44 protein-coding genes, 1 tRNA gene and 1 pseudogene (1 of these 46 running past the window's edge) are annotated in these 57,671 nt (G+C 67.0%); 33 read left to right on the forward strand and 13 right to left on the reverse strand.

Going from position 1 to position 57,671, the window contains the following annotated elements; genetic code table 11:
• The 4 genes from HWX22_RS07115 to HWX22_RS07130 all read left to right on the forward strand — a co-directional run.
• Positions 1-711: AMP-binding protein (locus HWX22_RS07115; protein ID WP_175915298.1), on the forward strand; the 711-nt coding region annotated here is incomplete at its 5' end.
• Positions 712-787: 76 nt separating this feature from the next.
• Complete coding sequence (locus tag HWX22_RS07120; protein WP_059535728.1) at positions 788-1,132, forward strand: DUF4212 domain-containing protein; 345 nt, start codon at positions 788-790, stop codon at positions 1,130-1,132.
• Positions 1,133-1,135: 3 nt separating this feature from the next.
• Positions 1,136-3,151 carry a sodium:solute symporter family protein gene (locus HWX22_RS07125; RefSeq protein WP_175915299.1) on the forward strand — a complete coding sequence of 672 codons (2,016 nt, stop codon included), beginning with the start codon at positions 1,136-1,138 and terminating at the stop codon, positions 3,149-3,151.
• Between the two features lie 159 nt (positions 3,152-3,310).
• Positions 3,311-3,401, forward strand: a tRNA-Ser gene (locus tag HWX22_RS07130).
• Positions 3,402-3,467: 66 nt separating this feature from the next.
• On the opposite strand, the gene HWX22_RS07135 is transcribed toward HWX22_RS07130, so the two are convergent.
• On the reverse strand, positions 3,468-4,835 hold the full coding sequence (locus HWX22_RS07135; RefSeq protein WP_175915300.1) for a hypothetical protein: 1,368 nt from the start codon (positions 4,833-4,835) through the stop codon (positions 3,468-3,470).
• Positions 4,836-5,170: 335 nt separating this feature from the next.
• Between HWX22_RS07135 and HWX22_RS07140 the strand changes: the two genes are divergently transcribed.
• From HWX22_RS07140 to HWX22_RS07185, 10 genes and pseudogenes are all read left to right on the forward strand, one after another.
• A complete protein-coding gene (locus HWX22_RS07140; RefSeq protein ID WP_175908715.1) occupies positions 5,171-8,113 on the forward strand; it encodes a type VI secretion system Vgr family protein in 2,943 nt (980 codons plus the stop codon).
• Positions 8,103-9,353, forward strand: coding sequence for a hypothetical protein (locus HWX22_RS07145; protein ID WP_059689165.1), 1,251 nt, complete (start codon positions 8,103-8,105; stop codon positions 9,351-9,353). Before HWX22_RS07140 ends, HWX22_RS07145 begins: the two co-directional genes overlap by 11 nt.
• Positions 9,338-10,138: a hypothetical protein gene (locus HWX22_RS07150; protein ID WP_244135198.1), complete on the forward strand. Its 801-nt coding sequence runs from the start codon at positions 9,338-9,340 to the stop codon at positions 10,136-10,138. Before HWX22_RS07145 ends, HWX22_RS07150 begins: the two co-directional genes overlap by 16 nt.
• Positions 10,139-10,231: 93 nt before the next feature.
• A pseudogene (gene tssI / locus HWX22_RS07155) lies at positions 10,232-12,865 on the forward strand (type VI secretion system tip protein TssI/VgrG); the annotation flags it as partial.
• Positions 12,866-12,923: 58 nt separating this feature from the next.
• Complete coding sequence (locus HWX22_RS07160) at positions 12,924-14,144, forward strand: hypothetical protein (RefSeq protein ID WP_175915302.1); 1,221 nt, start codon at positions 12,924-12,926, stop codon at positions 14,142-14,144.
• Positions 14,145-14,489: 345 nt separating this feature from the next.
• Positions 14,490-15,284 (forward strand): hypothetical protein, encoded by a 795-nt coding sequence (locus tag HWX22_RS07165; RefSeq protein WP_175915303.1) that lies wholly within the window; start codon positions 14,490-14,492, stop codon positions 15,282-15,284.
• 105 nt (positions 15,285-15,389) lie between these two features.
• A complete protein-coding gene (gene vgrG / locus HWX22_RS07170) occupies positions 15,390-18,173 on the forward strand; it encodes a type VI secretion system Vgr family protein (RefSeq protein ID WP_175915304.1) in 2,784 nt (927 codons plus the stop codon).
• 128 nt (positions 18,174-18,301) lie between these two features.
• Complete coding sequence (locus HWX22_RS07175; RefSeq protein WP_244135199.1) at positions 18,302-19,171, forward strand: DUF4123 domain-containing protein; 870 nt, start codon at positions 18,302-18,304, stop codon at positions 19,169-19,171.
• A gap of 12 nt (positions 19,172-19,183) precedes the next feature.
• Positions 19,184-22,033, forward strand: a complete 2,850-nt coding sequence (locus tag HWX22_RS07180; RefSeq protein WP_175915305.1) for a T6SS effector BTH_I2691 family protein — start codon at positions 19,184-19,186, stop codon at positions 22,031-22,033.
• Positions 22,034-22,162: 129 nt separating this feature from the next.
• On the forward strand, positions 22,163-22,882 hold the full coding sequence (locus HWX22_RS07185; RefSeq protein ID WP_175908708.1) for a putative type VI secretion system effector: 720 nt from the start codon (positions 22,163-22,165) through the stop codon (positions 22,880-22,882).
• Here HWX22_RS07185 and HWX22_RS07190 read toward each other — a convergent pair.
• Positions 22,862-23,554, reverse strand: coding sequence for a hypothetical protein (locus HWX22_RS07190; protein ID WP_175915306.1), 693 nt, complete (start codon positions 23,552-23,554; stop codon positions 22,862-22,864). The genes HWX22_RS07185 and HWX22_RS07190 overlap by 21 nt on opposite strands.
• 97 nt (positions 23,555-23,651) lie before the next feature.
• Here HWX22_RS07190 and HWX22_RS07195 point away from each other — a divergent pair, with 97 nt between their 5' ends.
• Positions 23,652-24,272: an HAD family hydrolase gene (locus HWX22_RS07195; protein ID WP_175915307.1), complete on the forward strand. Its 621-nt coding sequence runs from the start codon at positions 23,652-23,654 to the stop codon at positions 24,270-24,272.
• Between the two features lie 44 nt (positions 24,273-24,316).
• Here the strand turns inward: HWX22_RS07195 and HWX22_RS07200 are convergent, their stop codons facing one another.
• On the reverse strand, positions 24,317-25,429 hold the full coding sequence (locus HWX22_RS07200; protein WP_175915308.1) for a fatty acid desaturase: 1,113 nt from the start codon (positions 25,427-25,429) through the stop codon (positions 24,317-24,319).
• A gap of 226 nt (positions 25,430-25,655) precedes the next feature.
• On the opposite strand from HWX22_RS07200, the gene HWX22_RS07205 reads away from it, so the two are divergent.
• Positions 25,656-26,693, forward strand: coding sequence for an AraC family transcriptional regulator (locus HWX22_RS07205; protein WP_175915309.1), 1,038 nt, complete (start codon positions 25,656-25,658; stop codon positions 26,691-26,693).
• Between the two features lie 69 nt (positions 26,694-26,762).
• On the opposite strand, the gene HWX22_RS07210 is transcribed toward HWX22_RS07205, so the two are convergent.
• From HWX22_RS07210 to cysD, 5 genes are all read right to left on the reverse strand, one after another.
• Complete coding sequence (locus HWX22_RS07210; RefSeq protein WP_175915310.1) at positions 26,763-27,812, reverse strand: beta-propeller fold lactonase family protein; 1,050 nt, start codon at positions 27,810-27,812, stop codon at positions 26,763-26,765.
• Positions 27,799-29,160, reverse strand: coding sequence for an MFS transporter (locus HWX22_RS07215; RefSeq protein WP_175915311.1), 1,362 nt, complete (start codon positions 29,158-29,160; stop codon positions 27,799-27,801). The genes HWX22_RS07210 and HWX22_RS07215 overlap by 14 nt, the downstream gene beginning before the upstream one ends.
• Positions 29,161-29,441: 281 nt before the next feature.
• Positions 29,442-30,629, reverse strand: a complete 1,188-nt coding sequence (locus tag HWX22_RS07220; RefSeq protein WP_175915312.1) for a helix-turn-helix transcriptional regulator — start codon at positions 30,627-30,629, stop codon at positions 29,442-29,444.
• A gap of 122 nt (positions 30,630-30,751) precedes the next feature.
• Entirely contained in the window at positions 30,752-32,665 is a 1,914-nt protein-coding gene (cysN, locus tag HWX22_RS07225) for a sulfate adenylyltransferase subunit CysN (protein WP_175915313.1), read from the reverse strand.
• On the reverse strand, positions 32,665-33,561 hold the full coding sequence (gene cysD, locus HWX22_RS07230) for a sulfate adenylyltransferase subunit CysD (RefSeq protein ID WP_175915314.1): 897 nt from the start codon (positions 33,559-33,561) through the stop codon (positions 32,665-32,667). Before cysD ends, cysN begins: the two co-directional genes overlap by 1 nt.
• Before the next feature lie 214 nt (positions 33,562-33,775).
• Here cysD and HWX22_RS07235 point away from each other — a divergent pair, with 214 nt between their 5' ends.
• The 4 genes from HWX22_RS07235 to HWX22_RS07250 are packed head-to-tail and all read left to right on the forward strand — an operon-like array spanning position 33,776 to position 37,911.
• Positions 33,776-34,885 (forward strand): DUF1214 domain-containing protein, encoded by a 1,110-nt coding sequence (locus HWX22_RS07235; protein WP_175915315.1) that lies wholly within the window; start codon positions 33,776-33,778, stop codon positions 34,883-34,885.
• Positions 34,882-36,075, forward strand: a complete 1,194-nt coding sequence (locus tag HWX22_RS07240) for a sulfotransferase (RefSeq protein WP_175915316.1) — start codon at positions 34,882-34,884, stop codon at positions 36,073-36,075. Before HWX22_RS07235 ends, HWX22_RS07240 begins: the two co-directional genes overlap by 4 nt.
• Before the next feature lie 40 nt (positions 36,076-36,115).
• Positions 36,116-36,907 (forward strand): SDR family oxidoreductase, encoded by a 792-nt coding sequence (locus HWX22_RS07245; RefSeq protein WP_059817906.1) that lies wholly within the window; start codon positions 36,116-36,118, stop codon positions 36,905-36,907.
• 17 nt (positions 36,908-36,924) lie between these two features.
• A complete protein-coding gene (locus HWX22_RS07250) occupies positions 36,925-37,911 on the forward strand; it encodes an acetyltransferase (protein ID WP_175915402.1) in 987 nt (328 codons plus the stop codon).
• A 69-nt stretch (positions 37,912-37,980) separates the two neighbouring features.
• Here HWX22_RS07250 and HWX22_RS07255 read toward each other — a convergent pair whose 3' ends face one another.
• Positions 37,981-38,460, reverse strand: a complete 480-nt coding sequence (locus HWX22_RS07255) for an SRPBCC domain-containing protein (RefSeq protein ID WP_059535703.1) — start codon at positions 38,458-38,460, stop codon at positions 37,981-37,983.
• A gap of 318 nt (positions 38,461-38,778) precedes the next feature.
• On the opposite strand from HWX22_RS07255, the gene HWX22_RS07260 reads away from it, so the two are divergent.
• Complete coding sequence (locus HWX22_RS07260; protein ID WP_175915317.1) at positions 38,779-40,257, forward strand: deoxyribodipyrimidine photo-lyase; 1,479 nt, start codon at positions 38,779-38,781, stop codon at positions 40,255-40,257.
• A gap of 51 nt (positions 40,258-40,308) precedes the next feature.
• Here the strand turns inward: HWX22_RS07260 and HWX22_RS32225 are convergent, their stop codons facing one another.
• The 3 genes from HWX22_RS32225 to HWX22_RS07270 all read right to left on the reverse strand — a co-directional run bounded on the left by HWX22_RS32225 (position 40,309) and on the right by HWX22_RS07270 (position 42,886).
• On the reverse strand, positions 40,309-40,431 hold the full coding sequence (locus HWX22_RS32225) for a hypothetical protein (RefSeq protein WP_059817902.1): 123 nt from the start codon (positions 40,429-40,431) through the stop codon (positions 40,309-40,311).
• On the reverse strand, positions 40,422-41,654 hold the full coding sequence (locus HWX22_RS07265) for an MFS transporter (protein WP_244135200.1): 1,233 nt from the start codon (positions 41,652-41,654) through the stop codon (positions 40,422-40,424). The genes HWX22_RS32225 and HWX22_RS07265 overlap by 10 nt, the downstream gene beginning before the upstream one ends.
• A 290-nt stretch (positions 41,655-41,944) precedes the next feature.
• A complete protein-coding gene (locus HWX22_RS07270) occupies positions 41,945-42,886 on the reverse strand; it encodes a LysR substrate-binding domain-containing protein (RefSeq protein WP_175908696.1) in 942 nt (313 codons plus the stop codon).
• A 119-nt stretch (positions 42,887-43,005) separates the two neighbouring features.
• Between HWX22_RS07270 and HWX22_RS07275 the strand changes: the two genes are divergently transcribed.
• On the forward strand, positions 43,006-44,049 hold the full coding sequence (locus tag HWX22_RS07275; RefSeq protein ID WP_175915318.1) for an alpha/beta fold hydrolase: 1,044 nt from the start codon (positions 43,006-43,008) through the stop codon (positions 44,047-44,049).
• Between the two features lie 148 nt (positions 44,050-44,197).
• On the forward strand, positions 44,198-44,950 hold the full coding sequence (locus HWX22_RS07280) for a 4'-phosphopantetheinyl transferase superfamily protein (protein WP_175915319.1): 753 nt from the start codon (positions 44,198-44,200) through the stop codon (positions 44,948-44,950).
• 21 nt (positions 44,951-44,971) lie between these two features.
• On the opposite strand, the gene HWX22_RS07285 is transcribed toward HWX22_RS07280, so the two are convergent.
• Positions 44,972-45,892 (reverse strand): glutamate/aspartate ABC transporter substrate-binding protein, encoded by a 921-nt coding sequence (locus HWX22_RS07285; RefSeq protein ID WP_059817892.1) that lies wholly within the window; start codon positions 45,890-45,892, stop codon positions 44,972-44,974.
• A gap of 226 nt (positions 45,893-46,118) precedes the next feature.
• Here HWX22_RS07285 and hutH point away from each other — a divergent pair, with 226 nt between their 5' ends.
• From hutH to HWX22_RS07335, 10 genes are all read left to right on the forward strand, one after another.
• The gene (gene hutH / locus HWX22_RS07290; protein ID WP_059701623.1) at positions 46,119-47,642 is read left to right on the forward strand and encodes a histidine ammonia-lyase; all 1,524 of its coding nucleotides are present in this window, start codon (positions 46,119-46,121) and stop codon (positions 47,640-47,642) included.
• A gap of 4 nt (positions 47,643-47,646) precedes the next feature.
• On the forward strand, positions 47,647-48,342 hold the full coding sequence (hutC, locus tag HWX22_RS07295; protein ID WP_059599060.1) for a histidine utilization repressor: 696 nt from the start codon (positions 47,647-47,649) through the stop codon (positions 48,340-48,342).
• Positions 48,343-48,382: 40 nt separating this feature from the next.
• Positions 48,383-50,071 carry a urocanate hydratase gene (gene hutU, locus HWX22_RS07300; RefSeq protein ID WP_175908693.1) on the forward strand — a complete coding sequence of 563 codons (1,689 nt, stop codon included), beginning with the start codon at positions 48,383-48,385 and terminating at the stop codon, positions 50,069-50,071.
• A 2-nt stretch (positions 50,072-50,073) separates the two neighbouring features.
• Positions 50,074-50,691, forward strand: coding sequence for a HutD family protein (locus HWX22_RS07305; RefSeq protein ID WP_059817888.1), 618 nt, complete (start codon positions 50,074-50,076; stop codon positions 50,689-50,691).
• Positions 50,692-50,695: 4 nt separating this feature from the next.
• Positions 50,696-51,919: an imidazolonepropionase gene (hutI, locus tag HWX22_RS07310; RefSeq protein ID WP_175915320.1), complete on the forward strand. Its 1,224-nt coding sequence runs from the start codon at positions 50,696-50,698 to the stop codon at positions 51,917-51,919.
• A 23-nt stretch (positions 51,920-51,942) separates the two neighbouring features.
• The gene (locus HWX22_RS07315) at positions 51,943-53,319 is read left to right on the forward strand and encodes a formimidoylglutamate deiminase (protein ID WP_175915321.1); all 1,377 of its coding nucleotides are present in this window, start codon (positions 51,943-51,945) and stop codon (positions 53,317-53,319) included.
• A 58-nt stretch (positions 53,320-53,377) separates the two neighbouring features.
• Positions 53,378-54,175 (forward strand): N-formylglutamate deformylase, encoded by a 798-nt coding sequence (hutG, locus tag HWX22_RS07320; protein WP_175908690.1) that lies wholly within the window; start codon positions 53,378-53,380, stop codon positions 54,173-54,175.
• Positions 54,176-54,901: 726 nt separating this feature from the next.
• A complete protein-coding gene (locus tag HWX22_RS07325) occupies positions 54,902-55,708 on the forward strand; it encodes a gamma-glutamyl-gamma-aminobutyrate hydrolase family protein (RefSeq protein ID WP_175908688.1) in 807 nt (268 codons plus the stop codon).
• Positions 55,709-55,720: 12 nt separating this feature from the next.
• Entirely contained in the window at positions 55,721-57,058 is a 1,338-nt protein-coding gene (locus tag HWX22_RS07330) for a glutamine synthetase family protein (RefSeq protein ID WP_059689197.1), read from the forward strand.
• 28 nt (positions 57,059-57,086) lie between these two features.
• On the forward strand, positions 57,087-57,671 hold the 5' portion of the coding sequence (locus HWX22_RS07335; RefSeq protein WP_175908687.1) for an aspartate aminotransferase family protein. Its footprint extends 810 nt past the window's final position; only the first 585 of its 1,395 coding nucleotides appear in the window; its start codon is at positions 57,087-57,089; the stop codon falls past the right edge of the window.

Consider the following 57,671-nt stretch of genomic DNA (forward strand, 5'->3'; position numbering starts at 1 on the left):
CAGACCGAAACCGGCGGCCACATGATCACGCCGCTGCCGGGCGCGACGCCGACGGTGCCGGGTTCGTGCACGCTGCCGCTGCCGGGCATCATGGCCGCGGTGGTCGACGAGACCGGCCAGGACGTACCGAACGGGCAAGGCGGCATTCTCGTCGTCAAGCGTCCGTGGCCGGCGATGATCCGCACGATCTGGGGCGACCCGGAGCGTTTCAAGAAGAGTTACTACCCGGAAGAACTTGGCGGCACGCTCTACCTCGCCGGCGACGGCACGGTGCGCGACAAGGACACCGGCTACTTCACGATCATGGGCCGCATCGACGACGTGCTGAACGTGTCGGGCCATCGGCTCGGCACGATGGAGATCGAGTCGGCGCTGGTGTCGCACGAGCTGGTTGCGGAAGCGGCGGTGGTCGGCCGCCCGGACGACACGACGGGCGAGGCGGTGGTCGCGTTCGTGGTGCTGAAGCGTTCGCGTCCGGAAGGCGAGGAGGCGGCGGCGCTCGCGAAGACGCTGCGCGACTGGGTCGGCAAGCAGATCGGGCCGATCGCGAAGCCGAAGGACATCCGCTTCGGCGACAACCTGCCGAAGACGCGCTCGGGCAAGATCATGCGGCGCCTGTTGCGCTCGCTCGCCAAGGGCGAGGCGATCACGCAGGACACGTCCACGCTCGAGAATCCGGCGATCCTCGAGCAGCTCGCCGAAGTGCGCTGACCGCGCCTGTTGCGCGCACGAGCCCCTGCGCGGCAATCCCGATTGCCCGCGCAGGGGCTTTTTGCTAAATAACGGCATGACCGTTCCGTCCCGTCCGGCGCCCGCCGCGCCGCCGCCCGTTCCCGAGCCGCTCGCGCGTGCCCATGCGCGCTATTGGCGTTTCAACGTCGTGCTGATCGTGGTGCTGATGGCGATCGGCTTCACGGTGTCGTTCGTCGTGCCGTTCTTCGCGCCCGCGCTCGCGGGCATCCGCTTCGCCGGTTTCAGCCTGCCGTTCTATGTCGGCGCGCAGGGCGCGATTCTCGTGTATCTCGTGCTGATCGTCGTCTACATCGGCCTGATGCAGCGCGCGGACCGCGTGCTGCGGCGCGCGTACGACGAACATGCGGCGCAGGCGGGCAATGCGCACCATGCCCGCTGATCCATGCTGACGCATCGACTGATTCGCGCGTACGCGCTTTACACGCTCGGCTTTCTCGGGTTCGTGCTGCTGCTGTGGCGGATCGAGCGCGCGACCGGTTCCGGCGTGTGGATCGGCTACGTGTTCCTGTTCGTGCCGATTGCCGTGTATGCGGTGATCGGGCTGCTGTCGCGCACGTCGGATCTCGTCGAATACTACGTGGCCGGGCGGCGCGTGCCGTCCGCGTTCAACGGGATGGCGACGGCGGCCGACTGGCTGTCGGCGGCGTCGTTCATCGGTCTCGCCGGCTCGCTCTACGCAACCGGCTACGATGCGCTCGCGTACGTGATGGGATGGACCGGCGGGTTCTGCCTCGTCGCGTTCCTGCTCGCGCCGTATGTTCGCAAGCTCGCGCGCTACACGATTCCCGATTTTCTCGGCACGCGCTTTTCGAGCACCGCCGTGCGCGCGCTCGCGGCCGGCGCCGCGATCCTGTGCTCGTTCGTCTACCTGGTCGCGCAGATTCAGGGGATCGGGCTGATCGCGACGCGCTTCATCGGCGTCGACTTCGCGATCGGGATCTTCTGCGGGCTCGCGGGCATTCTCGTGTGCTCGTTTCTCGGCGGGATGCGCGCGGTCACGTGGACGCAAGTCGCGCAGTACATCATCCTGATCAGCGCGATCCTGATTCCCGTGTCACTGATCGCGATGAAGAACGGCCTCGGACCGGTGCCGCAATTCAATTACGGCAAGCTGATGGAGCGCGTGGCGGCGCGCGAGGCGCAACTGCGCGACGCGGCCGAGGAGCAGCAGGTGCGCGATGCGTATCGCCGGCAGGCCGCGGTCGTGCAGGCGCAGCTCGATCGCTTGCCCGCATCGTATGCGGACGCGCGCCGGCAACTCGTCGATCAGCTTGCGGACCTGCGGCGCCACAACGGGCCGCTGCGCGAGATCAATCAGCGCGAGCGCGAGCTGGCCGACTTCCCGCGCGACCCGACGGCGGCGCGCGTGACCTGGACCCAGGCGCGCGACGATCTGCTGGCACGTGCCGAGCCACCCGTGCCGATGCACGAGCCGTTTCCCGCGGCGAACGACGACGACCGCAAGCCGCGCGAGCGGAATTTCCTCGCGCTGCTGCTGTGCCTGTCGCTTGGTACCGCGAGCCTGCCGCACATCCTCACGCGCTACAACACGACGACGTCGGTCGCATCGGCCCGGCGTTCGGTCGGCTGGACGCTGTTCTTCATCGCGCTGTTCTACCTGAGCGTGCCGGTGCTCGCGGTGATGATCAAGTACGAGATTCTCACCAGCCTCGTCGGGCGGCCGATCGCCGAGCTGCCCGCGTGGGTCACGCAGTGGCACCACTTCGAACCGGACCTGATCAGCGTCGTCGAGGTGATTCGCGACGGCATCGTGCATTGGTCGGAGATCCAGATGCAGCCGGACATGGTCGTGCTGGCCGCGCCGGAGATCGCGGGGCTACCGTATGTTGTGTCGGGGCTGATCGCGGCCGGAGCGCTGGCCGCGGCGCTGTCGACCGCGGACGGGTTGCTGCTGACGATCGCGAATGCGTTGTCGCACGACGTTTATTACTGCATGGTCGCGCCGAATGCGTCGAGCCAGCGGCGCGTGACGATCTCGAAGGTCTTGCTGCTTGGCGTCGCGCTGTTCGCGTCGTATGTCGCGTCGCTCAATACGGGGAAGATTCTGTTTCTGGTCGGGGCGGCGTTTTCGCTTGCGGCGTCCAGTTTCTTTCCGGTGCTCGTGCTTGGGGTGTTCTGGAAGCGCACGACGACGCGCGGGGCGATCGCCGGGATGGTGACGGGGTTGGCGGTGTGCGTGTACTACATCGTGTCGACGTATCCGTACTTCACGCAGCTGACGGGGTTCGTCGGGCGGACGTGGTTCGGGATCGAGCCGATCAGTTCAGGCGTGTTCGGCGTGCCGGCGGGGTTCGCGGTGGCGATCGCGGTGAGTTTGCTTGATCGACAGCCGGATGAGTATACGAGGGCGTTGGTGGATTACATTCGGCATCCGTGAGTGGCGGTGAGTGCGGTGGTGGCACCCTACGTCGGTGCGACATTCCCCGCGAGTGGGGCGTCCGGTACGTCGTCTATTTTGGGTCGTAACCCACCGCGGCGGCGTTTATCAAGGGAGTGGCGGGACGCCGCGGAAGTTTGCTATACTCTCGCTCTTCCCGGAGAGATGGATGAGTGGTTTAAGTCGCACGCCTGGAAAGCGTGTATAGGTTAATCGCCTATCGGGGGTTCGAATCCCCCTCTCTCCGCCAGAATTCAAGTGCCCGCGCAAGCGGGCATTTTTGTTTCCGTGGCGGGTTTGTTACCGCACGGAATGCTTAGGCGGTCAGCGCCGAATCGATGATGGCATCTGCCGGCGGCGTGACGAGCAAGGCGGCTTGCGACAGCGGGTCGGCCAGCGTTACGACGAAGGCCGGTTGTGACGCCTTCAGGCAGTGCTGGGCGGCCACGGCGACCGCCGCTAGCGTGAGAACTGCCCCGCTGTGCCCGTTGGCCAGCCCGAGATGCAGATCATGTCCGCTCCTGTCTGCGGCGGGCCATGTCGCGCTAATTGCGCTGGCGATTTCATTGCGCTGGCGAGCGCTTTGGCTGACGTCGCTGACCAGCGCACAGTTTTTCATTTTTACATTCGCATCGTCAGCGAGTCTCCGCGCGTCGTCGAGGAGCCGCTCGATAGGCCGGTCGTTGTGCTTCGTGGCGAATGCGATGCGATGTATGCCCGGTGCGGGAGCCGATTCCCCATTTCCCGGCGGAGCGACCAGCAATGCACACGCGCCTTCGCCAGGGACGATTCCATCGACGTGGTCGCGGCCATACAGATTGCCCAGACGATCGAGGACATTCACGGCGCTTTCACTCAACCATGAATCGCAAGCCAGTACGATGTGCCGGTTCGGAAGCAGGTTGTGGTTGAGCGACCGGTTCAACTCATCGAGCACGGCCAGCGCCTCTGCCGGGTGCGTGACGATGTGCGTCCGTGCGGCGGCCACCGTTGAATGCCAGCTTGCGCGGGCGGCATGGCCGTCGAGCCACGAGACGAGTATCGGCGCGACCTCTCGCCAGCGCGCGGGCAACAGCACGTGCAGTTCGACGGGCGGCACGGTATCCGCGGCGCTTCGCATTGCGCCACCGGCCGTGGCGTGGCGAGACAACAAATCGTCGAGCGCGTTGCCGGCCAACATCAGCGCGCGCCAGTGTTCGTCGTCCAGTTTTCCGGCAGATCCTGGGGGAAGCAGACTTTCGTCAAATTCGTCGAGCGAAATCGTGCTGTCCTCCCGCGCAAAGATGCGGCTTCCATCGGCTCGCTTCAATCGATCATGGAGATCGACCAGTGTGCCTCGGCGTGCGGCTGTCGCGACATCGTCGATCGTGTGTCCGGCCGGGACGCGCAGGCTGCTGTCGAGCACGAAAAGGGTGGTGGCCGATTCGCCATCGTCGGCGAGGGGCGAGTTTGCCGCCGAAGCTGGCGGCTCGGACGCGCTCGACACAGGTGCACGCATGGTGCCGGTACGCAGGCCGACAAATGCGGTGATCACGAGCAACGGCAGGGCGATGCCGACCAGTACAAGATCGCGCGTACTGGGCGTCCTTCCGGCAAGCCGCCAGTAAAGCAGTGCGATGGCCCATACCGACAGGAATAGAACAACGACGCCGAATGCATAACGCACGGTAGGGCGCTGACTCATGCTTGAACCCCGTGTTTTGAACCCTTCCCTCCGCCGCGGGTTCGCGATCCATTCGCACGCTGGCCGCGGGGCCTGCTAAGCAACTGAACGATCGCGCCGGGCGACGTTGCCCGGAGCATATGACCCGGGTTGTCCGCAACCCACCATCCTGGGATCCAATCGTTCTGCGAATGGCAGACCATTTAAAATTAATTGCCGGGATTGAGGCGGGTGTGATTTATTTGGTAAAAATTACTGAACAAAAGATAACTGTACCTGATTTGGCTACATGATCCTTGTATTGTTGTAACATCGCAAGCAAACAAATCACGTTCCGGGAAAGTGGTGAGGGCCGCATGGACGTATTGAAGTCAATCACGACATTATTCAGCGCCAATCGCCTTTATTCTCTTGAAGGTCCAGGCGCGATCGCGTCGCTTCAAGTCGAGCGCTGGACCGGGCGGGAGCGGTTGTCCGCAAATTTCGTCTGGGATGTCTACGCGTTGGCAAGCGATCCCGCGCTCGACCTGGAAACGATGCTCGGGCAACGCGCCGCGGTACATACGGCGTTGACCGACGGCAGTATCGCGACCCGCAGTGGCCTCGTCGCGGAGGCTGAATGCATCGGTTTCGACGCGGGTTTGGCCCGCTACCGCCTGCAGTTGGTACCTTGGCTTGCCGCGCTCGAGCATGGGCGTGATCAGCGTACGTTCGTCAATCAATCGGTAGCCGATATTCTGGACCGGATATTCCGGGAATATGGCGAAATCGCGCGCTGGCGATATACCGCCGACGCAAACCAGCGAATTCAGGCGGTGGGGACTCGCGATTACGTCGTTCAATATCGCGCGCACAGCAATCTCGATTTTGTCCTGCACGTTCTGGCCGAGGCCGGGTTGGGTTTTTGCTTCGTCGAGGACGATGACGCGCCCGCCGGCCACACGATGATGGTTTTCGACGACAGCGCGCAATTGCCGGAAGACGATACGTCGACGCGTCGCGGTGGCGTGCCGCAGCGCATGAGCGGCGCGACCGTTGAACCGGATGATGCCATTCTCGGCATGGGGCAATCGCTCACGCTGATGGCCGATCGCGTGACACTGCTCAGCAGCGATTACCGCGGAAATCAATCGGTCACGAGTTCGGCGAGTCTAGGTAACGCCGATGGCGCACGGGAACTGTATGACGACGTCGGCCCCGAGGCGTTTGACGGCTTTCGCCAGGCCGACGATGCCGCGCGGCGGCAGGCGGATGCAATTTTTTCGCAGGCGCGATTCTGGACAGGCTACAGCACCGTTCGCACCGCGCGATGCGGTCGGAACGTACGCGTGGCCGGCGCGGCATGGCGTCAGCATTTGCGCGATGAAGGCGCGATACAGGATACGTTCCTGCTGACCGACGTCGCGCATGTCGGTGTCAACAATCTGCCCGAAACCGTGCTCGAGGCGCTCGAGCACCGGCTGGGGCCGCTGCGGTTACCTGACGTCGATGCGCGTACGCTGAAGCAGGCAGAAGCCGGGGGGTATGCGAATCGCTTCGAAGCCGTTCCGCGTGAACAGGTTTGGCGCCCTACGCTGGACGACGGGACCGGCCAGCGGTGGAATCCGGCACCGACAGCCATCGGGGCCCAGACCGCAATCGTCGTCGGTGCGCGGGGGGAAGCCGAGCCCGGTGCGAACGTTCCGGTCCATACGGACGGGCAGGGACGTATCCGGTTGCGGTTTCACTGGCAGGCCGAAGGCGACAAGGGTACGTACCCGACGCGCGCGATGCAGCGTCTTGCCAGTGACGGACATGGCTTGCAGCAGACTCCCCGCATCGGACAGGAAGTGCTCGTGCAGTTTCATCATGGGCTGATTCATCGCCCGATCGTCCTCGGCGGCCTGTTCAACGGGCAGGGAGAAGGCGGCGATAAGCCCACGCCGGGCGGCGCCGTTGCGCAGCCGGCCGACGCTTCCGTTTATGCGCAGGCGACCGATCTCGCGGCCAGCGGGCAAGGCAACGTGGCCGGCGGCAATAGTCCAATGTGGCATGGCGTGGGTGGCGGGGCGGACCGCCATGCGCATGCCGGCGCGCTGTCGGGCTTCAAGAGCCAGGGTTTCGACGGCCAGGGTGCAAACCAGCTCGTCACGGACGACAGCGATGGCATGGGCCGCTTGCAGATGAGCACCACGCATGCGGCAACGCAACTCAATCTTGGCCATTTGCGTTATCAGGCGGACAACTATCTCGGCAGCTTCCGTGGGCAAGGCTTTGAAGTGCGCACGGATGCGTATGGCGCGTTGCGCGCGACGCGAGGCGCATTGCTGACGAGCTATGCACTGCGCTCCGGTCAGCCGGCGGGGGAGGCGTCGGCGTTGCAGGCGCTTTTTTCGCAGCAGGCCGTGCTGGCGGAATCCCTCGACCGTGCGGCCGGGGAGCACGGCACCGTGCCACTCGCCGTGCAACGCGGTACGCGGCAGTCTGCCCGGTCGCGGCTCGACGCCGGGACTGCGCCGCTCAAGTCGCTGGAGCGAAGCCTGAAAACGACCGTCGGTCAGGACGGTTTTTCGCAGGCGCTCGGCGATGCGAAGGAACGGGCAGTCGGCAAACCGCTTCCGCATACGGGTGATGCCCTGGTGGGCGTCGCTGCGCAGGGCGGCCAGGGCATGCTGGCCGGACAGGGACTGCAATGGGCCGCGGGCGAAACGCTGACGCTCGGCAGCGGTGCCGACACGAACTTCGCGGTCAATCAGACGCTGCGGATTCACAGCGGACAGGGCGTCGGCTGGCTGGCCGGTGCGCGTGCCGCGAACGGCGCCGGCCTTACCGTGGTTTCAGGCCAGGACAACCTCGATCTGCAGGCGCAGCACGATGCGCTGGCGGTACGGGCGAAAGACGCCCTGAAGGTGGTATCGGCCAACGCGAATGTCGAACTGACGGGCAAGACGACCGTGAATCTGGCAGTCAGCGGCGGCGCGCACATTACGATCGAAGGTGGCAACGTCACGTTCGGGTGTCCCGGCAAGCTGGTCATTCACGCCGCACAGCATCAGTTCGCCGGAGCGACCGATTTTCCCCGGGAGCAAGGGAAGTGGGGCGATCTCGGGCAGTACAACGAGTACTATCATCTGCACGACGCCGCGACGGGCGAACCGTTGAAGAACCTGCCGTACCGCATGGTGGGAGAAGGCGGCGAAAAACTGGAGGGCATCAGTCGCGCGGGGGATGGACGGACGGCCACGTTTTCCACGCACTCGTCGTCGAAGCCGGTACGAGTCGAATACACGGGTAACGAGGACATCGACCATGGCTGGTGATCCCGTCGTCACGAAACCCGGCCCCAAGGTGCTGACGCAGACCAACAGCACGCAGAAGGAAATGCAGGACGGCCGTCCCACGCCGGTGGAGTTGGTGAAACTGGTGAAATACGACATCAACGTTCGCTCGTTTCATCCCAACAAAAAGTTCGAGCCACTGGGTTTCCGGTTTCACGGCGACAATCGCGGCTTTTCCCTGGAAGAGAGTTTTCATGCGATTTATCCGGCTCGCCGGGCCGGGCGCGTGACTTCTCGGGTATGGCAGGTCTTCAGCCTGGATTTCGCGCAGGGTTCGCTCGCCGCCTTCAAGCAGCGACTGACGGACTCGGTATTCACGGCGTCGAACACGTCGTCCGGTCCGACCGTGTTTTCGGATGGTCCGGAGCCTTACGTCGACCCGCTTTATCGGCCGGAAGGAAAAGCAACGGCGAATGCGTTTTCCCAGGAGCACGCCGGGGAGCAGGTCGCCGACATGAATTTCGTGTACGACGGGAAGAATTTCGCGTTCAGGGGTTCCCGTTTCTCGCTGCGCGAAGCAGGGCGCACGGTCGTTCCGTCGCTTGACGTGCACGGCCACCTCAATATCAAGATCGAGCGGGTGCGCAAATGGATGGATATCGTCATCCTGATCGATGGCGACGGATTTCCGAACTGCGAAGCCTTCATCGAGGACCCTGCAGGGAACAAGCTGTTTCTCGGTACCCATGTCCGGATCGGCACGCCGGCCACTCATCTGTTCGGCGACAATCGCCGGATCATGTTTGCTAACGTGATGCGGGTGGAATTGACGACCGAAGGCAATTTCGGCTCGCGGATGTGGCTTTTCGCCCAGGTACTCGGCGGCACACCCGATCGTCGGGACGACTACCCGGCGGAGCCGGACATCAAGGCGCCTGCCGGATCGCCGACCGTGCGGATGAGTGATGGCACCCAGTATCCGATGGGCGACATGCCGCCGCCAATCATCCTGCCCGGGATGGACCAGGTTGCATGGGCCGCGGATCCGATCACGAAGATCGGCGACGGCGTGAGCGGCGGCTTCGAGGTGCCGATGCATATTTCCGCCTATGAAGACGTCGGTCAGGTATGGCAGCGACTGCGAGACAGCGTGAAGAGCCCGCCCGTCACGCGTCATCTGACGGTGTCCGCGTGGAACGACTATCACCTGCATCGCGATCCGAACGAGGGCCGGTCGAAAGACGGCGAGGATCTGGATCCATCGTTATGGAAGAGGAAATAGTGTCGTCGAACAAGCCCGGACGCTTTTCGCGTGCCCGCTACGTATTGCTGGCCTTGTGTATCGCGGTTGCTGTTGCCGCCGCGTGGCCTGGATTTGGAAGAGGTTCCCGTATGCCGCTCATTTTTCTGATTCCGTCCGATTACGTCGGTCCCGTCGTCGCATTGTTCGACCAGAAGGACGGTATCGACCTGGTTCATGCCAGTGATGGTTATGAAGTCAGCGTGCCCGCGAACGGCATTGTCAAGGTGAAGGGGCACCCGACTTTCGAGCGGGGCGGCGGCTATCCGTACAGCAGCATCGTGTTCCTGCTGGTGGACCGGGACGGGCGCCGGCACCCGTTGCGGGAGGCGATCAATCCGTGGCAGGAGTACGACAAGGACGACAACGCGCACTGGCTGGTGGGGATACGTGATGCACAGGGCAATCTGCGCAAGATCCCGCTTTCGAACGCGGGCGGCTTCGTATTCGACGATTTTTCGGAAGCTGAGAAGAGCGAGAAGATGGTTTTGTGGCACGACACGTGCCAGGACCGCGTGTTCAGCCCCGACTACCCGGCTTATCAGGCCGGCGAAAAGACGGCACGGGAACTGAACATTCCACCGTGTGGGGAGTTCGTCGTCGGCTCGGTCAATCATGTCCGTGCGTGGCCGGAGTGGATGTTTTTACGCGGGAAGGGGAAGCAGGAGAAGCTGGGCATCCGGAATCCCGCGTATCGGTCCGTTCAGCAGTTGGTGGACGAGGCCAACGAACGCAACGCGAAGAAAAAGGCACTTGGCATCGAGTAGATCGGCGCCGGTCAATGCATTGACGCTCGGTCGGCAACCACGGCGAGCGAACGATTCGAACAAGCGGAATCCGCATGAGGGCAGGGGATTGAAATGGACGTCGTTGCGGCATTGAAGGGCTATTCACAAGCCACTCGCCACATCCAGATCGATACGGTCATGGCCGGAGCGTTCGCGGTCGAACGCTTCCACGGCCGCGAGGCAGTGAACGAATCGTTTCGCTTCGAAATCGATGTGCTATCGAGCGAACCCTTTCTCGATCTCGGTCCGCTGATCGGCAGTGCCGCGCGCCTGCGCCTTGCGACGGGGGCGGGCGAACGCAGTTGGAACGGCTACATCACGCACGCGGCCTATGCCGATACAGACGGCGAGATCACGCGTTACCGGCTGACCTTGGAGTCGTGGCTCGCATTGCTGCATCTGCGTCGCAATTGCCTGTATTTCACTGATCTCGACCCGATGGGCATTTGCGATCGCGTGTTCGGCGACTATCCTGAAGCGCACTGGCGATACGACGTCAGCGATGCGCAGCGTACCTACGCGCTGCGTGGACAGTATCGCGAGACGGACTTTGCGTTCGTCCTGCGGCTGCTGTCGGAAGCCGGCCTTTCGTTTCACATCGAGCATGCTCAGGAAGCCAGTGGTTCGAAGCCGTCCGGCAATCATACGGTCGTGATCGCGGACCACCGCGCCGAACGGAAGAACGGCACGTCGATCGGCTATCAAATTCAGGACGTCGGCGATCCCGACGGCGTCATCACGCAATTCACGGAACGCCACCAGTGGGTGCCCGACAAGGTCGTCGTGACGAGCTGGAAGGCAAGCGAAGTGCAGGCGCTGGCGGGTCACGCCGCGGCTGCAGCGGATGCGGATGCCCCGGTTCTTCCGGTGCGCGAAGTGTTCGACGGCCAGCGGGCCGGCCGTTTCGATACGTCGGCGCAAGCGCAGCGCTATGCCGAACAGCGGCTCGACGCGCTGCGCCTGCCCAAGACGATTCACTACGGCGCAGGTACGGCGCGCATGCTGGAAGTCGGCAAGACCCACACGCTGACCGGCTATCTGAACCGCTCGCACACGTTCGTGCCGCTGTCGATCGAACATGAGGCGGTCAACAATCTCGGGGCCGAGATCGGCGAACTGCTGAAGCGCGGGGAACTGACGGCCGGGCACTATCGCAACCGCTTCGTCGCCGTGCCTGATGGCGTGCCGATCATTCCGCCGCTCGTCGAGCGTCCGCTCGTGCACGGCGTGCAGACCGCGATCGTGGTGGGTGAGCCGAGCGCAAGCGTCAGTAGCACACGCGATCATCAGGTGCGTATCCAGTTTCCCTGGATGCGCGGTACGACACCGCTGCCAGGCGGGCTGACCGATACCGCGAGCCGGTCGAATCCGGCCGGGCATGCGCCCGGCGATCACCGGTCTGGGGTGCTGGCGCGAATTGCCGAGCAGGCGGCCGGTCCGAATTTCGGGCATGTCTTTACGCCGCGTGTTGGCGCGGAAGTTGTCGTGGGTTTCGATTCGGGCAACATCGACCAACCGGTCGTGCTCGGACAGGTCTACGGCGGGCGCGTGAAGCCGCCTTTTGCGGCCGGCGATGGCAGTGGTGCCAATCATCCCGGCACGCTGACCGGTCTGCAGACTCAGACGCTGGACGGACAGCCGGGCAGCCGCTGGGTGATGGACGATGCGAGCGGCCAGTTGCGCCACGAACTCGGTAATTCGGTGGCCGATAGCCGCCTCGCGCAGGGCTATCTGATCGACCAGCAGGCATCGACACGTGGTGCGTATCGGGGAGAAGGCTTCGAGCTGTCCACGCAAGGCTGGGCGGTCGCGCGGGCCGGCGAAGGGATGCTGGTGTCCAGTACGGCCCGATCCAACGCCAGTTCCACGCAAATGGATCTGGCGGAAGGCGTCGGCCAGCTTGCGCGGGCCGTCGAGACGGCAAAGGGGCTCGACGCCGCAGCGACCGAGGCAAAGGCGGACGGCCTCGGTGGCAACCCGGCGCAGGCGGATTTCCTCAAGGCGATCGATCCGGCCCAGGACGGCAAATACACGGGGGCAGTAAATGGTCAGGCCGCGACCAAGCCCGTGGGCAAGCAGCGCAGCGGCGGCGATCCGGTCGAGCGGTTCGCCACCGCCGCCGTCGTATTCGATTCGCCGGCGAATCTCGTCCTGTCCACGCCGAATAGTGCGGTGGCCTATGCGGCCGAACACGTACACCTGACCGCGCAAGGCGATGCGCACGTCGCCGCCGATGCAACGGTGGCGGGCATTTCCGGCGACGCTGCGAGTTTCTACGCGGCGACGGGGGGCGTGAAGATCATTGCGAACCACGGCCCGGTGACAATGGAGGCACATACGTCCACGATGGAGATAGTGGCCGACCAGTCGGTCCAGGTTTCATCGGCCGAGGACCGCGTCGACGTACTGGCGAAGGACACCATCGTGCTGCAGCAAGGCCCGAACAGGATCACGCTCAGCGGCGCGGATATCACGGTCGAAACACCGGGGCAGTTTCAGGTGAAGTCCGGATCGCACGTATTCGTCGGCCCGCAAAGTGCGCCGCCGAACCTTTCGCCATTGCCGGATTCCCGCGAACGTGCGTTCGACGAAGGTTTCATCCTGAAGGATCGCGACAGTGGCAAGCCGGCCGCGTTTCGGCCGTACCGGATCACGTTGGCGAACGGCGATGTTCAGCATGGCGTGACGGATGAACTGGGACACACGCATGTGGTGAAGACCCTGGCTTCCGAAATTCTCAAGATCGACGTCGAGGGCTGACAGCGTGGCGGACGATTTCAAGACGGCGGGGCGTTCACCGACGACGCCCGTCGATAATAAAAAACGCAAGGAATTGCTGGTCGAAAGCGATCTGCTCGAGATCCAGATCAACAACACGCCGGGCGTCGACGACGACTACGTACAGGTGAAGTGCGACTCTCCGGGCTGTCGCCATCGTGTGCGGTGCCGGATCCGCACGCGCAAGGCTGGCTCGGGGAACGTGCAGGTCGTGCTGACGAATCCGGACGGGCGCCTACGTTTCGCGGACGAGACTGACAAGACGAAATCACTCGAGGTGCCCGGCGACGGCTCCTGGGCTGACTTCGAGATTTCCGGCGAACAGGGCAGCAAGGCGCTGAACGACGCTGTCATCGAGGCGCACGAGGCGACTGAAGACGGAAAGGTGCTGGCGAAGAAGAAGCTGACGGTGTTCTGGTTTGACGAGGCGAAGATCGACCTGACGGTCGGCGGGCCCTATGGGCTTGACGGGAAGACGATAACGGTGCCCGACGGATATGCGATCAAGCACTCGGCCCAGGCCCGGATTCGACCGGAGGGCGTGAATTGTGCTGCACCGCAAATTTCGGTTCTCAAGATCGGGGTCATGCAGAACGATCGTACGGTCGGACCCGGCGTCGAGACGATATGGGGCTCGCCGGAGATTTCGTGGGATCCGTGGATTGCGCCTGGCACTACCGTAATTGCGTCTGCCCAGTCGCGTGTTTCCAACATGTTGCCGGTCGTCGCCAACGACACTTCGCCGGCCAGCGCACCGCTGTATGACCAGCCGAAGGACCCGACGGCAAACCCCGACTCACTCAAACCGCCAATCGGTTGCAAAGGCGGTGCGCCAACGACGAGCTCCGACGCTCCTGCAGTCGATCTTAACGAGATCCATGATATTGCTGCAAAAACGGCTTCCGGCGCGGTCGTCGGGAGGATCACATATTCGCAATGGCGCAGGACGCTGATCCACGGAAAATTCCTCTGTTGGGTCGTTGTCTTCAATACGTCGACGAATGAGTTTTGCACGCTCCGACAGAGGGCCTGGACCGTGGCAATCGATACCGACAAGGGCGCCGGACAGCGAGCGACGGCGGAGGCAAGCGACTCGCCGGTCAGCATCCTGCCGGTGTTGTGGCCGATCGCCAACGAGATTGTCGGTGCGCCCGCCAATCGACACGTGGAACCCTTCGGCACCGAGACGGTGACGTTTCGGAAATAGCATGGCAGCGGTCCGGCACGGCGTCATATACGTGCCGGCACGTCGTACGGATTGACACGATATCGAGGTAAGGAAGATGGTGGCCAATGATCGGTTGTGGTTGTCTCCGGGGTCGGAAATGACTGATGTTTCATCCAGATCTGCCTGGAGGGCGCAATGATGCCAGTTGATGCAAACCCCTTCGCCTTCAAGGCGGACTTCGCGCTGATCGCGCAGGCGCGTACGGTGCACGATACGGCGACGCTGAATCTGTCCGATTACTACACGGCGAACCGGGCGCCAAGCTGGGCCGTGGCGGAGTTGAGTCCGAAGAAAGGCAGCGGCGGTCTCGTATCGCCTGGCGTGATGGTTCAGGTCGGCGACAAAACCTTCGTACAGCCCGAAGAGGCGGGGGCGGTGGTTCAGATGAAAGGCGTGTGGCGGGCTGTTGCCAAGGCGGGCGCGTCGGTGCCCGCCGGGCGCGACTACGCGTGGATTCAGCCGCAACGCGTACGCATGCGCAGTCTGTCGCCGGACGATTTTTACTCGCCATTCATTTCCGGCGGCACGGTCGTTTTCCAATGGGACGCGTCGGCGCCGGATGACGCGCGATTCGTCGCCACGCGGATGATCTTTCCCGCATGGCAGCAGGACGTTGCGGATGCAATCAAGTCGGCGCCGCAACTCGAAATGGAACTCGCGAAGATCGGCGGCGGCCGGGCGGCGCTCGATACGGTCGACCGGCTGCTGGCGTCCGGCAACGATGTGTCGTCGATTCTGGCGTATCGGGCGCTGCTGCGCGTGTCCGACCCGGACTTCGTCGCCAAGCACGCTGAAACGGCGCTGAAGACGACCGACGTCAATAAGCTGTCGATCATTGCATATCTGACCCTTGCGGCGTCGCAAGAGAAGGACCGTGCGCGGCTCCTCGAAGTATTGAAGTCGACGATCGACGAGACGACGGACGCGAACCGGTTGTTGGCCGTTGCCTACGGTGCGTTCGCCGTGTCGGTGTTCGATCGTCGCGATCGCGAGGCGGTGAGCGGGGCGCGGAATACCGTACGCCTGCTGCGGCAGCGTACGTCGGCACTGCACGTCGCGATGCAAGACAAGGCGCCGTGGTCGCAGATTTTCATGAAGATGGGACTGGATGACCAGTAACGGACACTTGGACTACGGCGTCGCGGCCTGCCGTGTGGCTGCGGCTTACGGACTGCACGTCGACAACGCTTTTGACGCGACGGCCAACCTCAAGGTGTAGAAACGATGGCAACGAGCAAGGACATCCTGCAGGCGCTGCTTGGCGGCTGGACACAGCATGAACGGTTCCTGCAACTGACGACGCCGCTCGGCAAGGATGTGCTGGTGGCCGAGTGTCTGGACGGTTGGGAGGCAATCGACGGCGGCGGTTTCCGCTTCCAGATCACGGCGCTCTCCGACAACCCTGCATTGCCGATCGCCCGGCTGGTCGGCGGCCCGGTGCTCGTCGAATGGCCGACCACGGACGGTGGCGGCCAGCGGCGCCCGTTCCATGCACACGTCGCCGCGGCCGAACTGGTGGGCTACAACGCCGGCCTGGCGCGCATTCGTCTCGTGCTCGAGCCCTGGCTCGCGATGCTGCGGCAGCGCGTCGACAGCTACAACTTCAACGATGCCAGCGTCATCGACATCAGCGAGCAGATTTTCGGCTATTACACGCGCGGCGCGGTCGTGCCAGCGTGGCGATGGGCGTTGGCCGATAGCGAGCGCTACCTGCGGCGCAGCTTGACCGTGCAGGCCGGCGAGTCCGATTTCGAGTTCCTGTCGCGGCTATGGGCCGAAGAAGGGCTTTACTACTGGTTCGAACACGCCGGCGATGCGCAGGCAAAGACGCTCGGCGGCCATACGCTCGTACTGGCGGACTCCAACGAATGCTTCCTGCCACGCGAACCGGAGCGTGTGCCGTTTCATCAGACGGGCGAGAGCGACCCAGCCGGCGGCATTCGCCATTTTGCGCCGGCACGGCGCTGGCGTATCGGCCGCGTTTCGCGTGCAAGCTGGGATTACCGGCGTCTGTCGGCACGTCCTGTGGCGGCATATGCGAGCGGGGCCGTGGTGCCTGGTGAGGATCGCGATGTTGCCGGCCCCTACGCGTACCAGACTGCCGCAGTTGGCGAGCAGCGCAGTCAGCAGCACCTCGACGCGCAGCGAGTCGATGCGGCGACGGGCACGGGTACGGGGACACGGCGGGATTTGCGGCCGGGACTCCGGTTCACGGTCGGAGACCATCCGACCGTGAACGCTTCCGACGCGTTCATATGTCTGCGCGTGCAGCATCATGCTCGGGCCAATGTGGCCGCCGACATCCGCAGCGCGATCGAACAGCATTTGGGCTCCGTTCCCGCGATGTCCGACACGGGGAATGGCAGCCTTGGCCTCGATTTGGCGTGGGACGGGGATGGATCTGAAGAGGATTTGGCGGTGGAGGATGACGGGGTGTACCGGAACCGCTTTTTGGCCATTCCGGCCGATCGGACCTACCGGCCACTACTGGGACATGGTCATGGCAGCAGCTTGCATGCGGTCGCGATCGCACACGGCGCACAAAGTGCGATCGTGGTCGGCAGCGGCGACCCGGTCCATACGGAGCGGGACCACCGCATCCGCATCCAGCACCACGCGCAGCGTGGTGAGAATGCCGCGAGTCGCGAGCCGCATCCGCACGCAGCGAATGCGCCGGCGAATCGGAACGCCGGCACGTGGACCCGTATGTTGACGCCGGTGGCCGGAGCGAACTGGGGCGGCGTGACGATTCCGCGCGTTGGCCAGGAAGTATGGACGGAGCTTCTGGAAGGGCAGCCCGATCGCCCCGTTGCAGTTGCCGCGCTCTATAACGGACAGGGCAAAGTCGACGCGCAGCACAACGCATTGGTCGGCGGCCCGAGCCGAAGCACGAGCAATGCCGCGGCATGGTTCGCAGGCAACGATCATCCTGCGGTACTGACGGGTTTCAAGACGCAGGACCTCGGACAGAGCCAGACTGGCACTGGCGGCTATCGACAGTTCCTGCTCGATGACTCGGCGGGCCAGTCGCGTGCGCAGTTGTACACGACCGACCGGAACAGCGGGCTGACGCTCGGCCACATCAAGCACCAGCAGGACAACCGGCGTCTCGCTGATCGCGGTTATGGAATCGAGCTTGCTACCGACGCCTCGGGTGCGCTGCGTGGCGGCGCGGGTCTGTTGATCACGACGGCGACCGGCACGAATCAGATGGATGCACGCGCGCCGGGCCTGGACCTTGCCGAAGGAATGCAGCGCGTGCGGGATCTCGCCGAAGCGGCACAAAGCCAGGGGGCCGGCGTCGGTGCGTCGGGACGGGAGCCGCAGCCGGACCAGTTGGAGGCTGTCGCCGGGCTGAAGCAGAGCCGCGACGCGCTCGAGGCGACCCGCAGCGGCGGCGCGGCGACCGATGGCATCGGAGGCGGCGGCGGGAGTGCCGTCGCATGGAGTCACCCGCACCTCGTCGTGCACGGTGCCGACGGTATCGCGGCCGTTTCCGCGCGCAGCCATATCTGGGTGTCCGGCAAGGAGACGGTGCTGAGTGCGGGTCAGGACGTGCAGGTGACGGCCGAAGGCAAGACCAGCGTGATCGCGAATCATGGCATGTCGATTTATACCCAGGGCCATGCGGCGGTCGGTCGCTCGGTCGAGAACTCGGGCATTGCGCTGCATGCGGCGTCGGGCTCGGCGAGTCTGCAGGCGCAGAACGGCGGGACGTTGGCCGCCGCCGCACAGCGCGCGGTCACGCTTGCCAGCGTCGACGCCGACGCGATGGTGCAGGCGAAACAACGCCTGCTGCTGACGGCAGCCGATGCGTTTCTCAAGATGGAGGGCGGCAATATCGTGGTCGGCGGACCAGGGAAAGTCGAATTCAAGGCGAGCAGCCATGTCATGACCGGTCCGCAGAGCGCGTCGGGAGATGCGACGCTGGCCGGAAGCCGCGCGAAGGATTGTCCGCAGACGATGGGCGATATGATCGCGTCGAGCGCGGCCTGTGCGGATTTGTGATGCGGATCGATAGCGAATACCACGCGGTGCACGAACCAGCCGGATCGGAGCAAGCGCAACCGCAACCGCGACCATCGGTCGAGCAGTTGCACGAGCAATGCGCGGCGCTCGGGTTGTCGCATTGCCTGTTGCTGACCGGGCCGGCGATATTGCATCCGTTCAGCCACGAAGAAATCGATGTGCTGAAGACGCTCGGTGAGTCGGTCGTCGAGGTGCCGATATGTCCGGAGCGTTTGTCGCCCGACTACTGGCCGTCGGTGGTCGAACTCGATCTCGACCATCCGACTGCCGCCGAGATGTGCCGCCGCGTGCTCGAGCGGACGGTGGACGACTGGTCGCCGAACGCGCTGGCGGAAGGGCGTGGCCATCGCATTGGTGCTTTCCTGTTTACTGCCGAGCGCACGGATTCAGTCGTGCGGCATTTGTCGAACATCTTCGTACAGCAGCGTGCCGATGGTCAGGGGCAGCGATTGCTCGCGCTTGCCGACCCGGCCGCATTCGAAGGGATATGGCGAGTCTGCGACGCGGCGCAGCGGCGGGTTCTGCTGGGTCCGGTTGTGCTGTGGCGCACGCTGGGGCGCTGGGGCGAGTGGATTGACTGCCGTGCACCGGACGGAGATCGCACCGATGGCGAACGCGAACCGTTCCCGCATTTCGACGACGGCCAATGGACGAAGTTGTTCGATGTGCGCCCGATCAATCGAGCCTGGGCGCACTGGCGCGCGGGTGGGCAGGCGGTACAGCCGGACGATTTCGCGAAATTGCCCGAGATGCTGACGCGGGCACGCGCGTACGGATTGAGCGATCCGGAGGATCTCGAACTGTTTGCGATCCATACGATGGAATTCGGCGTGGATTTCGATCTGCATCCGCTTGTCCAGCGCGCGTTGCGCAATCGGCCTGCAGACGCGTATTACAGCCTGGCCGTCTCGGATCTGACCGAAGCCGACTGGGCGGCGATTCGTGAAACGCGGCCGACCGGGCGAGCAAGTCAATAAGAAGGAAAGAACATGTCGGAAACCGCCGATCGTTGTGCGGTCTGCCAGCTGCAGGGGCTGGCGGTGTATTTGCCGCGATACGCTGTCGTGCCGAAGGCATTTGCCGCGCCGGCTTTGGGCCCGTTCAGCGGCGCCGGTATCAAGGAGGTGTCGCTGACCGAGAGCAAGTATGCGCTTCGCCAGTTGCGTGAAGGATTCGTCTACTTCCTCTACGAGCGCGGCCCGCGCGGCAAATTCCATTGGGAGGTCTACGCCAGCGCGGCTGACGGCACGCTGACGAAACTGCTCGACCCGGCCGTCGCGAGAAGTGCAGAGGCGCCGAAAGCCTGCTCGCGCACCGGGCACAATGCACTGCGTGTGCAATACGTGGTCATCGAGAAGCCCAAGGAGTGCGGCAAGGTATGGGTCGCGTTCAGCGAGCGGCCGTGGAGCGACGCCACCATCAAGCGCTACGGCGCCGACAGCCCGGAGGCGGCGGAAGTGCGTCTGAATCGCATGCAGGCCATCGATCCGGCAGCGTGGGTAGCCGCCCCGAAACCTGGACCACACGTCGCGCCGCTCACGGCGGCGAACTTGCAGCACGTGATCGAATACGCGGGAGATGTCGCGGAAACACCGCTCGAAGTCAGCAGCCTGCCGTACGATTTTCGTCCGGAAATCAGTCGCGGCGCGACCGGCGCCTGTCGCGACAACGTGCTGAACCTATGCACGACCCGTTACCCATGGGCGGTGCGTCAGGGCATCTGGAACAAGGTCGCATCGGCACAGCTCGTCGAGGTTGCACAGGCGAGTTCGGTGTCGGATGGTGCGCCCTGTCAGCCGATGATGCTGGCGCTGTGGGACGCAGTGGGGATCGCGCACGAACTCAACGGATTTCGCAACGACGCGGTGTCGTGGCTCGATCGGTACGTTGTCGAACGTGCGCTTCAGATCACGGCACTGCGCGACATCGATACGGCGAAGGAGGCGCTCGAGAAGGGGGCGGTCGACAGCGAGTCACGTTTCCAGTCCGAGACCGGACAGGCGACGACCGCCGGACTGAAGGACAGTGCGGCGGCGCTGCGCAAACGTGCCGCCACGTTGCCCGAAGGCCCCGAACGCACGCGCTCGCTGCAGACGGCGGACGACTACGACTATCTCGCGAAGAACGGACTGGGCGGCCCGTACGTGGCACAGGTGCAGTCGTTCCGCTCCGACGCCGAGCGTCTGGCGTGGCGTCAGAAGACCGACGCGACGATTGCCGACATCAACCGAACGAAGCAGAAACGCCTGAAGGACGCGCATGACGACGCGTGGCCGCGTTATGAGGCCAAGCTCAAGCGCGCGGACATCGAGGCATTTCGCAAGAAGTACGCGGAAATACAGGACAAGGTGCAGGCGTTGCAGGAGGCGCGCACGGACGACATCGGTCACTGGCTGAAGGCGGGGCTTTGGCTGGCGACGCTCGGCGACTGTCACGACTCGGATTTTTTCGACGGCATTGCGTACGAGGTTGCGGTGGGCACGGCGATCTTCGGTCTGAATTCCTCGCCCAAGGGACGGCACCTCGTCGATTCGCTTGTCGCACTGCTGGACGCAACGAAGATCGAGAGCATCGTGTGGCGCGCGATTGCGATGAACCAGAAGGACGGGCGCGTGCAATTGACGCAGGCGTTGCAGAGCGCGCAAAGCGCCAAGGAGACGCCGCTGCAGGGCAACGTGGACAAGATCGCGTCGGTTGCCGCGAGCATCAAGACGGTCGTCGGCTATTACAAGAAGCTCGCCAGTCTTGCAGTGGAAAAGGATCAGAAGAACATCACGCCGGTCGGCAAGTTGATCAGGGCACTCGAGATCGATCAAATTGCAATGACCGCGGGCGATTCGATTTTCAGAAAATTCCGTGTCAACCAGGGCGCGGACTTTGTCGGGGAAAAGATCATCCAGACCATTTTCCTGCAGCGCGCGGGCATCAGCGATGTCGATACGCTGAATCTCGTCAGGAAGCAGGCCGAGCTGGAGGGATTGAGCCGCAAGGAGGTCTTGAACACGATGCGCGTCGCGCACGGGTTTATCCAGGGCGAAGAAGCGTTGGGCGGCATGGGCAAGGCGTCGCGGTCCCGCGCGCTTTCCGAGGCATGGAACCAGCTCAAGCTGACCGAGGAGGGTAATGCCCAACTACGCTCGGCGCGCGTGACCGTCGTCACCAGCCTTCTCGAGGCGGTGAATTTCTACAAGCTGATGGTGATGCCGCACGACGAAAACACCACGCTCAATCTGATCAGCTCGGGGGCCTCGCTATGCTCGGGTCTTGTTGATATCAGCATGGCGCCCTTCTACGCGACGCTACAGAAATCAACGAGATCGCAGGCGTGGAAACTGGTCGGCGGCGGGTTAGGCTCCGCAGGCGCCTTCATCGGTGCGTGGATGGACGGCAAGTCGGCTGCCGAAAGCCTGACGAAGAAGCAGAATACGGTGTTCTTCCTGACGACAATCAAGGTCGTGGCCGGCGCCGCGACGGGCACGGCGGTGTTCATCAGCGCCGTCGGCAAGTCAGGCCCGCTGTTGAAGCGGGTGGCTAGTCGCTACGGTACTCAGGTCATTGTCGGCGTGGTCGAGGGGCTGGCCGAACGCGCCGCGGCGTTTGCCGCCTTCCGTGCGGTGGGTATGCTGCTTGGTTGGGAGGCGACGGTTGTATTGCTCGTTGTGCAAGGGTTGATCTGGTATTTCACCCCCAACGTGCTGGAGGCTTGGTGTACCCGATGCGCATTTGGAACCGGGTTGGAGAAAGATTTCTTCATCGAGCGTGAAGTCCCGCGCTATACCGACCGGGATGTGAAGAAGCAGGCCGAGGAATTCGGCAAGGCCCTGGCGGGCGTGCGATGACGAATTCTCCGTTCGATGGGAGGTGGGACATCGAGTGGGGACGCCAAGAGGACTCCACTGCCGGGTGTTTCGCGTGGCGCGATGTGTCGAGAAAACATTTGGACGAACACGGACGACAGGTATTTCAATATGCAGAATCAAATCGGACGGGCCACGCTTGTGCGCGGTCGGATGCAGAACCTGCGGCGTACGAAGACCACTCGCGACTTCATGCGTACCGAGGCCGATAAAGTGGCGACCGGCGTGGGGGCTGTGGGAATCGGCCTTTCGGGAATGACGGGTCTTGCAACCGGCATTGCCATTTCGGCGGGGAGCAGTAACGAAGAGGTGGACAAGGTGTCGTTCGATGTGGGCGACACGCATGTCGAAGGCTGGCTGTGGCGGTGTCCGTTCCGGGAGAACGACGAAGTCGAGGTCGTGGCCGAGCCGGCAGCGACCGGCGCGACATGTTTCGCGGTGCGCCGGGTCGATGACGGGCTGATCGCGGTCTACCCTCACTGTACGAGCGGAAAGCGAGCGTATATCCGCAAGTCGACCAAGATCTGTTTGACGATCTTGGCGTTCTGGGCGGCAGGCATGGCCTACGCGTTTTTTGTTGCGGCGCCCGAACAATCGATGTTCGACAAGTTTTTCTACACCGGCATATCTGTTCTCTTCGTTGCGTTGCTGCTGTCGTTTTTTGCGATTTCGGCCTACCGCAAGGACCGACCGTTCATCGCGATTTCGGAGCGCATGTTCGAGACGTTCGGGTGGGCTGACCCGGCCGTGATCGACCTGAAACGGACGTCGAAGGGGAAGAAGCGTGACGGCGACGGCCCCAGTTATGGACTACGGATCTTTCGCTACTGACGGGCGCAACGCGGTTCCAGTGCCCGCGTGGAGGAATGCGCGACGTATCGCCCACCGGCAACCGAGCGGTGCGGCAATCGTGCGGTCATTGATCGTCCGTCTGGTCCCACACTCCAAATCATGACGATCTCCGTGCTGCTCGCATTTGCCCTGATCCTGTCCGTCGGCGGCGTGCATTCGGTCCGCATGTGGAAAGCGCAAGGCCGTCGGCGCGGCTACAACCGCGGCCTCGGCGATTTCGTGCGCCCGTGCGGCGGCGCGGTCTGACTGGCGGCAGCCCGGCGTGCGGAACACCGCGGGGCCGGGCCGGAAGCAGCGATGACGAATCCGTCCGACGAGCCGAAGCGGCTCGAGTTCGATACGACGCCCGAGCGTCTTGTGTTCGATGCGCCGCCCGGTGCGCCGGCCGCGCGCGTGCCCGAGCCGCAGGCGCTCGACTTCGGGCCGGCACCCGCGGCCGACAAAGGCGTGCGCGTGCCGCCCGCCGATGCGGTCGGCCGCGCGCTGTTCGGCGAAGCGAACCACCCGCAGCTCGACGCGTGCTTCCGCGCCGCGCAGGCCGCCTTCCCGAATCTCTATCCCGACTACGCGCCGCGCATCGAGCGGCACATTCGCCGCACGGCAGCAGCGCTGAGCGAACGGCACGGTATGGCCACGTGCGTTGCGCCGCATGCGGCCGCTGCCGGGGCCATGCTGCGTCTCGCCGTTTCACGCACGGCACCGCGAGTCTGCTATCTTCCCGGGCATTCCATCGCTTTCCCGCCTCTCCATGACCGACCGCATCGTCGCCGCATTCGATTTCGACGGCACCATCACCACCACCGACAGCTTTCGCCATTTCGTTCGCTACGCGGTCGGCACGCCGCGATTCGCATGGGCCGGGCTGCGCGCGCTGCCGTGGATCGTCGCGATGAAGGCGGGCCTGTTGTCGCGCGGCGATGCGAAGGCGAAGTTCGCGTGGTTCGCGCTCGGGCCGATCCGCGAGGACGCGCTCGACGGATTGGCGCGCAACTTCGTCGACGGCTACCTGCCGAACCTCGTGCGCCCGGACATGCTGGAACGGGTGCGCGAGCATCAGGCGCGCGGGCATGAAGTCGTGCTGGTCAGCGCATCGCCGTCGCTGTATCTGGAGAAATGGGCGAAGACGGCCGGCATCGACACGGTGCTCGCGACGCGCCTCGCGTTCGAGCGCGGCACGTTCACCGGACGGCTGAACGGCGAGAACTGCTGGGGCCCGCAGAAGGTCGTGCGCTTGCGCGGCTGGTGGGGCAATCGGCTGCCCGCGAAGCTGTTCGCCTACGGCGACAGCCGCGGCGACAAGGAAATGGCCGAACTCGCGAACTGGGCGTGGATCCGCGGGCAGGGGCCGATGCCGCCGATCGGCGACTGATGGACTGACGGGACCGGCGCGGCGAGCGACGCCGCGCGCTGCCGTCAAGCGTCGGCCCGCCGCGTGCCGCGCACACCGCGAACCGGACGATACGTGCCCCACCGATTCGCACGCCTGAACGTGCCGACGTCGTTGAACCGCACGCCGACTTCACGCAGTGCCTGATGCGCGGTGCGCGCGGTGAGCTGCCGGATGTAGAACGGATCGCGCACCACGAAGTGATGGATCGCGTGCGTGCTGCCGAAGTTGAAGCAGAACAGCTGGAACGGCAGCATCCACCACGGATTCAGCACCTGCGTCTGCTGGATCACGTTGCGCGAATCGATGTCGCCGAAGTAATGCATGTTCGAGCTGACGAAATTGATGCAGAAGCTGCGCACGAAGTTCGGCCCGAGCCACACGACCGCGAGGAAATCGACGACGTCCATCACGCGCTCGACGACGGCCGGCACGGTCACCGCATAGCCGAGCGTATGCAGCGCGAACAGGCCGGTGTGATAGACGATGAACGCGTGCCACAGCGCGTAGTACACGTGACCGACCGGCATGTAGGACGACACCTGCTCGATGCGCAGTTGCACGCGTTCGGCCGCATCCTGCACCGGCTGCGCGGCCACGTATTGCTTGACCTTGCGGCGCATCGCATCCGGCCGCAGCACGACGGCGAGCATCCCGTCCGCGATCATCAGCAGCCGCTTCACGCCCCAGCGTTCGCCGTTGGTGATGCCGAATTCCTCGAGATCCGAGTCGCCGCCCGACACCTTGTGGTGATGCAGGTGCATGCGCCGGCGCGTCCACGGGTTGATCGTGCCGGGCCGCGTGAGCCAGCACAGCGCCATCATCAGGTGATAGGCCCACGGCGTCTTCTTGAAGTACATCAGGTGGATCAGGTCGTGCTCGAGCTCGTGGATCAGCGACGTGACGAACGCGGCGAGCGGCAGCGCGACGTACCACGCGATCGCGCCGCGCGCATACAGCCAGGCGATCGCGAGCATCGCGCTCACCGACACGGCCATCACGGTCGCGCCGACGAGGTTCTGGTTGTCGAGCAGCGGAAAGCGCGCGCGGATCGCGTCGCTTGCGGCGTTGACCTCGCGGCGGACGTACGCGACCTTGTCGGCGTCGTGGCGAAAGACGGTTCGTGCAAATTGGCTCATCGACCGGAATCCGTGCGGAAAGAGTGGGGCGCAATGCCGATGTGACAAGCATAGGTGCGCGTCGTGGCGCATGCGAGGGCCGCCGGTGCCAATGATGGTGTCATTTCGGGCCACATGAGCCCGCCCCCCGACGCGCGATGCGGCGTCATGCGGCTAGAGTGCCGCCGTGGTGTCATTGCGGGCCAGCGACGCTACAATCCGCCGAAACCGCTCCGGAGTCCGCCGCATGGCCCTGTCCGTCCCGGATGCCGCGCGCCAGCTGAACAAGGCGACGGTATCGTCCGCGTATGCGCTGTTCATGCTGATGCTCGCTGAGGAGCGCGGCATCGACGGCGACCGGATTCTCGCCGGGTCGGGTGTCGAGCGCGACCGGCTTGCCCGGCCCGACGCGCGCATCACGCCGCTGCAGCAGGCGGCGATCGTGTTCAACCTGCTCGAGGCGACGGACGATCCTTCGATCGCGATCGAGATCGGCCTGCGCAGCAGTCTCACGAAATCCGGGCTGATCGGCTTCGGGTTGATGAGTTGCGCGACGCTCGGCGAGGCGATCGCGCTCGGGATCCGCTATCTGCCGACGCGCGTGCCGTTTTTTTCGGTGCGACTCGCGCAGCGCGACGGGATCGTCGATATCGACGTGCTCGAGGCGTTTCCGCTCGGCCGGCTGCGCCAGTTCGCGGTGGAAAATTTCCTGGTCGAGACGGCGATCCTGTTCAACTCGCTGCTCGATCCCGCGCCGGGTCGCACGCTGCAGTCGCGCGCGGAGCTGCATTTCGAATGGCCCGAACCACCGTGGTTCGAGCGCTATCGCGCGCGGCTGCCGCGCTGTCATTTTGACGCGAGCGCGAACCGCATCCGCTGCGACGCCGCGCTGCTCGACGAGCCGATCGGCACCGCGAACGCGCAGACCGCGCAGATGATCGTCCAGCAATGCGAGGCCGAGCTCGCACGGCTCGGCTATGCGGAAAGCATCGTCGAGCGCGTGCGCAACCTGCTGATCTGCGGCGACGCCGGTTATCCGTCGGTGGACGAAGTCGCGCGCGAGCTGCACGTGTCGGCGCGCACGCTGAAACGCAAGCTCGCGGAATTCGGCGCGACCTATTCGGCGCTGCTCGACGAGATCCGGCTGCGCGATGCGCTCCGGTTGCTCGAGGGCACGCGTCTGCCGGTCGACGAGATCGCGGCGCGGGTCGGCTATACCGACCGCGCCAATTTCACGCGTGCGTTCAAGCGCTGGACCGGCGTCGCGCCGAGCGAGCGGCGCTGACGGCGCGCAGGGCGGCGCGGGCCGGTGTCGGTCGTGCGCCCTGCATCGATCCATCGATCATTCGACCCGTCAGACGATCGCAACCCAGTTCGCGCCGCGACCGCCCGGCACGCGCGCATGCAACGACAGCGTGCCGTCGCCTGGCGCGATCGCGTAGACCGACACGTATTCCGACTGCTCGCCGCATGCGACGAGCCAGCGTCCCGACGGATCGATCGCGAAGCCGCGCGGCTGCGTTTCGGTGGCCGTCGCGTGCGCGGGTTCGAAGGTGCCGTCTGCATGGCGGCGATAGCAGAGCAACTGGCTCGACGTGCGTTCGCTGACATACGCGAAGCGCTCGTCGGGCGTCAGGTGGAGATCGGCGGCCCACACGGCGGGTTCGGTCGGCGAGGGCGGGCGCGCATGGCCTTGCGCGAGGTCGGCGACGGCCGGGTGACGCGCGCTGACCTGTGCGTCGCCGAGGCGGCCGCTGTCGACGTCGCGCGGGAAGGCCGCGAGCGTGGCCTGGAATTCGCTGACCGCGACGAGCGTGCGGCCGTCGCGCGCGAAGCGCAGGTGACGCGGGCCGAAGCCGCCCGGCACGCGCGTTTCGCCGTGCTCGACCGCGCGCAGGCCGCCGGCATTCTCGACCAGCGCGAACGTGAAGATCCGGTCCGAGCCGAGCGAGCTCACGTATGCGAACCGATTGTCCGGCGATACGACGACGGCATGCGCGTTCGCGATGCCGTCCGCGACCTGCAGCGGCTCGCCGTCGCCGTCGCGCATGCGCGCGGCGTCGTAGAGGCTCAGCGCGTTGCCGCCGTAAGACGCGCCGAGCAGCCAGCGGCCGCTGCGATCGAGCGACAGGTACGCGTGGCTCGCGTCGATCGCGGTCGCGCCGATGCGGGCGAGCGCGCCGGTGCCCGTCGCGACGCGGAATGCAACGATCGTCGGTTCTGCGCTGCGCGTCGCGACGTACAGCCGCGCGCGATCGGGCTGCACGGCGACCGGCATCGCGACGTCGCCGGCCGGGTAGCGGGCGAGCGGCGCGAGCGTGCCGTCGGACGTGAGCGAGAACGTGGCGAGGTCGCCGTCGACGGCATTCGAGACGACGACGGTCAGGCGGTCAGTGTTCGGCATGACGGAGCATGGTGGTGTTCGTGAAGGACTCGTCGGCCGGCAGGCCGCGCGGCGGATCGCTGCGCCGGTGCGTGCGGGCGAACAGCGCGGCGACCGCGGCGACGAGGGAGGCGATCGCGAGCGCATACAGGCCGCCCGTGATCGAACCCGTATGTTGCTTCAGATAGCCGAAGGCCGTTGGCGCGACGAAGCCGCCGAGGTTGCCGATCGAGTTGATCAGCGCGATTACGGCGGCGGCCACGCGCGTGTCGAGGTAGCCCTGCGGGATCGGCCAGAACAGCGACGCCGCGGCCTTGAAACCGAGCGCGGCGAAGCAGATCGACGCGAACGACCAGACGGGATCGTGCGACGTCGACGCGAACAGCCCGCACGCTGCGAGCACGAGCGCGAACGACAGCCAGCGCTGCGGATGCTTCCACTTCGCGGACAGCACCGCGAAGCCGTACATCGCGCCGATCGCGATCATCCACGGAATCGTGTTGTAGAGGCCGACCTGGAAGTCGGTGAGGCCGCCCATCTTGCGGATGATGGTCGGCAGCCAGAAGGTGGCCGCGTAGATCGTCAGCTGGATCGCGAAATACAGGAAGCAGAACAGCATGATCTGCGGGTCGCGCAGCAGCGTGGCGGCGGATACGTGCACTTTCGAGCGCACATCGCGGGTCGCGCGTTCTTCATCGAGCGCGTTCTGGAGCGCCGCGCGTTCGTCGGCGGTGAGCCATGTCGCGTCCCGGATGTGCGACTTCAGCAGCAGCCAGCTCGCGCCGCACAGCGCGACCGAGAACATCCCTTCGATCAGGAACATCCACTGCCAGCCTTGGAGGCCGAAGCCGTGGATCGACAGCAGCGCGCCGGTGACGGGCCCGGACAGCACCGACGCGAACGCGGAGCCGCCGAGGAAGATCGCCATCGCCTTGCCGCGCTCCTGCGGCGGCAGCCATTGCGACAGGTACAGCACGACGCCGGGGAAGAAGCCGGCCTCGGCCGCGCCGAGCAGGAAGCGCAGCACGTAGAACGACGTGTCGTTCCACACGAACGCCATCGCGGCGGCGACGATGCCCCACGTCGCCATGATCCGCGCGAGCCAGATGCGCGCGCCGTAGCGCTGCATCAGCAGGTTGGACGGCACTTCGAACAGCGCGTAGCCGACGAAGAACAGGCCGGCACCGAGCCCGTACGCCGCCGCGCCGATACCGATCGACGCTTCCAGGTGGCGATCGACGAAGCCGACGTTCACGCGGTCGATGTAGTTCGCGATGAACATGATCAGCACGAGCGGCAGCACGTGCCATTTCACTTTCGAGACGGCGGACGCGAGCGGGTCGCGGCCGGGCAGGGCAGGCGTGGTCAAGGGAGTCTCCGGTCGGGCGGCGGACGAGGGCGGCGGCCCGCGTCGGCGTCGGGTGGTGATCTAAGTAGTATGTCGTCGTATGACATGGTACGCCTGAGATTCTGCGATGGCGTCGCGGGTTTACCCGGAAAATGCGCAAATATTGGGCGATATCATGAGGATCTCATCAGCCCTCATCACATCCGATGACGTATGACATGGGTGGCGGCTAGACGAACGGCAACCGGCGCTCGGCGGGCTGCTTCGCACCGCCAGCGGCGTCACCCCGGGGGGCGGCGCCGCTACGCCATCGACACGACGCTGTTCAGCAGCATTTTCACGAGCACGGCCTGGCGCGTGGCGCCCGTCTTCGCGAAGATTCCACGCAGGTGCGCGCGGGCGGTGTTCTTCGTGATGCCGGTGGCGGCGGCCGCTTCGTCGAGCGTCAGGCCGTCGACGAGCAGCAGCGCGATCTCGGTTTCCATCGGCGTGAGGCGAAACAGCCGGTGCAGCATGTCGCGCGAGGTCTGCGGCGACGACGCCGGATCGCGGACGAACACCGCGACGGCCGGCCGGTGCTGGCGGTCCTCCGCGCCGCGATAGGGCGCGAGCGGGCGCAGCAGCACGTTCAACGGCATCGCGCCGCCGGGGCGCGACAGCGTGGTGGCCTCGATGCGCCCGAGCGCGCCCGTGCGGAAATGCTCGAGCGCGGCCTGCAGCGCCTTCTGCAGCCGGCGCTCGTCGAGCGGGCACGACGCGTGGAGCCGCTCCTGGCGCAGGCACAGTCCGTCTTGCTGCGCGATCAGCCTTTCGGCGATGCGGTTGTGCTTGATCACGCGGCCGTCCTCGTCGAGGATCGCGGTGCCGACGTCGAGCCGGTCGACGGTGCCCGCGTACAGCGCGCGCTCGGCGTCGAGCACGTCGAGCGCCGCATGCAGCTCGACCGCGCGCTGCAGGTGGGGCAGCAGCGTCGCGACCTGCGCGCGTTCGGCCGCGTCGAAATCGCGGGCATGATGCGCGCGGCTCACGAAGAACGCGCACTCGACGCCGCACTCGCCGCGCAGGTTCGCGCCGAGAATGAAGCGCAGGTCGAGCGGCTGCAGGTACTGCCGGTAGAAATCGTGCGCGCGCCAGCGGGCGGCGCCGAACAGCCCGTCGGCCGTGAACACCAGGCCGGGCGTCTGGTCGAGAAACGGGCACAGCGCATAGAACTGCTCGCTGTACGACGGCTCGCCGGGCAGCAGCGGGCCGTCGGCCGATGCGTTGATGATGAGCCCGCGCCGCGAGCCGCCGGGGTTGCGCAGCACGAGCGTCGTGAAGCGCGCGTCGAGCCGCACGCGGATCGCTTCGAGAAAGCCCGCCCACGGCGTCGCTTCGGACAGGCCCTGATAGACGAGCCCGAGCCACGCGCTGAGTTCGCGGGCCGTCCATGCCGCGTCGTCGAAGCCGTCGTGCGCGGCCGTGTCGTCGGTCGCCAGCGCGATCCGCATGCTCGAGTTCTCCTGGGGCGGGGTGAATGCTTCCGGCCCAGCATACCGGCCGGCCGGCGGCCCGCGTCATCCGAACGGAGTAGACGACGCGGGCCGTGCCCGTGCGACGCGGCCGGCGAGGGTCAGGCGACGCGCTCGCGCAGCAGGTACGCGACGATGCGGTCCGCCGCCGCTTGCGGCGACTCGGCCACCGTGTCGATGCGCAGTTCCGGCTGCGCGGGCGGCTCGTACGGCGAGTCGATGCCCGTGAAGTGTTTCAGTTCGCCCTTGCGCGCCTTCTTGTACAGCCCCTTCGGATCGCGTTCCTCGGCCACCGCGAGCGGCGTGTCGACGAACACCTCGACGAACTCGTCGGCACCGACCAGCGCGCGCGCCATGTCGCGTTCCGCGCGGAACGGCGAGATGAACGACACGAGCGTGATGAGCCCGGCATCGAGCATCAGCCGCGCGACTTCGGCCACGCGCCGGATGTTCTCCACGCGATCGGCCTCGGTGAAGCCGAGATCGCGGTTGAGCCCGTGCCGCACGTTGTCGCCGTCGAGCAGGTACGTGTGCTTGCCGAGCGCATGCAGCCGCTGCTCGACGAGGTTCGCGATCGTCGACTTGCCCGCGCCGGACAGCCCGGTCAGCCATGCGATGCGCGGTGTCTGCGCCTTCTGCGCCGCGCGCGCGTCGCGATCGACGTCGACGGCCTGCCAGTGCACGTTGTGCGCGCGGCGCAGCGCGAAGTGCAGCATCCCGGCGCCGACTGTGTCGTTGGTGAAGCGGTCGATCACGATGAAGCCGCCCGTGTGACGGTTCCGGTCGTACGGATCGAACGCGACGGGCCGGTCGAAGCTCAGGTTGCACACGCCGATCTCGTTCAGCGCGAGCGTGCGCGCGGCGAGATGCTCGCGCGTGTTCACGTCGATCTTGTACTTCGGCGTCGCGCAGGTCGCGCCGACCGTCTGCGTGCCGAGCTTCACGAGATACGGCCGGCCGGGCAGCAGCGGTTCGTCGTGCATCCACACGAGCGTCGCCTCGAACTGATCGGCCACCTCCGGCGGCGCGTCGGCGCGCGCGATCATGTCGCCGCGGCTGATGTCGATTTCGTCGGCGAGCGTGAGCGTCACCGCTTCGCCGGCACGCGCGACGTCGGCTTCGCCGGCCGGCGTGATCACCGATGCGACGCGGCTTTCCTTGCCGGACGGCAGCACGCGCACGCGTTCGCCGACGCGCACTTCGCCGGACGCGATGCTGCCGGCATAGCCGCGGAAGTTGAGATGCGGACGGTTGACCCATTGCACCGGCAGGCGGAACGGTTCGTCGCGCGTCACGCGCTCGACGAGCGGCAGCGTGTCGAGATGCTGCATCAGCGGTGGGCCTGCGTACCACGGCATCCGCGTGCTCGACGCGATCACGTTGTCGCCGCGCAGCGCGGACATCGGAATGCTGACGATCTCGTCGAGACCGAGTTCGGCCGCGAACGCGCGATAGTCGGCGTCGATGCGCTCGAACACCGCGCGGTCGTAGTCGACCAGATCCATCTTGTTGATCGCGAGCACGACGCGCCTGATGCCGATCAGCGCGACGAGATGACTGTGGCGGCGCGTCTGCGTGAGCACGCCCTTGCGCGCGTCGATCAGGATCACCGCGAGGTCGGCGGTCGACGCGCCGGTGATCATGTTGCGCGTGTATTGCTCGTGGCCGGGCGTATCGGCGACGATGAACTTGCGTCGCGCGGTCGCGAAGAAGCGGTACGCGACGTCGATCGTGATGCCCTGTTCGCGCTCGGCCGACAGGCCGTCGACGAGCAGCGCGAAATCGAGGTCGCCGCCTTGCGTGCCGACTTTCTTCGAATCGGCTTCGAGCTGGGTCAGCTGGTCGTCGAACAGCATGTTCGATTCGTAGAGCAGGCGGCCGATCAGCGTGCTCTTGCCGTCGTCGACGCTGCCGCACGTGATGAAGCGCAGCAGGTCTTTCGTCCGGGCATCGTCGGCGTGCGGGACGGGAATCGGGTGCGCGAGCGCCTCGGGCGCGGTGAGAGCGTGTGCCATCAGAAATATCCCTCCTGTTTCTTCTTTTCCATCGAGCCGACCGAATCGCTGTCGATCAGGCGTCCCTGGCGCTCGGACGTGCGCGTGTCGCGCATCTCCTGCAGGATCTCGCCGAGCGAACTCGCGTCGCTGTCGATCGCGCCCGTGAGCGGATAGCAGCCGAGCGTGCGAAAGCGCACCTTGCGCAACTGCGGCACTTCGCCATCGCGCAGCGGCAGGCGTTCGTCGTCGACCATGATCAGCGCGCCGTCGCGCTCGACCACCGGCCGCTCCTTCGCGTAGTAGAGCGGCACGATCGGAATGTCGTGCAGCCGGATGTATTGCCAGACGTCGAGCTCGGTCCAGTTGGAAATCGGAAACACGCGCAGGCTTTCGCCGCGGCGCTTGCGCGCGTTGTACAGCGACCAGAGTTCGGGCCGCTGGCGCTTCGGGTCCCAGCGGTGCTGCGCCGAGCGCAGCGACACGATGCGCTCCTTCGCGCGCGATTTCTCCTCGTCGCGGCGCGCGCCGCCGAACGCGGCGTCGAAGCCGTAGTGGTCGAGCGCCTGCTTGAGCCCTTGCGTCTTCCATACGTCGGTGTGCACGGCCGAGCCGTGCGTGAACGGATTGATGTCGTTCGCCACGCCGTCGGGGTTCACGTGCACGCGCAGGTCGAGGCCGAGACGCTCGGCGGTCGCGTCGCGAAACGCGATCATCTCGCGGAACTTCCACGTCGTATCGACGTGCAGCAGCGGAAAGGGCGGCTTCGCCGGGTAGAACGCCTTCATCGCGAGATGCAGCATGACCGAGCTGTCCTTGCCGATCGAATAGAGCATCACCGGGTTTTCGCTTTCCGCGACCACCTCGCGCATGATGTGGATGCTTTCGGCCTCCAGTCGCTCCAAGTGGGTCAACATCGTTCGTCTCCTTGTTGCATGCCGGCGCCGCGCGACATGTGCGGCGTTTCGTGCATGACGCCAACGGTATCGAGCGGCGGCGGTGCCGCTCTTCGTCCGGGTGGACTAAACCGCGGCACGGCGGCGCAGCGGATCTTTCCTTAGTCCACCCGGACGAAGTGGCGCGTGGAGCGCTCGCTTAAGGTGAGCGCTCGACCACCGGCGGAGACGACACATGACGGACGACACACGTGCCACGCAACTGCTTTCGGGCCAGACCTGGGCCGATTTCTGCGACACCCTGAAACGCAGCGGACAGCAGATCCTGCGCGCCGAGGCGCCGGGCGATCCGCTCACGCGCGCGGAAGGGTTCCGCTACCTGAGCCGGCTGTTGCGCATCGCGCTCGAAATGCACGTCGAGTTCGCGGACGGCGCATGGCCCGGCTTCTTCTCGCCGTCGCACGAGACCGCGAAGATCGGCGCCGACAATCCCGACAACCTGTACCAGTACGCGCGCCTCGACGGCCGCTGCGACTATCGCGTGACGGGGCGGCGCGGCACGGTCGCGTACCTGAGCTTCGGCACGCAGAAGGGCGGCTACGAGACGGACGGCAAGATGCTGCAGACCGGGTTTCTCGATGCGAAGCAGCTCGAGATCGCGCCGGACGGCAGCTTCGAGATCGTGCTGAGCGCGACGCCGCGCGCAGGCAACTGGGTACGCATGGAGCCGGATACGAACGCGCTGCTGGTGCGCCAGACCTTCCTCGACCGGCGCGCGGAGACGCCCGCGCAACTGAAGATCGAGCGCATCGGCGCGCACGAGCGCCCGGCGCCGCTCGACCCGCTCGTGCTGCAGGGCGGCCTCATGCGCGCCGCGCGGTTCGTCGAGCAGACGTCGAAGCTGTTCGCCGACTGGGCCGCGAGCTACGGGGCGCACGTGAACGCGCTGCCGCCCGCGGACCAGGCGCTGTGCCAGTCGGTCGGCGGCGATCCGAACATCTACTACTACCACTCGTGCTGGTCGCTGGCCGACGACGAGGCGCTCGTGATCGACGTCGACACGGTGCCCGACTGCGACTTCTGGAACGTGCAGCTCAACAACTACTGGATGGAGTCGCTCGACTACCGGCACTTCGACATCTGCGTGAACAAGCACGGCGCGCGCCTGAATGCCGACGGCGGCGTGACGGTGGTGGTCGCCGCGTCGCGGCCGGGCGACGCGAACTGGCTCGATACGGCCGGGCATCGCACCGGCACGATCTGCTGGCGCTGGGTCGGCGCCGCGCGGCCGGTGCATCCGCGCACGCGCGTCGTCAAGCTCGCCGCGCTGAAGGAGACCGCATGAACGCGCCGCTCGACCGGATCCGCACGCTGCTCGATGCCGACGGGCTGATCGCCGAGGCCGTGTCGCGCACGGGCGGCCTCGCCGCGTTCGGCGACGGCCCGTATCGCGAGGCGCTCGACGTGATGTGCGCATCGCTGATCGACGAGGCGCGGCTCTCCGCGCGCGGCGCGGAGATGATGCGCGAGAAGCTCGTCGGCCAGCTCGCGAACCGGCTCGTCGTCGAGGATTACTGCCGTCGTCATCCGGAGATCGCCGACATCGAGATCGACGATCCGCTCGTGATCGTCGGGCTGCCGCGCACCGGCACGACGCTGCTGCAGCGGCTGCTCGCGGTCGACCCGCGCTTTCATTCGGCCGCGTGGTGGGAAACGCGTTATCCGGCGCCGCTCGCCGGCGAGACGCTCGACGCGCCGACCGTGCGCATCGCGCGCGCGCAGGCCGAGGTCGCGACGATGATCGACTGCATTCCGCAGATCCTGACGATCCATCCGCTCGACGCGATGCTCGCCGACGAGGAGTTCATGCTGATGGAGCATTCGTTCGTATGCGCGATGGATTCGTACGCGAACGTGCCGGGCTATACGGCGTGGCTTGCGAAGCAGGACCTGACGCCCGTCTATACGTATCTGAAGCGGATGCTGCAGTTCCTGCAGTGGCAGAAGGCGCGGCGCGGCGTCGCGCCGGCCGAGCGCTGGCTGCTGAAGACGCCGCAGCACCTGCATGCGCTCGACGTGCTGTGCCGCGTGTTTCCGCGCGCGCAGGTGGTGCTCACGCATCGCGATCCGGCGCAGACGATTCCGTCGATGGCGAGCATGGCACACACGCTGTGGCAGATGTACGCGGACGACCCGGATCCGCGCACGGTCGGCGCGCAGTGGAACGCGGGGATGGCGCGCGCGATCGGCGCGGCGATGGCGGCGCGCGACGCGCTGCCGCCCGAGCGGTTTCTCGACGTGCGTTTCGAGGACACCGTGTCGAATCCGCTCGGCGTCGCGCAAGCCGTGTACCGATTCGCCGGCATGCCGCTCGATGCACGGCAGCGCGCGGCGATGACGGACTGGATCGCGCGCAACGGCCGCGACAAGCGCGCCGCGCACGACTATTCGATCGCGCGCTTCGGCTTCACCGATGCGCAACTGGCGCACGACTTCGCCGCGTATCGCGCGCGGCACCTGCGGGCCGCCGGCTGACGGCGCGCCCGCGAGACCAACGACAACCAGGAGACAACCCATGTTGCTGAAGGACAAGATCGTCGTGATTTCCGGAATCGGGCCGGGGCTCGGCGTGAAGCTCGCCGTCGAGGCGGCACGCGAGGGTGCGCGCGGCGTGGTCGTCGCGGCACGCACGATGGAAAAGCTCGACGACGCGGAAACGCGGATCCGCGCACTCGGCGTCGCGTGCGACGTGCTGAAGGTGCGAACCGACATCGCCGAGCGCGCGCAGTGCCGGCAGCTCGCGACGCAGGCGGTCGAGCGCTTCGGCCGGATCGACGCGCTCGTGAACAGCGCGTTCGTGCACGGCACGTTTCCGGAGGCGGTCGAGGAAGCCGATCTCGATGGCTGGCGCGCGGTTTTCGACACCAACGTGTTCGGCACGATGACGCTCACGCAGGAAATCGTCCCGCACATGAAGCGGCAGAAACGCGGCGCGATCGTGATGATCAACACGCAGGCGACCCGCAAGCCGTTTGCAGGGGAATCGGGCTACGCTATGTCGAAGGGCGCGCTCGCGGTTGCGGCAAAATACCTGGCACGCGAGCTCGGCGTGCACGGGATCCGCGCGAACAGCATCCACATGGGCTGGATGTGGGGCGTGCCGACGCAGACGTATTTCCGGCAGGCGGCAGCCGAGTACGGGATGACGGAGGAGGAGATCATCGCGCCGATCGCATCGAACATCGCGCTCGCGAAGTTGCCGACCGACGACGACTGCGCGCGCGCGGCGCTGTTCCTCGCGTCGGATTACGCGAATGCGGTGACCGGCGCGACGCTGGACGCGAACGGCGGCGACTTCATGCCCTGAGGACGGAGCGACGGATGATGCAGGAACGGCAACCCCGGCGGGGACGACATTTCTTCGCGTTCAACGGCGACGCGGACGGCCTGTGCGCGCTGCAGCAACTGCGGCTCGCGGAGGGCGAACGCGGCACGCTCGTGACCGGCGTGAAGCGCGACATCAGGCTGCTCGAGCGAATCGACGCGCGAGCCGGCGACCGCGTGACCGTGCTCGACGTGTCGCACGACCAGAACCGCGACGCCTGCGCGCGGCTGCTGCGCGACGGCGCGGCGGTCCGCTACTTCGACCATCACTTCGCGGGCGAGCTGCCGGGCGATCCGCGCTTCGACGCGTATATCGATACGGCCGCCGACGTCTGCACGAGCGCGCTCGTGAATCGCCATCTCGGCGGCCGCCATGTGCGCTGGGCGATCGTCGCGGCGTTCGGCGACGAACTGCCGGCGCTCGGCGACGCGCTTGCGCGCGAATACGCGCTCGACGAGGCCGAGCGCGGCACGCTCGCCGAACTCGGGCTCTACCTGAACTACAACGCATACGGCGACTGCGTCGACGACCTGCATTTCGATCCGGCCGTGCTGGCCGATGCGATGCTGCCGTGCGCGGATCCGCTCGACTTCGTGCGCGGCACGCCGGTGTTCGCCGCGCTGCGCGATGGCTATCGCGACGACATGGCGCGTGCATGCGCGCTCGCGCCGCTGCGCGACGTCCCGGGCGCGACGCTGATCAGGATGCCGGATCATCCGTGGGCACGGCGCGCGACGGGGATGCTCGCGAACGAGCGGATGCGCAATGCACCGCATGCGGCGCTCGCGGTGCTGTCGCCGCGTGCGCAGGGCGGGCTCGTCGTCAGCGTGCGCGTGCCCGACGGCCGGCCGCTCGGCGCCGACGAATTCTGCCGCGGTTTCCCGACCGGCGGCGGACGCAAGCGCGCGGGCGGCATCAACCATCTGCCGGAAAGCGAGTTCGACGCGTTCGCCGAGCGTTTCGAGGCGGCCTTCCGTCTCGACTGAACGCGGGGGCCGGCGACGCGCGCGCCGTGCAGCGATGCCACGGCGCGCGCGCACATCGGCCGTTCTCCGTCACGCGCTTTTGCGCCGACGTGACGCGTACAGCGCTTCCGCGCGCCGCTTCACGTCGCGCGCGCACTGGTCGAACCCCTGTTTTACCCAGCCGCCGTGCTCGCGCATGATCGTTTCCGCGTTGATGCCGAGAAACTGATCGGTCGTGAAGTAGCGGCAGCGTTCGGCGCCGTCGGCTTCGACGTACTGGTCGCGGCGCGCGGCGTCCTTGTTGTCGTCGGTCGGGCGCTGCTCCCACGACAGCAGACGCTCGGGCTCGCACGCGACGAGGATTTCGTTGACGGGAATCACCGTCTCCGTGCCCGGGATGCGCACCTGCATGTACACGAAGTCGCCGATCCGGCCGGTCGTTTCGAGGCCGACGCAGAAGGTGTTCCATTCGCCGTAGCGCGGGAAGTCGGTCAGCACTTCCCAGACGACGGCAGCGGGGGCGTCGATCGCGACGGTGATCGAGGTGACGAGATTGGCGGGTTTGGTCATGGCGGGTATCGGATGAGATTGACGGTGAGGACGGGACCGCGGGCGCGCCCGGGCGGATGCGTCGCGCGATGCGCGTGGCCGACCGGCGGCTGGCGCGTGCCGCGCATTGCGGCGAACCCGACATCGAGCGTAGGCCGGCGCGTGCGGCGAAGAATCGTCGGAATGGACTAAGGCGTTTCACCGGGCTCGCGATCCGGCGGGGCGGCGTCGTCGGTACGCGACGCGTTTGCGCGCGCCGGCTGCGCGTTGGACATCGACATCGCGCGACCGTGCCGCGACAATACCGGTCACTTTTCCGTTTCCTGCCCCGAGGTGCCCGTGCCAGTGAAGTCGTCCGTTGCTCCTGCCGTCGTGTGGTTCCGCGACGATCTGCGCGTGACCGACCAGCCCGCGCTGACGCGCGCGGTCGCGTCGGGCCGGCCGCTCGTGTGCGTGTACGTCGACGACACCGGCGAAAGCGCGGGGCGCGCGCTCGGCGGCGCGGCGCGCTGGTGGCTGCACGGGGCGCTCGCCGGACTCGACGCGGCGCTCGCGCGTCATGGCGGCCGCCTGCTGCTGCTGCGCGGCGATGCGCCGCGCGAGATCGAACGCGTCGTGCACGACACGGGTGCGGCGGCCGTGTACTGGAACCGCCGCTATGCGCTGCCGCAGCGCGATGCCGATGCGGCGTTGAAGGCGTCGCTGAAGGCGCGCGGCCTCGAGGTCGAGAGCAGCAACGGCAGCCTGCTGAACGAGCCGTGGGACGTGCTGACGGGCGCCGGCACGCCGTTCCAGGTGTTCACCGCATACTGGCGCGCGGTGCGGCGCGATCGCACGGTGGCGGCGCCGTTGCCGGAGCCCGAAAGGATCGCGTTTCACCCGTGGCCGGCCGGTGTGCGCGAACGTGCGCTGGCGCTCGACGCGCTCGCGTTGCGTCCGGGCGCGCCGGACTGGGCGAGCGGCCTGCGCGACGCATGGCCGGCACCCGACGAGGCCGGCGCGCATGCGCGGCTCGACGCGTTTTCGGTCGAGTCGCTGGCCGGCTATGCCGATACGCGCGACCGGCCCGACCGGCCGGCGACGAGCCGGCTGTCGCCGTTCCTGCGCTTCGGCAACGTGTCGCCGCGCCAGGTGTGGCATGCGGTGCAGGGGGCCGCACAGGCGGGCGGCGCAGCCTGCGCGGCCGGCGCCGAGAAATTCCTGAGCGAGCTCGGCTGGCGCGAATTCAGCCACGTGCTGCTGTATCACTTCCCGGCGCTCGCGACCGACAACTTCCGCGCGCAGTTCGACGCGATGCCGTGGCGCGACGATCCCGCCGCGCTGCGCGCCTGGCAGCGCGGGCTGACCGGCTATCCGCTCGTCGACGCGGGGATGCGCGAGCTGTGGGCGACCGGCTGGATGCACAACCGGGTGCGGATGGTCGTCGCATCGTTTCTCGTCAAGCATCTGCTGATCGACTGGCGGGCCGGCGAGCGCTGGTTTTACGACACGCTCGTCGACGCGGACGTCGCGAACAACCCGGCGAACTGGCAATGGGTCGCCGGCTGCGGCGCCGACGCCGCGCCGTATTTCCGCATCTTCAATCCGGTGACGCAGGGACGGAAGTTCGATCCGCAGGGCGCCTACGTGCGCCGCTGGGTGCCGGAACTCGCGGGCCTCGACGAGGCGACCATCCATGCGCCGTGGGAGGCGTCGCCGGTGGAACTCGCGGCGGCCGGCGTGCGGCTCGGCGTCGACTATCCGGCGCCGATCGTCGATCACGACGGCGCGCGGCGGCGTGCGCTCGATGCGCTGGCCACGCTGCCGAAGCGTCACTAGACGTCGCGGGGCGCAGCCGTCACACTCGTGCGCGCGGTGCGGCTTGCCATGTCAGTCGCAGAACGCCGCGTGCTCGAGCAGCGCAAGCGCGACGCCCGCATCGAAGTAGGCCGCGCCGCACCACGCGACGAACGCGAGCGCGCCGACGGCCAGCGCCGCGCGCATCACGCCCACGCGGCCTTGCCCGGCACCGGACGCGCCATGCGCGCGTCGTCGATCGGCAGGTGCAGCAGCGCGGCCAGCACGCCGAGCGCGATCGAACCGATCCACAGCGGCAGATACGAATGCGTCGCGTCGTAGACGAGCGCGCCGAGCCATACACCGAAGAAGCTGCCGAGCTGGTGCCCGAAGAAGACGAAGCCGAACAGCGTCGCGATGTAGCGCACGCCGAACACCTGCGAAATCACGCCGGTGGTCAGCGGCACGGTGCCGAGCCACGTGAAGCCCATCACGGCCGCGAACACGTAGACGCTCGCGGGCGACAACGGCGCGGCGACGAACGCGGCCATCGCCAGCGCGCGGACGAGATACAGGACGGACAGCACATACTTGCGCCGCAGCAGGCCGCCGAGATGGCCGCATGCGTAGGTGCCGGCCACGTTGGTCAACGCGATCAGCGCGAGCGCGACGCTGGCATGGCGCGCCGGCAGGCCGTGATCGAGCAGGTAGGCGGGCAGGTGGGTCGCGACGAACGCGAGCTGGAACCCGCAGGCGAAGAACCCCGCGTTCAGCAGCCAGAAGCCGCGATGCGCGAACGCTTCGCGCACCGCCGCGCCGATCGACTGGTCGGGGCCGTCCGCGCGACTCGCGGCCTGCGCGGGCCGGTCGCGCACCAGCACGGCGAGCGGCGCGAGCAGCCCGGTGACGAGCGCGAGCGCGACGAATGCATGCTGCCAGCCGATACCGCCGATCAGCACCTGCGCGACCGGCACCATGCAGAACTGGCCGAGCCCGCCGATCGCGCCGGCGACACCGAGCGCCCAGCCGCGCCGGTCGGGCGGAAACAGCCGGCTCAGCGCGCCGTAGATCGACGCGAAGGCCGACCCCGACAGCGCGACGCCGATCACGAGTCCCGAGCCGACCGTGAACACGCCGGCCGACCCGGCGAACGCCATCGTGACGAGCCCGGCCGCATACAGCAGCATGCCGGCGACGATCACGCGCACCGACCCGAAGCGGTCGGCGATCATCCCGGTGAACGGCTGCGCGATGCCCCAGATCAGGTTCTGCAGTGCGAGCGCGAGGCCGAACGCTTCGCGCGACCAGCCGTGGTCGAGCGTGACGGGAGCGAGGAACAGCCCCTGCACGTGGCGGATGCCGAGCGCGGCGCCCATGATGAGGCCGCCCGCGAGCACCGGCAGCCAGCGGCGCCGGGTGTCTTGTTCGATCGGGGTCATGCGGGTCTCCGGATGAATGCGTGCGGCACGACGCCGCGTTCGATCCGATTAGACGATCCGGTCGCGGCGCGCTCAAGCGATCATTCGGTCGCGTTCGCATGCGCGTGGGGAATGCGGTGCTGATGACGAGGGTGGCGTGGGCCGGAGGGTGGAGCATATGAGACACATGCAGCCGGCGTGACTCGCGGCCGATGCAGCGGAGTCGGGGCGCCAGTGCGTCGCCTGCGGCGGCGCGATTCCGCGCGCAACGGCGTGCCGGCATCGGCTCGATGCGGAAATTCGCTCGTGGCTTACCGCCGCGCCACGTCGTACGCGCGCATCGCCGCGTCGCATTCGGCTGCTTCCGCGAGAATCCAGTCGCGCACGTCGGCGACTTCGCGGCGCGGTGCGGGATCGTGCCGGAACAGCCAGTAGCCGTACGCATCCGACAACGCCTGCGAGTGCGGGCCCAGCACCGCGAGCCGGCCGTCCGCGAGCATCGGCGCGACGAGCGCGAGCCGCCCGAGCGCGACGCCCTGGCCGGCGATCGCGGCGTGGATCACCTGATCGTACTGGTTGAAGCGCAGCACGCCCTTCGGGCGCGCGTCGCCGAGCCCGGCCGCGTGCAGATGCGCGCGCCATTGCAGTGGCGTTTGCGGTGGCCCGTCGAATTCGAGCAGCACGTGGTCGGCGATCGCGGCCGCGTCGGTGACGGGCCGCGCGGCCAGCGCCGGATGCGCGACCGGCACGACGACTTCGTCGAACAGGTGCAGCGCGCCGGCCGGCGCGCGCTCGCGCGGGCAGTAGCGGATTCCGAGGTCGATGCCTTCCGCGCGCAAATCGAGTACCTTGTCGTTCGCGGCCACGCGCAAGTCGACGTCGGGCAGGCGCGCCTGCAGGCGCCCGAGCCGCGGCAGCAGCCACAGCGCGGTGACGCCGATGCTCGCGGTGATCGTGACGGGCTGGCGCTCGCGCGCGGCGGCGAGCGACGCGACGGTGTCCTGCAGGGTGAGCAGCGCCGCGTCGGCGGCGCGAAACAGCCGCTCGCCTTCCGGCGTGAACGCGATCTTGCGATAACCGCGCTGCAGCAGCGCGACGCCGAGGTGCGCCTCGAGCGCGTGCACCTGGCGGCTGACCGCCGACTGCGTGACGCACAGGTCCTGCGCGGCGAGCGTGATGCTCATGCGGCGGCCGACGGCGACGAAGCCGCGCACGAGGTCCAGCGACGGGAGACGGACGAGCGGCGTTGACATGCGTAGGGCTCATGCGAACGGAGCAGCAAGATTGGTTGAGAACGCCGGGCGCGTCAAGTTCAATGGGGGCTGGCCGATCGGGCGGGCGCCGGGTGACGCGGCGCCGCACAGGAGACAGGATGACGATTTCGAACGAAGCAGCCGGGGCGGATCAGGCGGCCGGGCGCGCGGCGGGTGCGTTGCCGCCGGAGGCCGTGACGCTGACCGCGGCCGACGGTTACCAACTGCGCGGCTACGTGTGGCGGCATCGCGGCGGCGCCGCCGCGCGGCCCGTGACGGTCGTCAATTGCGCGACGTCGGTGCGCTGCGACTATTACTTCCGCTTCGCGGCCTGGCTGTTCGCGCAAGGGCGTGACGTGCTCGTCTACGACTATCGCGGGATCGGCGGCTCGCGCCCCGCGCGGCTCGCGAAGCTGCGCGCGAACTGGCTCGACTGGGGGCGGCTCGATTGCGAGGCCGCGCTGCAGTATGCGCGCGACGCGTTTCCCGGCCAGCCGCTCGACGTGGTCGCGCACAGCATCGGCGGCTGCGTGCTCGGGCTGGCGGCGTCGAACGCGTACGTGCGTCACGCGGTGACCGTCGGCGCGCAGTATGCGTACTGGCGCGACTATCGGCAGGAAGAGCGGCGGCGCATGTGGTGGAAGTGGCACGTCGCGATGCCGGCGCTCGCGGCCGTGTTCGGCTACGTGCCCGCGAAGCGGCTTGGCTGGATGGAGGATACGCCGCGTGGCATCGCGCTGTCGTGGGTGCGTTCGCAGGCGCGCTTCGAGGATGCCTACACGCATGGCCCGCTCGCCGAAACCGCCGCGAGTCGCGCCGCGCTGCCGGCGCGCTTCGCGCGGCTGCCGGCGCCGATGCTCGCGATCGGCCTCGACGACGACGGGTTCGGCACGGTCGACGCGATCGAGCGGCTGGTCGGCTACTACACGGGCAGCGACGTCACGCATCTGCGGATCGCGCCGCGCGACATCGGCGTCGACGCGATCGGCCACTTCGCGTTCTTCCACAGCCGCTTCGCCGACACGTTGTGGCCCGTCGCGCTGTACTGGCTGCAACACGGCGCGTTGCCGGCCGATGCGCCGGGCCGCGTCCACGCGCGCCATCCGGCGCAGCGCGCGCGGCTGGCGGCGAGCGGCGCGCCGGGTGTCGTCGCGCACGGGTGATCGCGCACGCGCGTGCGACCCGGCCGTCGCGTCGATGCGGCGGCCTCGCCTGGTGCCGCTGCCGACGAACGCGGCCCGGCCGCGTCGGTATCCGCACCGCGCGATCGATTAACATCGGACGTTTCATTCGACTGGCTGCCCCGTGCCGATGTCCATTCCGCCCGATTCCGAGATTCCCGCCGACCTGACCCGCGCGTGGCGCGTGCACCTGCTTGACGTGCCGCCGGCCGCGTCGCGGGCCGGCGTGCAGGTCGCGCGCGTCGATTTCGACTGGCACGTGCCGCTCGCGTCGCCCGCCTATGCGGCGCTGAGCGATGCAGAGCGCGCGCGTGCCGGGCGCTACCTGCGACATGAGGATGCGGTGCGCAGCGCCGCGACGCGCGCCGCGCTGCGCGATGTGCTCGGCGCGACGCTCGACGTGGCGCCGAAGGACATCGCGATCGTCGTCGACGAATCGGGACGGCCGTCGCTCGACCCCGCGCATCGCGCATCGCTGGATTTCAACGTGTCGCACGCGGGCGATCACGCGCTCATCGCGTGGACCGGGGCAGGCCGTGTCGGCGTCGATATCGAAAGCTGCAATCGGTCGACCGACTGGCGTGCGCTGACGCGCGAGGTGTGCGCGACCGCCGAGGCCGCGTATCTCGACGGCCTGCCGCTCGCCGCGCGTGCCGACGCGTTCATGCGCGTGTGGTCCGCGAAGGAAGCGTTGCTGAAGGCGCTCGGCACCGGCATCGTCGGCGGGCTGCGCGCGTTCGCGGTCGTGCCGCCGCGCGATGCCGCGACGCCCGCGACGACGATCGTCGATCCGGCCGCGCCCGCGGCCGGCGTGGCCGCGTTCGACGCGGGCTGGCTCGACGCGGCGCCCGGCTACGCGGCGTGCGTCGCGTGGACGCGCTGAACCCGTTTCAGCACGCGACGCTCACTCGAGCGGCACGTCGTTCGGCGCCGCGTAGCGCGCCTTGATCACGTCGCTCATCGGGAAGTCGAACGCGAGCCCTTTCGGCGGCACCGGCTTCATGAACCACTTGTCGTACAGCGCGTTGATCTCGCCGCTCTTCATCAGCTGCACGAGCACGCCGTCGACGAGCGCCTTGAACTGCGGATCGTCCTTGCGCAGCATGAACCCGTACGCTTCCGACGACTGCGGCGTGCCGACGATCGTCCAGTCGGCCGGCTTCGCCGCGAGCTGGCGCACGCCGGCGAGCAGCACGTCGTCCATCATGTAGGCGGCCGCGCGGCCCGATTCGAGCGTGAGGCGTCCTTCGCCGTAGTCCTTCGCGCTGATGATCTGCATGTTCATCTTCTTCTCCTCGTTCATCTTGCGCAGCAGGCGTTCGGACGTCGTGCCCTGGTTCGTCACGACCGTCTTGCCGGCGAGATCGGGGAAGTCGCGGATGCCCGAGCTCGTGCGCGTGAGCAGGCGCGTGGTCGCGACGAAGAAGGTGGTCGAGAACGCGACCTGCGCGTGACGCGCCGCGAGGTTGGTGGTCACCCCGCATTCGAGATCGACCGTGCCGTTCTGCACCAGCGGGATGCGGTTCTGCGACGTGACCGGGACGAAGCGCACCTGCAGGTCGGGCTTGCCGGTGCGCGCCTTCACGGCGGCGATCACGCGGTCGCACAGGTCCTGCGAGAAGCCGATCACCTTGCCGCTCGCGTCGACGTAGGAGAACGGCACCGACGTCTCGCGATGGCCGATCGAGATCAGGCCGCCTTGCCGGATCTTTTCGAGCGTGCCGGACAGCGGTTCCGCGGCGAGCGACGCGCCGCACGCGAGCGCGCATGCGGCGACGAGCAGGCTGCGGCCGAGGAGGGCGGTCAACCGGGGCGGGATGGTCATGGCAGGTCTCCGTGGACGGATCGTGGGAAAGCGTCGATTCGTATGTTGCCAAAGACAAAATAATTGCAACATATGTTAATTACGGGGTCTGTCGGGCAACGGCGGCGGGCCGCGCCGGACATCAGGGAAACTCCCGAGTCGAAATCGTGAAAAACGGGGTTGTCTAGACAAGTTGCGATGGCTACACTGCAATCCATCACGAACTTGTCTAGACAGGATTGCTCACATGATTACGTTGACCCCCGGCCACCTGACCCTTCCGCAACTGCGCAAGATCGCTCGCGAATCCGTGCAGCTCAAGCTTGACCCGGCGAGCTTCGCGAAGATCGACGCAGGCGCGAAAGCCGTCGCCGACATCGCGGCAAAGGGCGAGCCGGCATACGGCATCAACACGGGCTTCGGCCGCCTGGCCAGCACGCACATCCCGCACGACCAGCTCGAGCTGCTGCAGAAGAACCTGGTGCTGTCGCATGCGGTCGGCGTCGGCGAGCCGATGGCGCGCTCGTCGGTGCGCCTGCTGATGGCGCTGAAGCTGTCGAGCCTCGGCCGCGGCCACTCGGGCATCCGCCGCGAGGTGATGGACGCGCTGATCACGCTGTTCAACGCCGACGTGCTGCCGCTGATCCCGGTGAAGGGCTCGGTCGGCGCATCGGGCGACCTCGCGCCGCTCGCGCACATGTCGGCCGTGCTGCTGGGCGTCGGCGAAGTGTTCATCCGCGGCGAGCGCGCCAGCGCGCTCGACGGTCTGCGCGTCGCGGGCCTCGCGCCGCTGACGTTGCAGGCGAAGGAAGGCCTCGCGCTGCTGAACGGCACGCAGGCCTCGACGGCGCTGGCGCTCGACAACATGTTCGCGATCGAAGACCTGTACCGCACCGCGCTCGTCGCGGGTGCGCTGTCGGTCGATGCGGCCGCCGGCTCGGTGAAGCCGTTCGACGCCCGCATCCACGAACTGCGCGGCCATCAAGGCCAGATCGACGCGGCCGCGTCGTACCGCGACCTGCTCGAAGGCTCGCCGATCAACCAGTCGCACCGCGACTGCGACAAGGTGCAGGATCCGTACAGCCTGCGCTGCCAGCCGCAGGTGATGGGCGCGTGCCTGGACCAGATGCGCCACGCGGCCGACGTGCTGCTGGTCGAAGCGAACGCCGTGTCGGACAACCCGCTGATCTTCCCGGATACCGGCGAAGTGCTGTCGGGCGGCAACTTCCACGCCGAACCCGTCGCATTCGCGGCCGACAACCTCGCGCTCGCCGCATCGGAAATCGGCGCGCTGGCCGAGCGCCGCATCGCACTGCTGATCGACGCGACGCTGTCGGGCCTGCCCCCGTTCCTCGTGAAGGACGGCGGCGTGAACTCGGGCTTCATGATCGCCCACGTGACGGCAGCCGCCCTGGCATCGGAAAACAAGACGCTCGCGCACCCGGCGTCGGTCGACTCGCTGCCGACCTCGGCGAACCAGGAAGACCACGTGTCGATGGCGACGTTCGCCGCGCGCAAGCTCGCCGACATTGCGGACAACACGAAGCACATCCTCGCGATCGAACTGCTGGCCGCCGCCCAGGGCGTCGACCTGCGCGCACCGCACCACACGAGCCCGAAGCTCGCGCCGGTGATGGAAACGATCCGCAGCAAGGTCGCTCACTATGAACTCGACCACTACTTCGCGCCGGACATCGCCGTGATCGCGAAGCTCGTCGGCGAGCGTGCGTTCGCGAAGATCGCGCCGTTCTCGTTCGCATCGGAACAGTAAGCCCATGAGCGCGCCGGTCTACCAGGAGATCAAGGATTTCATCCTGGGCCGCATTCATGCCGGCGAGTGGGCGGAGGGCGATCAGGTGCCCTCCGAGAACGAACTGGCCCGCGAGTTCAAGGTCGCGCGCATGACCGTCAACCGCGCGTTGCGCGAGTTGACGGCCGAGCAGGTGCTGACGCGCATGAAGGGCGCCGGCACCTACGTCGCGCGGCCGAAGTACGAGTCGACGCTCGTCGCGATTCGCAGCATCTCGGAGGAAGTCGACGCGCGCGGGCATGCGTACCGCGCCAGCGTGCTCGGCCTCGAGACGATCCGCGCCGACGAGGCGCTCGCCGACGAGATGCAGATGACCGTGCGCGCGAAGCTGTTTTATTCGCAGGTGTTGCACTTCGAGAATGACGAACCCGTCCAGCTCGAAGAACGGTGGGTGAATCCGGCGGTCGCGCCGGATTATGCCGAGCAGGATTTCACGAACACGACGCCGAACCTGTATCTGATGCGCGCGGCACCGCTGCAGCGCGTCGAGTACCGGATCGAAGCGGCGGCCCCGGCGCCCGAGCGACGCGAGCAGCTGCGGATGGACGACGTCGAGCCGTGTCTGGTTTTACATCGGCGCACCTGGTCGCAGGGCGTCGTCGCCTCGGTGGCGAATCTGTGGCACCCCGGCAGCCGTTATCGCTTCACCGGGCATTTCTGATTCCTATTTGAATATTCACTTTCCCTCGGGAGCAGCCGTCATGAACCATCCGAAACACATCGATCCCCGTCTCGATCCGACGCGCACGATCCGCGCGCCGCGCGGCAGCGAGAAGGTCTGCAAGACCTGGCTGGCCGAAGCGGCCTACCGGATGATCCAGAACAACCTGGATCCGGAAGTCGCCGAGCATCCGCACGCGCTCGTCGTGTACGGCGGCATCGGCCGCGCGGCGCGCAACTGGGAATGCTACGACCAGATCCTCGCGTCGCTGAAGGAGCTCGGCGAAGACGAGACGCTGCTCGTGCAATCGGGCAAGCCGGTCGGCGTGTTCCGCACGCACAAGGATGCGCCGCGCGTGCTGCTCGCGAACTCGAACCTGGTGCCGCACTGGGCGACCTGGGAGCACTTCAACGAGCTCGATCGCAAGGGTCTGATGATGTACGGCCAGATGACGGCCGGCAGCTGGATCTACATCGGCAGCCAGGGCATCGTGCAGGGCACCTATGAAACGTTCTTCTCGGTCGCGAACCAGCACTTCAACGGCGACCCGTCGGGCCGCTGGATCCTGACGGGCGGTCTCGGCGGCATGGGCGGTGCGCAGCCGCTGGCGGCGACGATGGCCGGCTTCTCGATGATCGCGGTCGAGTGCGACGAGACGCGCATCGACTTCCGCCTGAAGACGCGCTACGTCGACAAGAAGGCGACGACGCTCGACGAGGCGCTCGGCATGATCGAGGAAGCGAAGCGCACCGGCAAGCCGGTGTCGATCGGCCTGCTCGGCAATGCGGCCGACGTGTTCACGGAGTGCGTCGAGCGCGGCATCACGCCGGACTGCGTGACCGACCAGACGAGCGCGCACGACCCGATCAACGGCTACCTGCCGCAAGGCTGGAGCGTCGCGCAATGGCGCGAGACGCAGAAGGTCGATCCGGAAGGCATCGTGCATCCGGCGAAGCAGTCGATGGCCGTGCAGGTGCGCGCGATGCTGACGCTGCAGGAGCGCGGCGCGGCCACGCTCGACTACGGCAACAACATCCGCCAGATGGCGCTGGAAATGGGCGTCGAGAACGCGTTCGACTTCCCGGGCTTCGTGCCGGCCTATATCCGCCCGCTGTTCTGCGAAGGCAAGGGCCCGTTCCGCTGGGTCGCGCTGTCGGGCGATCCGGAAGACATCTACAAGACCGACCAGAAGGTGAAGGAGCTGATCCCCGACGATCCGCACCTGCACAACTGGCTCGACATGGCACGTGAGCGCATCGCGTTCCAGGGCCTGCCGGCACGGATCTGCTGGGTCGGCGTGAAGGATCGCTATCGCCTCGGCCAGGCGTTCAACGAGATGGTGAAGAACGGCGAACTGAAGGCCCCGATCGTGATCGGCCGCGACCACCTCGACACCGGTTCGGTCGCGAGCCCGAACCGCGAGACGGAATCGATGAAGGACGGCTCGGACGCCGTGAGCGACTGGCCGCTGCTGAACGCACTGCTGAACACCGCGGGCGGCGCATCGTGGGTGTCGCTGCATCACGGCGGCGGCGTCGGGATGGGCTTCTCGCAGCACTCGGGCGTCGTGATCGTCGCCGACGGTACCGCCGAAGCGCACGAGCGTCTCGGCCGCGTGCTGCTGAACGATCCGGCGACGGGCGTGATGCGCCATGCGGATGCCGGCTACGAACTCGCGCAGCAGACGGCCCGCGAAGCCGGCCTGAAGCTGCCGATGCTCGGCCGCTGAGCATGACGGCGCTCGATCAGGCGCCGGTGCACGCAACGATGATCCGCGCGGCGGATCTCGTTGCGACGCCGTGGAAGAACGGCGGCGGGGTGACGCGCGAAATCGGCGCGTTTCCGCCGGGCGCCGCGCTCGACGCGTTCGCCTGGCGCGTGAGCGTCGCGGACGTCGGCGCGGCCGGGCCGTTCTCGCGTTTCGACGGCATCGACCGCACGCTCGTGTTGCTGTCCGGTGCGGGCATGACGCTCGCGGAAGCGGGCGGCGCGCGCCACGTGCTCGACGCGCCGCTCGCCCGCGCGGATTTCGCCGGCGAAACGGCGATCGACGCGACGCTGCACGACGGCGCCACGCGCGACTTCAACCTGATGACGCGCCGTTCGGCCGCGCGCGGGACGGTCGATGTGTGGCCCGAAGGCACGCACCGCGTCGAGCGCGCCGATACCGTGCTGCTGTTCTGCGCGACCGGCGCCGTCGGCATCGACATCGACATCGACGGCGCGCACTATGCACTGCAGGAAATGGACACGCTGCGGCTCGACGGGCCGCGGCGTGCGTTTGACGTCGTCGTGAGCGGAGGCGGCGCGCTGCTCGCCGTGTCGCTCGCCGTCGGCGAACGAGACTGAACGCATGAAACCGATTGTCTGGCATCACCTGAGGCTGTGTCCGCACGGCCATCCCGACGAAACGATCGACGATGCGGCGATCGCCGTCGACGAAACCGGCACGATCGTGTGGCTCGGCGCGTTTTCCGCGCTGCCGCACGGTTATGCGCACTGGCGGCGGGAAGACCTGCACGGCGCGTGGGTGACGCCGGGCCTCGTCGACTGCCATACGCACCTCGTGTACGGCGGCACGCGCGCCGACGAGTTCGCGCAGCGTCTCGCCGGCGTCAGCTACGAGGAGATCGCGCGGCAGGGCGGCGGGATCGTGTCGACGGTGCGCGCCACGCGCGCGGCCGACGAGACGGCGCTGTTCGTGCAGGCGGCCGCACGCCTGCAGCCGCTGCTCGCCGAAGGCGTGACCGCGATCGAGATCAAGTCGGGCTACGGGCTCGACCTCGCGAGCGAGCGCAAGATGCTGCGCGTCGCGCGCCAGCTCGGCGAGCGCTTTCCGGTCACGGTGTACACCACGTTCCTCGGCGCGCACGCGCTGCCGCCGGAATACGCGGGCCGCGCGGATGACTACATCGACGAAGTGTGCGGGCGGATGCTGCCGGCGCTCGCCGACGAAGGCCTCGTCGACGCGGTCGACGTATTTTGCGAGCGCATCGGCTTCTCGCTCGCGCAGACAGAGCGCGTGTTCGAGGCCGCGACGCGGCGCGGCCTGCCGGTGAAGCTGCACGCGGAGCAGTTGTCGAATGCCGGCGGCACCGCGCTTGCCGCGCGGTATCGCGCGCTGTCCGCCGACCACCTCGAATTTCTCGACGAAGCCGGCATCGAGGCGATGAAGGCGGCCGGCACGGTCGCCGTGCTGTTGCCCGGCGCGTATTACTTCATTCGCGAAACGCAATTGCCGCCGATCGAGCTGCTGCGCAAGCACGGCGTGCCGATCGCGCTCGCGACCGATCACAACCCCGGCACGTCGCCGCTCGAATCGCTGCTGCTGACGATGAACATGGGCTGCACGCTGTTCCGCATGACGGTGCCCGAGGTGCTGCAGGGCGTGACGCGCCATGCGGCCGCGGCGCTCGGCAGCGCGGATCGTCACGGCGCGCTCGAGGTCGGTCGCCAGGCCGATTTCGCGGCCTGGTCGGTCGGCTCGCTGTCGGAGCTCGCTTACTGGATCGGCCGGCCGCTGTGCGAGCAGGTCGTGCGCGGCGGTACGACGGTGTTTCGCCGGATCAACGGCTAGCCTTGCAACAGACGAGACTCACGATGACCGAAATGACGCTGTTCGCGGACCATGCCCGGCTGCCCGATGGCTGGCGCCGCAACGTGCTGCTGCGCTGGGACGCGGCCGGCACGCTGACCGACGTGACGCCCGATGCCGACGCGCCGGCCGGCGTCGCGCGCGCGGCAGGGCCCGTGGTGCCCGGCATGCCGAACCTGCATTCGCACGCGTTCCAGCGCGCGATGGCGGGGCTCACCGAATACCGCGCGAATCCTGCCGACAGCTTCTGGAGCTGGCGCGATCTCATGTACCGCTTCGCGCTGAAGATCACGCCCGACGCGCTCGCGGCGATCGCGCGCTGGCTGTACGTCGAGATGCTGAAGTGCGGCTACACGTCGGTGTGCGAATTCCACTACGTGCATCACGCGCAGGACGGCTCGCGCTATCCGCAGATCGCGGAACTCGGCACGCGCGTGATCGACGCGGCCCGCTCGGCCGGCATCGGCATCACGATGCTGCCCGTGTCGTACCAGTTCGCCGGCTTCGGCAACAAGCCGCCGCGCGACGACCAGCGCCGCTTCATCAACACGCCGGACGGGCTGCTCGAACTGCTCGACGCGATGCGCCGCGTCGCGCCCGAGCATGGCGGACTGCGCTACGGCGTCGCGCCGCACTCGCTGCGCGCGGTGTCCGAGAGCGGATTGCGCGTGCTGCTCGACGGCCTGCCCGACGATGCGCCCGTGCATATCCATATCGCCGAACAAACGGCTGAAGTCGACGATTGCGTGCGTGCGTACGGCACGCGTCCCGTGCAGTGGCTGCTCGATCGCTTCGACGTCGATGCGCGCTGGTGCCTCGTGCACGCGACGCACGTCGATGCGGCCGAAACGGCCGCGCTCGCGAAGCGTCGCGCGGTGGCCGGCCTGTGCCTGACCACCGAGGCGAACCTCGGCGACGGCGTGTTCCCGGCCGTCGACTATCTCGCGCAGGGCGGCGTGATCGGCGTCGGCTCGGACAGCCATGCGTCGGTCGACTGGCGCTCGGAGCTGCGTCTGCTCGAATACGGGCAGCGGCTCGTGCATCGCGCGCGCAACGTGCTCGCGAGCGACACGCAGGCGCATGTCGCCGACCGGCTGTTCGACGCGTCGCTCGCGGGCGGCGCGCAGGCCAGCGGGCGGCGCATCGGCGCACTGCGTGAAGGCTGCCGCGCCGACTGGCTCGTGCTCGATCCCGATCATCCGGCGATCGCCGAACACGACAGCACGGCGTGGCTGTCGGGCGCGGTGTTCGCCGAGCATGGCGACACGCCGGTGCTCGACGTCTACACCGGCGGCGAACGCGTCGTGAGCGGGCGCCGCCATCGCGACGAAGCCGTCGCGTATGCCGACTACCGCGCCGCGCTGGCGCAACTGCTGCGCTGAACGCGCGGCACCCGGCGCGCCGCGTGCGCGCGCCGGCAGACTCTTACGGTGATGCGACATGACTGAACAACCGGCTGTTTTCACGCTGAAGCAGGGCACGCTGCCGCTGCTGATCTCGATTCCGCACGCAGGCACCCACATTCCCGACGACATCGCCGCGACGATGACGCCCGATGCGCGCTTCGTCGACGATTGCGACTGGCACCTCGAGCGGCTGTACGGGTTCGCGGCGACGCTCGGCGCGTCGATCCTCGTGCCGTCGCACGCGCGTTACGTCGTCGACCTGAACCGTCCGCCCGACAACGAGAACCTGTACCCGGGGCAGGACACGACCGGGCTCGTGCCGGTCGACACGTTCGACAAGGCGCCGCTGTATCGGGCGAACGCGCTGCCCGGCAACGACGAGATCATGCGCCGTCGCGACCGCTACTGGCGCCCGTATCACGACGCGCTGCAAGGCGAGATCGCGCGCCTGAAGCGCGAGCACGGCCGCGTGCTCGTGTGGGAAGCGCATTCGATCCGCTCGCACGTGCCGCGCTTCTTCGAAGGCCGCCTGCCGGACTTCAACTTCGGTACGTCGGGCGGCGCGAGCGCCGCGCCCGGCCTCGCCGAGGCGCTGGCGGCATGCGTGAGCGCGCACGGCGGCTATACGGCCGTCGCGAACGGGCGTTTCAAGGGCGGTTACATCACGCGTCATTACGGCGTGCCCGCCACCGGCGTCGAAGCCGTGCAGCTCGAACTGTCGCAGATCACCTACATGGAAGAGACGCGTCCGTACGCGTACGACGAAGCGCGTGCCGCGCGGATCGTGCCGCTGCTGCAGACGCTTGTCGAAACCGCGCTCGCGCATCGCTGAGCCGCCGGCGCGCGTGGCGTGCGGCGGCGCGGTGTCGCCTCGCGTCACGGCCTGTCAGCGGGCACTGCACGCGCCGACGCAGCGCACAAAACGGCATCGACCGGTCGGGTCGATGCCGTTTTTTTTCGTCTGATCGATGTCGGGATCGATACCTGAAAATTTGACGCAATTTTTAGGTGATATAAGCTGAATGTCAGGAAGTCGTCACGCGCGCCGGCCGCGACGGCGTCGATCAGCGCCGCACCGCGCCGGAATCCGTTGCGAAACACCTTGCCGACGTGTCGCCGCGCGGCATTGCCGCCTCCGCTTCATCGCGACACGTGTCCTGTCTTCACCAGTCAGTCGAGTACGATCGTGAAAGCCGCCAGCCCTTCGATATGCCGGACCCGAAGTCCGTCGGCGGGCGCGTCGCCTCAGGCCGGGCCGATCCGGCATGCTGATCGCGGCACGCGCGCCGCCCTCATACGCGAGCCTCGTCTTTTCGCTGTGTCCCATTGCGGCCTGCGCCGCTTCAACCTCGTGACCGCGCACGTGTTCAGCGCGGTGCAGTGCGACGGCAGCGCTTCATTGTTGCCCTAGCGTCCGTTTCCGCTTTCGCATCGGGTCGCACCGTCCGTTGCCGCGCCGTTCGCCCGGCAGGATCGCGCATGGGCGCGTGCGGCGCGACCGCGCGTGGCCATCGCCCCGCGCGGATGCCCGCGTCGCACGTTCATCCTGGAGGCGATCATGCGACCGCGCCCGCTCGTAGCCGTCACCGCTGACCGCGTGATGCGCGGCGCCCATCCGAACCACACGGCCGGCGAGAAGTATCTCGTCGCGCTGGTCGACGGTGCCGGCGCGCTCGCCTTCGTGCTGCCCGCGCTCGGCACACGCCAGCCGGTCGACGCGATCGTCGCGTCCATCGACGGGCTGCTGCTGACCGGCAGCTATTCGAACGTCGAGCCGCATCACTACGGCGGCCCGGCGAGCATGCCCGACACGCTGCACGATCCCGCGCGCGATGCGACCGCGCTGCCGCTGATCCGCGCGGCGATCGACGCGGGCGTGCCCGTGCTCGCGATCTGCCGCGGCATGCAGGAGCTGAACGTCGCGTATGGCGGCACGCTGCATCAGCGGCTGCATGCGAGCGCGGGCTTCCACGATCATCGCGAGCGCGACGGCGATCCGCTCGAGCGGCAGTACGGCCCCGCGCACTGCGTGCAGCTCGCGCCGGGCGGCGTGCTGCAACGGGTCGCGCGCGGCGCGCATGACGCGATGGTCAATTCACTGCACGACCAGGGCATCGCGCGGCTTGGTGCGGGGCTCGCGGTCGAAGCGAGCGCGCCCGACGGGCTGATCGAGGCCGTCAGCGTGCGCGGCGCGCGCGCGTTCGCGCTCGGCGTGCAGTGGCATCCGGAATGGCGCTTCGCGGAACAGCCGCTGTCGCGCGACATCTTCGCGGCATTCGGCGCGGCGTGCCGCGCACGCATGACACACCGTATTCATGCGGCCGGCGGCACCATGCCGTCGCCGGCCGCATCCGACATCGACTGAACGAGGCCGATCATGCAACCCGAACTGAGCGAATTCCTGCGTCAGCACCGCATCACCGAAGTCGAGGCGATCATTCCCGACATGGCCGGCATCGCGCGCGGCAAGATCATTCCGCGCAACAAGTTCGAGTCCGGCGAATCGATGCGCCTGCCGCAGGCGGTGATGGTGCAGACCGTCACCGGCGACTATCCGGAAGACGGCTCGCTGACCGGCGTGACCGATCCCGACATGGTGTGCGTGCCCGATCCGTCGACGATCTGCCTGATTCCGTGGGCCGTCGATCCGACCGCGCAGGTGATTCACGATTGCGTGCATTTCGACGGCTCGCCGGTCGAGATTTCGCCGCGCTACGTGCTGCGCCGCGTGCTCGACCTGTACAAGGCGAAGGGGTGGAAGCCGGTCGTCGCGCCCGAACTCGAGTTCTATCTGGTCGACATGAACGCCGACCCGGACCTGCCGTTGCGTCCGCCGGTCGGCCGCACGGGCCGCGCGGAGACGGGGCGTCAGTCGTATTCGATCGAGGCCGTCAACGAGTTCGATCCGCTGTTCGAGGACATCTACGAATACTGCGAAATGCAGGGCCTCGACATCGAGACGCTGATTCACGAGGTCGGCGCCGCGCAGATGGAGATCAACTTCGTGCACGGCGACGCGCTGTCGCTCGCCGACCAGGTGTTCCTGTTCAAGCGCACGGTGCGCGAGGCCGCGCTGCGTCACAACATGTACGCGACGTTCATGGCCAAGCCGATGGAAAACGAGCCGGGCTCCGCGATGCATATCCACCAGAGCCTCGCCGATGCGCGCACCGGCCACAACCTGTTCGCCGACGAGGGCGGCGTCGTCTCGCCGATGTTCCACAGCTATCTCGCGGGGCTGCAGAAATACACGCCCGCATTGATGCCGATCTTCGCGCCGTACATCAACTCGTATCGCCGGCTGTCGCGCTTCATGGCCGCGCCGATCAACGTGCAGTGGGGCTACGACAACCGCACCGTCGGCTTTCGCATCCCGCAGTCCACGCCGGTCGCGCGGCGCATCGAGAACCGGATTCCGGGCGTCGACTGCAATCCGTACCTCGCATTCGCGGCGACGCTCGCGGCCGGATATCTCGGTCTGACGCAGCAGCTCGCGCCGACCGAACCGATCGCGTCCGACGGCTACGACCTGCCGTACCAGTTGCCGCGCAATCTCGAGGAGGGCATCTCGCTGATGGCCGCGTGTGCGCCGCTCGCCGACATTCTCGGCAACAAGTTTGTGAAGGCGTATCTGGCGCTGAAGGAAACCGAATACGAAGCGTTTTTCCGCGTGATCAGCTCGTGGGAACGCCGCCATCTCCTGCTGCACGTGTGAGCGTGCGGCACCGACCTGCGGAGGCAACATGACAGAACGAAGCGAAGCCGTCGCCGCGCGCTCGACCGCCGAATACCGCGCGCTCGACGCCGCGCACCACATCCACCCGTTCTCCGACATGGGCGCGCTCAACCGCGCGGGCAGCCGCGTGATCGTGAAGGCCGACGGCGTCTACTTGTGGGACTCGGACGGCAACAAGGTCATCGACGGCATGGCCGGCCTCTGGTGCGTGAACGTCGGCTACGGCCGCAAGGAACTCGCCGACGCCGCGTATCGCCAGCTCCAGGAATTGCCGTTCTACAACACGTTCTTCAAGACGACGCACCCGCCGGTGATCGAACTGTCGGCGATGCTCGCCGAAGTCACGCCTGCGGGCTTCAACCACTTCTTCTATTGCAACAGCGGCTCGGAAGGCAACGACACGGTGCTACGTCTCGTGCATCAGTACTGGCGTGTGCAGGGCAAGCCGCAGAAGAAGGTCGTGATCTCGCGCAAGAACGGCTACCACGGCTCGACGATCGCGGGCGGCACGCTCGGCGGGATGGGCTACATGCACGAGCAGATGCCGTCGAAGGTCGAGAACATCGTGCACATCGACCAGCCGTATTTCTTC

Origin of the sequence: Burkholderia sp. BCC1638 (assembly GCF_902833195.1) — a bacterium.
GTDB lineage: Bacteria > Pseudomonadota > Gammaproteobacteria > Burkholderiales > Burkholderiaceae > Burkholderia > Burkholderia diffusa.

Bases quoted from the DNA above. Each gene is read 5' to 3' on its own strand.
- HWX22_RS07150 (WP_244135198.1), top strand. From the start codon at position 9,338: ATGGAAGAGGAAATAGTGTCGTCGAACAAGCCCGGACGCTTTTCGCGT.
- HWX22_RS07180 (WP_175915305.1), top strand. From the start codon at position 19,184: ATGTCGGAAACCGCCGATCGTTGTGCGGTCTGCCAGCTGCAGGGGCTG.
- hutU (WP_175908693.1), top strand. From the start codon at position 48,383: ATGAACCATCCGAAACACATCGATCCCCGTCTCGATCCGACGCGCACG.
- HWX22_RS07275 (WP_175915318.1), top strand. From the start codon at position 43,006: ATGACGATTTCGAACGAAGCAGCCGGGGCGGATCAGGCGGCCGGGCGC.
- HWX22_RS07265 (WP_244135200.1), bottom strand. From the start codon at position 41,654: ATGACCCCGATCGAACAAGACACCCGGCGCCGCTGGCTGCCGGTGCTC.
- HWX22_RS07120 (WP_059535728.1), top strand. From the start codon at position 788: ATGACCGTTCCGTCCCGTCCGGCGCCCGCCGCGCCGCCGCCCGTTCCC.
- HWX22_RS07280 (WP_175915319.1), top strand. From the start codon at position 44,198: ATGTCCATTCCGCCCGATTCCGAGATTCCCGCCGACCTGACCCGCGCG.
- HWX22_RS07190 (WP_175915306.1), bottom strand. From the start codon at position 23,554: ATGCGGCGCAACGCACGTGGCCATACCGTGCCGTTCGCTCAGCGCTGC.
- hutH (WP_059701623.1), top strand. From the start codon at position 46,119: ATGATTACGTTGACCCCCGGCCACCTGACCCTTCCGCAACTGCGCAAG.
- HWX22_RS07325 (WP_175908688.1), top strand. From the start codon at position 54,902: ATGCGACCGCGCCCGCTCGTAGCCGTCACCGCTGACCGCGTGATGCGC.
- HWX22_RS07305 (WP_059817888.1), top strand. From the start codon at position 50,074: ATGACGGCGCTCGATCAGGCGCCGGTGCACGCAACGATGATCCGCGCG.
- cysD (WP_175915314.1), bottom strand. From the start codon at position 33,561: ATGTTGACCCACTTGGAGCGACTGGAGGCCGAAAGCATCCACATCATG.
- HWX22_RS07220 (WP_175915312.1), bottom strand. From the start codon at position 30,629: ATGCGGATCGCGCTGGCGACCGACGACACGGCCGCGCACGACGGCTTC.
- HWX22_RS07235 (WP_175915315.1), top strand. From the start codon at position 33,776: ATGACGGACGACACACGTGCCACGCAACTGCTTTCGGGCCAGACCTGG.
- cysN (WP_175915313.1), bottom strand. From the start codon at position 32,665: ATGGCACACGCTCTCACCGCGCCCGAGGCGCTCGCGCACCCGATTCCC.
- HWX22_RS07135 (WP_175915300.1), bottom strand. From the start codon at position 4,835: ATGAGTCAGCGCCCTACCGTGCGTTATGCATTCGGCGTCGTTGTTCTA.
- HWX22_RS07210 (WP_175915310.1), bottom strand. From the start codon at position 27,812: ATGCCGAACACTGACCGCCTGACCGTCGTCGTCTCGAATGCCGTCGAC.
- HWX22_RS07200 (WP_175915308.1), bottom strand. From the start codon at position 25,429: ATGAGCCAATTTGCACGAACCGTCTTTCGCCACGACGCCGACAAGGTC.
- HWX22_RS07250 (WP_175915402.1), top strand. From the start codon at position 36,925: ATGCAGGAACGGCAACCCCGGCGGGGACGACATTTCTTCGCGTTCAAC.
- HWX22_RS07270 (WP_175908696.1), bottom strand. From the start codon at position 42,886: ATGTCAACGCCGCTCGTCCGTCTCCCGTCGCTGGACCTCGTGCGCGGC.
- HWX22_RS07145 (WP_059689165.1), top strand. From the start codon at position 8,103: ATGGCTGGTGATCCCGTCGTCACGAAACCCGGCCCCAAGGTGCTGACG.
- hutI (WP_175915320.1), top strand. From the start codon at position 50,696: ATGAAACCGATTGTCTGGCATCACCTGAGGCTGTGTCCGCACGGCCAT.
- HWX22_RS07185 (WP_175908708.1), top strand. From the start codon at position 22,163: ATGCAGAATCAAATCGGACGGGCCACGCTTGTGCGCGGTCGGATGCAG.
- HWX22_RS07125 (WP_175915299.1), top strand. From the start codon at position 1,136: ATGCTGACGCATCGACTGATTCGCGCGTACGCGCTTTACACGCTCGGC.
- HWX22_RS07240 (WP_175915316.1), top strand. From the start codon at position 34,882: ATGAACGCGCCGCTCGACCGGATCCGCACGCTGCTCGATGCCGACGGG.
- HWX22_RS07140 (WP_175908715.1), top strand. From the start codon at position 5,171: ATGGACGTATTGAAGTCAATCACGACATTATTCAGCGCCAATCGCCTT.
- HWX22_RS07205 (WP_175915309.1), top strand. From the start codon at position 25,656: ATGGCCCTGTCCGTCCCGGATGCCGCGCGCCAGCTGAACAAGGCGACG.
- HWX22_RS07165 (WP_175915303.1), top strand. From the start codon at position 14,490: ATGGTTCAGGTCGGCGACAAAACCTTCGTACAGCCCGAAGAGGCGGGG.
- HWX22_RS07315 (WP_175915321.1), top strand. From the start codon at position 51,943: ATGACCGAAATGACGCTGTTCGCGGACCATGCCCGGCTGCCCGATGGC.
- hutG (WP_175908690.1), top strand. From the start codon at position 53,378: ATGACTGAACAACCGGCTGTTTTCACGCTGAAGCAGGGCACGCTGCCG.
- HWX22_RS07245 (WP_059817906.1), top strand. From the start codon at position 36,116: ATGTTGCTGAAGGACAAGATCGTCGTGATTTCCGGAATCGGGCCGGGG.
- HWX22_RS07330 (WP_059689197.1), top strand. From the start codon at position 55,721: ATGCAACCCGAACTGAGCGAATTCCTGCGTCAGCACCGCATCACCGAA.
- HWX22_RS07285 (WP_059817892.1), bottom strand. From the start codon at position 45,892: ATGACCATCCCGCCCCGGTTGACCGCCCTCCTCGGCCGCAGCCTGCTC.
- vgrG (WP_175915304.1), top strand. From the start codon at position 15,390: ATGGCAACGAGCAAGGACATCCTGCAGGCGCTGCTTGGCGGCTGGACA.
- hutC (WP_059599060.1), top strand. From the start codon at position 47,647: ATGAGCGCGCCGGTCTACCAGGAGATCAAGGATTTCATCCTGGGCCGC.
- HWX22_RS07195 (WP_175915307.1), top strand. From the start codon at position 23,652: ATGACCGACCGCATCGTCGCCGCATTCGATTTCGACGGCACCATCACC.
- HWX22_RS07255 (WP_059535703.1), bottom strand. From the start codon at position 38,460: ATGACCAAACCCGCCAATCTCGTCACCTCGATCACCGTCGCGATCGAC.